A 57,671-nucleotide genomic window follows, 5' to 3' on the forward strand; every position below is an offset into this window, starting at 1 on the left:
TATTCATTTGCCCTGTAGATACAATAGGTCAATAAATCAGCTCCGTAGGAGCAAAAGGTTAATAGAAAATTCATCGCGATACCACACAGCTCCGTAGGAGCGATACCCCTCGTGATTAAATGTTTCGCTCCTGACGGAGCTATTGCTCCTGATTTAACGTTATTTGCTATTAACCTTCGGCTGCGCTGCAGCCGTTTAAATTGCTTCTATCAGATCAATAGGTTAAAAATTCAGCTCCGTAGGAGCGACAGGTTAATAGAAAAATCATCGCAATCCCACACAGCTCTGTAGGAGCGATACCCCAAGCATTTCAATGTTTCGCTCCTGACGGAGCTATTATGAATTGGATTAATGTTATTGCTATTAATCTTCGGCTGCGCTGCAGCCTTATTTCATTTGATTCGTAGATTCATTATATTAATAATTCCAGCTCCATAGGAGCAAAAGATTAATAGAAAAATCATTGAAACACCATCCAGCTCCGTAGGAGCGATACCCATTGATTCAACGTTGAGCTATTAACCCTTAGCTGCGATGCAGCCATTTATATTTACAATAATTCCATACTTTGTCTTACATTCCCAATTCATTACACACCCTTGCGAATCTGATTAGACCATTAATTTCTCCAAATTTTTAATGCTCCATCGTAGATTTTTTGTCCAATCACATCAGGCTAATCCGATCACACATATATGGACGGTTTAAATACCACATGTAAAAAATCCCCTTACCCACTCTCTATATTTGCCCACCGGTAACGACTGAAGCCCCTATGAAACCATACGATGATCCTAATCTTTTTGAAAATACCGAAAAGGCCTTCCGATACCGCACTGATGCTGAGCTAAGGCGCGCACGCTGGCTTTTTAAACTGATTGAAAACCCCAGCACCGTGGCCTGGGGCAAAAAAATGCTCGCCCTGGCCGACAAGGTCAAACTTCCATACCAATGGGCAGTAAAAGCTACGGTTTTTCGTCAGTTTTGCGGAGGAGAGACCATGCAGGAATGTATTTCTACCATCGACCGCCTCTATCAGTACGGCGTAAAATCCATACTCGACTACTCCGTCGAAGGCAAAGAGACAGAAGACGATTTCGAACACACCTGCCTGAAAATCATTGAAATCATCCGCTTTTCGAAAGATAAACCTGCCATACCCTTTGCCGTTTTTAAAATGACCGGCATGGGACGCTTTGCCCTGCTGGAGCGCATAAGCTCCGGTGAGACACTCACCCCCGAAGAATTACGCGAATGGGAACGCGTCAAGGCAAGGGTGCATTCCATTTGTACCGAAGCTGCCACCAGCGATGTACCGGTGATGATCGATGCCGAAGAGAGCTGGATACAGCCCGCCATAGATGCACTGGCCGAAGAGATGATGTGGGAGTTTAACGTCCACAAACCCATCGTTTATACCACCCTGCAGATGTACCGCCACGACCGCTTCCCCTATCTCAAAGACCTGCTGCTCCGTGCCCGCGAGCGCGAGCGCTACGTAGGTGTAAAAATCGTACGCGGTGCCTACATGGAGAAGGAACGCGAGCGCGCCCGTCAGCTCGGCTACACCGACCCCATCCAGCCCGACAAGGCCTCCTCTGACCGCGACTACGACTACGCCCTCCGCCTCGTGGTGGACAATCTGAGCACCTTCGGCCTGGTAGCCGGCACCCACAACGAAGAATCCTGTCGCACCCTCATGCGCGCCATGGACGACTACCGCATCCCAAACAATGACCCACGCATCTACTTTTCCCAACTCTACGGCATGAGCGACCATCTGAGCTTCAACCTCTCCGCCCTCGGCTACAACGTAGTGAAATACGTACCCTTCGGCCCGGTGCGCGACGTACTGCCCTACCTCATCCGCCGAGCCGAGGAAAACACCTCCGTAGCCGGCCAGACCGGTCGCGAACTCTCCCTGATCCAGAAAGAACTCAAACGCCGGAATGCATGATCAACGGTAAAAAAATCATTGTCGTACTGCCCGCCTACAACGCAGCTAAAACCCTCGAAATGACCTACCGCGAGATCCCCTTCGACCTGGTGGACGACGTCGTACTCGTAGATGACTGCTCCCACGACGAAACCATTCGCGTAGGCCGTGAGTTGGGCATACGCCACATCATACGCCACGACGTCAATCTCGGCTACGGGGGCAACCAAAAGACCTGCTACCGCAAGGCCCTTGAGCTCGGCGCCGACATCGTCGTCATGCTACACCCCGACTACCAGTACACCCCCAAGCTCATCCCCTCCATGTGCTACCTCATCGCACACGACCTCTACGACTGCGTGCTCGGCTCACGCATCCTGAGCAAGGGCGCCCTGGCCGGTGGCATGCCCTGGTACAAATACGTAGCCAACCGCATCCTCACACTGATCCAAAACATCCTCGTCAACCACAAACTCTCCGAATACCACACCGGCTACCGAGCCTTCAGCCGCCGGGTACTCACCTCACTTAACCTCGATTACAACTCCGACAACTTCGTCTTCGACAATCAGATGCTCTCCCAGATCATCTACAAGGGCTTCCGCATCGGCGAAGTCAGCTGCCCGACCAAGTACTTCGACGACGCATCCTCCATCAATCTGAAAAACAGCGCCATCTACGGCCTCGGCGTCCTGGCCGTCTCCTTCAAGCACTTCTTCTGCAAGCTCGGTATCGCCAAGTCGCGCATGTACGAATAATACAGTTTTTTTTTTATTTGGGCGTGCCCCCTGACAAGGCGCCTGTAGCGCCTTCGTCAGGGGTCGGGCTATCCGCTCATATTCGCCTTGCAGCCGGGCGAGGCACATCGGGCTGCGGTGGCTTCGCCTGTCGCCTCCTCGCCCTGTGTGCCTCAGGCCCGTCTGCTGCGGCTCATATCCGCTCCTATCCCTCACGCAGCAGCGGCCTTCGGCCGCTTATCACTACTAAACTCCAAAAACATCACATTAAAACCTCCGGCTTCCAGCTTTTTTTTTGTGTATATCCTTCAGAAAATACACATAGCATTGACAATCAAAGCTTTGCGGTATAATTTACTGCACTTACCCCTGTAAAATTCTCATCACACAGTGATACTGGTCACCATTTCAAGAACGACGCTACTGGAATTTTATCGTAAAATCCAGGCACATGGATACTGAAGTATTGGCAAGAATTCAGTTTGCTTTCACTGTCACCTTTCACTACATCTATCCACCACTGAGCATTGGTCTCGGGCTATTGATAGTCATTTTCGAAGGTCTCTACTTGAAAACCGGAGATAAGCACTACGAAATACTTACCCGCTTCTGGTTAAAATATTCGCCATCACATTTGCTATCGGGGTAGCCACCGGTATCATTATGGAATTTGAGTTTGGTACCATTTGGTCGGTCTATTCCCGTTATGTGGGTGACATATTCGGCAGCGCACTGGCAGCTGAAGGTTTGTTTGCTTTTGCTCTGGAAAGTACTTTTCTGGGTATTCTGCTTTTCGGGTGGAACAGGGTGTCGCCCCAAGTTCATTTTCTGTCCACAATCGGAGTATTTCTCGGTTCAATGTTTTCAGCCATCTGGATCGTAGTGGCCAACAGCTGGCAACAGACTCCGGCCGGCTATCACATTGTGGGTGAAGGGTTGGATGCAAGGGCTGAAATTACCGACCTCTGGGCAATGGTGTTTAATCCAACGGTTGTAGACCGAATCATACACGTATGGCAAGGGGCCTTTTTAGTAGGCGCATTTTTGGTGTTGAGCGTGCATGCTTACTATCTGCTTCAAGGTAGATATGTAGAAATTTCAAAAAAAGCCTTTCGCATATCGTTGATCGTAGTCACCATATTTTCCTTCACCCAGCTCTTATCGGGCCACAGTTCAGCAGAAGGAGTTACTGAAAATCAGCCGGCGAAGTTAGCGGCAATGGAAGGGCATTTTGAGGCTGAGGCTCCGGCTGACCTGTACCTTTCTGGGTGGGTAGACAAGGAAAAACAAAAAACCTATGGCCTTGCCATACCCGGTGGACTGTAGTTTTTGATTCATCAGGATTTCAAAAAACCGGTGAAAGGCCTCAACGCCTTTCCTGAAGATGAACGCCCACACCGGGTAAATGCTGTCTTTCAATTTTATCACATCATAATCGGCATCGGTATGCTGCTTATCGCCCTGACAGCTTTCGGATCTTTTTACTCTGGAAAGGCAAACTTTTTAAGACCCGCTGGATATTATGGGTTTTTGTCTTTGCCGTTGGTTTACCTCAGGTAGCCAACCAGGCAGGCTGGTTTGCCGCTGAAATGGGGCGCCAGCCTTGGGTGGTATATGGCCTTCTGCGTACAAGCGAAGCTTTTTCGAAGGAAGTGGAAGCCAATCAGATTTTGTTTTCCATCATTCTTTTCTTTGTGATATATATACCATCTTGTTTGCGCTCTTTTCGTACTTTTTGAACAAAAAGATTCAGAAAGGACCTGAAAAATAGGCTGAAAATGTATTTAATCTGGTTTATAACAGCGGTATATGGAGACTTTTTTGGGCATCGACTATCCCAACTGGTGGTTTCTGGTAATCGGATTACTTTTTTCAGGATATGCCATATTAGAAGGTTTTGATTACGGAGCAGGCGCATGGCACTTAGTCTTCAAAGACGATGTAGAACGACGCATTGCAATTAATGCCATTGGGCCGCTCTGGGATGCCAATCAGGTATGGCTCATCATAGGTGCAGGAGCGCTATTTTCAGGTTTTCCGGTGATGTATTCCATTCTGCTATCGGCCATGTACACACCGTTTATGCTTTTGCTTTTAATGTTGGTTTTTGCGAACGGCTTGCATTAAGTTCCGAAGTGCAGAGCCAGCCCGGTGGTGGCGGCATATGTGGGATGTGCTGTATGCCATGTCGAATATCTCCATTTCCTTTTTGCTCGGCGTAGTACTCGGCAATGTATTACAAGGCCTGCCAATTGGAGAAAATTACACTTTCGAAAATCGCGGATTTTTTCAGTTTCTAAATCCGTATTCTATTCTCACAGGCATTACTACGTTAGCACTTTTTATGAAGCAAGGCGCTCTTTTTTTACTGCTTAAGTCAGAAGGAAATATGTGCGAAAAAACCATTCAACTCGTATGGAACAGCATCATCTTTTTTGTCGTAAGTTTTTCGATTACTTCGCTTTATACCTTGATTTTTATCGAAGGAATTGTAGAAAAATTTCGCAATAATCCGGTGTTTTTTGTGCTTCCTGTTTTATCGCTGCTTTCGATCGCTAATATTCCCCGATTGGTATATAAGAAAAAGTATTTTTATGCCTTCATTTTTTCATCGCTTACCATGGCCTTTCTATTGATGCTGGTGGCCTTTTCGCTGTATCCTGTACTGCTGCTTTCGACCAAAGACAGTTTATATAATGTGACCATTTACAATGCAGCATCATCCATTAAATCGCTGAAAATCATGCTTACTTTCGTAGTAATTGGAACACCTCTTATAGCCTTATATTTTGGCTTCTTATACAGCACTTTCAGAGGTAGGGTAAAATTGGATGATACGAGTTATAAAAGTTGTAAAAAGCTTTAAACAAAAAAGCCCGAAAACATTGTTGTTTTCCAGGCTTTTTTGCTTTGTGATGTTCTTTTTAAAATTTTTATAGATCTTATAATAAAGTCAGCTTTTACCTCGGGCGGCTTTCAGTGTATTTTTCAACAGTGAAACAATCGTCATCGGACCTACACCACCAGGCACGGGTGTAATGAAGGCTGCTTTTTGACTCACTCCATTAAAATCCACATCCCCTACGATGCGATATCCCGATTTTTTGGTTTTATCGACGATACGGGTAATTCCCACATCTACAACCACTACCCCATCTTTTACCATATCAGCTGTTACAAAATTTGGTCGCCCGACGGCGGCTATGAGTATGTCAGCTGAGCGAATGATGTCGGTGAGGTTGCGCGTATGGCTGTGGCAGAGGGTCACGGTACTGTTGCCCGGATAAGTATTTCGGGCCATGAGCATAGAGATGGGCTGGCCTACAATGTGGCTGCGGCCGAGCACTACACAGTGCTTTCCACCTGTTTCGATATTGTAGCGATCGAGCAGCTCAATGATTCCTGCGGGCGTAGCCGGTACAAATCCGGGCATGCCCAATGCCATACGGCCAACATTTTCCGGATGAAAGCCATCTACATCCTTATCGGGGCGAATGGCAAGAATGATTTTCTTCTCGTCGATCTGTACCGGAAGGGGCAGCTGCACAATAAAACCGTCAATTTCAGGATCTTCGTTAAGCTTTCGGACTTCTGTAAGCAACTCGCTCTCTGAAATGGTGTCAGAGAGCTTCACAAGGGTTGATTGAAAACCCACTTCTTCGCAGGCTTTGATCTTGGCATTCACATAAGTGACCGATGCTCCGTTGTTGCCCACAAGTACAGCAGCCAGGTGAGGGCGCTTACCTCCGTTTTTCACAATGTGCTTGACCTCTGCGGCAATTTCATTTCGAAGGTCCTGAGAGGTTTTTATGCCATCAAGCAGTATCATCGGTGCTGTTTTGGATTATCGCATGCCGCGCATCATGCCGGCCAGTCCTCTCGGGCCGCCTGATTGCATCATTTTCATCACTTTTTTCATGTCTTCAAATTGCTTGATCAGTCGGTTGACCTCTGAGATGTCGCGACCGCTACCGAGGGCAATGCGCTTTTTGCGCGAACCATTGAGAATCTCCGGATTTCTGCGTTCCTGAGGGGTCATCGACAGTATAATGGCTTCTACGTGTTTAAAGGCATTGTCGTCGATATCGATGTTTTTCATGATTTTGTTCATACCGGGCAGCATTCCCATCAGGTCTTTGACATTGCCCATCTTTTTGATTTGCTGAATCTGGCTGTAGAAATCTTCGAAATCAAACTTATTGGTGGCTATCTTTTTATTGAGCTTGCGGGCTTCTTCCTCGTTGTATTGCTCTTGTGCGCGCTCTACCAGCGATACGACATCGCCCATCCCGAGTATTCGGTCGGCCATCCGGTCGGGATGAAAAACGTCGAGAGCATCGACTTTTTCACCTGTTCCAACAAACTTAATCGGCTTGTTGACGGTAGCCCGGATTGACAGGGCTGCCCCTCCACGGGTATCGCCATCGAGCTTGGTGAGCACTACGCCATCGAAGTCGAGCACATCATTGAAGGCTTTGGCAGTATTTACTGCATCCTGACCCGTCATGGCGTCGACTACGAATAGGGTTTCTGAGGGCTTAACGGTCCGGTGAATTTCAGCAATTTCCTTCATCATCTGCTCATCGATCGAGAGGCGACCGGCGGTATCGATGATTACCACGTTATGGCCGAGTTTTTTGGCCTCTTCTATGCCCTTTTGGGCGATTTCCACGGGATTTTTGTTTTCCGGGATGGAAAATACCGGCACATTGATCTGCTGTCCCAGCACTTTAAGCTGGTCGATAGCGGCAGGGCGATACACGTCAGCCGCGATGAGCATGGGATTGCGTCCCTTTTTGCGCTTTATGTAATTGGCGAGTTTAGCCGAAAAGGTTGTCTTACCGGAACCTTGGAGACCGGCAATGAGCACGACGGCTGGTGAGCCTTGCAGATTGATGTCAGAGGCCTGGCCTCCCATGAGGGCGGCCATTTCGTCGCGAACAATCTTTATCAACAATTGGCCCGGTTGTAGGGACGTAAGCACTTTCTGGCCGAGGGCTTTTTCCTTGACAGTATTGGTAAATTCTTTGGCGATCTTAAAATTGACGTCGGCATCGAGTAGAGCACGGCGAACTTCTTTGAGGGTGTCGGCAACGTTTACTTCCGTGATGCGTCCGTGACCCTTGAGTATGTGAAAGGCTTTTTCGAGCTTATCAGTAAGATTTTCAAACATTTTATGACATAGATTTTCGGTTTGCAAAGGTATGGCTTTCCAATCAAAGGCATAGTGTGCAGATCGAGTAAAAATCGGCACTCGGGTATTGGTGAAAGCAGGGTAGGATTTGTGGATCCCCGGTTGTGATCTGAGAATTGATTTTTGGTAAAGAATGGGGATTATATTTCGTATACAATTCTGTATGGAAGCGGATTAAACCATGTGAGCCTGCCCCTTGTATGCCAAACGATGTTTCGTGATGCTGCCTTCGTGTGAGGTGACCGGCGGGCGCACGCCAGCGCGGTGCGAAAGCGAGGCTCTGCTGAGCCGTAGCACGGGAGCGAAGCGTACTCCAGAGTGGACCGGCCTGAGCAGCTGCCCCTAATGGCAACCTGCGAAGGACACGCCCAATTCAGAAAAAATCTTTACCCGTAGAACGATTAAATAAACTCGAGATTGAAGCCCAGACGACTGAGGTCGTGCCAAAAGGTGGGGTAGCTTTTGGTTACGACAGCGGGGTTTTCGATGGCGATGGGCCTGATCAGTGCCAGGGGCGCAAAGGCCATTGCCATTCGGTGATCGCCATAGGTGTGGATTTGAAGATTTTCGCGCAGGTCGATTCCCTTGTGTATGGTGAGCTGATTAGTGCTGCCCTCAACATCTGCACCACAGTGGGTGAGTTCGCTCGCCAGTGCGCGGATGCGGTCGGTCTCTTTAATGGGCAATGTATCAAGGCCTGTAAGGCAGCTGGAGTGCCCTGTGGCTGCCAGTGCTACAGCCAGGGTTTGAGCCAGATCGGGGGTGTCTCGAAGATTTATGTGATGTAATAAGGATTTTTCAGACGATTTCTTAAAAATCCGGATTCCGGCACCGAGAAAGACTGTTTCGACCCCAAGGGCATCGAAATATCCGCGGACCACAGAATCGCCCTGCATGCTGGGAATCCTGAGGCCGGGAAGAAAAAGCTCTGCCTGACGGCTGAGCAGTGCCATGAGATACCAGTAGGATGCGGCTGACCAATCGGGCTCTACATGTACTCGGGATTTGGTCGGGCGGGAGGGATAAAGAATGATTTCAGGCAGGCGGATGTCGACCTTAAGGCCTGCCTGGTAGAGTGTGGAAGCTGTAAGATAGATGTAGGGCACCGATACCGGATAACCACGTATGTGTATGCGAAGGCCAGAGGGCAGCGTACAGCCGATGAGCATGAGGGCGGTGATAAACTGACTGCTCGTAGTGCCATCTATGGCGACCTGATGGCCGTTAAGCCGGCGACCTCTGATTTCGAGTGGCGGAAAGCCCTCTCTGCCCAGATACCGGATATCGGCCCCTAACTGACGAAGTGCATCGACCAGATGACCTACGGGCCGCTCAAGCATGCGCTCCGAGCCTGTGAGTCGTACATGAGTGCCCGGCGTGGCGGCATAAAAAGCTGTTAAAAAACGAAAGGCTGTGCCAGCCATACGGCAGTCCACCCGACCCTGGTATCTCTGTGCAGCGAGTATCTCTGACAGCAGTTGAGTATCGTCAGCGTTGGAGAGACCGCTGATTTGTATTGTACCGGGATATAGAGCAGAAAGGATGAGCAGACGATTTGACTCACTCTTGGATCCCGGAAGAGGGATCCTTCCGATCAGCCGACCGGTAGGGTGCGACACTTTTACATAACGAGCGTGTAGAGGTAGGATGTCCATAATGAGGCAAATATCCCTATTCTTTGGAGGCAAAAGGCTATTTTTGCCGAAATTCCGTTACACAAAATACTGCTATCCTATGAATGAAATAACTGGCGAAGCCCTTCAGACCGAATTTGAATTGAACAAATCAGAAGTGCTGAATGATTACGCTCTGGCCATAGAATCGCGTGAAGCAAGCCTTATTGGCCGGCGAGAGGTACTGACAGGAAAAGCTAAATTCGGCATCTTCGGCGATGGAAAGGAAGTAGCCCAAATTGCCTGGGCAAAAGCTTTTAAGCCGGGAGATTTTCGTTCGGGGTATTACCGCGATCAGACATTTATGATGGCCATAGGGGCACTGACTACGCAGGAATTCTTCGCCAGTCTTTATGCTGATACTGATCTGAACAACGAGCCTGCCTCTGGCGGTCGTCAGATGAACGGACATTTCGCAACCCGAAGTCTGGACGAAAACGGCCAATGGAAGGAGCTCTCAAAAATGAAAAATTCGTCGGCCGACGTTTCTCCCACGGCATCGCAAATGCCCCGCCTTGTAGGTCTGGCTCAAGCGAGCAAGGTTTATCGTCATATGGGCGAATGGTCTGAAAAAACCAAGTTTTCGAACAATGGAAACGAAATAGCCTGGGGCACGATTGGAAATGCCTCTACCAGCGAAGGACTCTTTTTCGAGGCCATTAATGCAGCCGGAGTTCTGCAGATACCCATGGTCGTGAGCGTGTGGGACGACGACTACGGCATCTCTGTGCACAGCGAGTACCAAACTACCAAAGAAAGCATAAGTGAAATTCTGTCGGGCTTCCAACGCGGTGAGAAGCCGGGTTATGAAATCTTTGTCGTAAAAGGCTGGGACTACCCTGCCCTAATCGAAACCTACAAAAAGGCTGAACACATAGCCCGTAATGAACACGTGCCTGTGCTAATTCACGTGGTGGAAATGACCCAGCCGCAAGGGCATTCTACCTCAGGCTCTCACGAGCGTTACAAGAGCAAAGAACGCCTGGAATGGGAACGTGAATATGACTGCATCCGCCAAATGCGCCTCTGGATAGAGCGCAATGGCATAGCCACACCCGATGAGCTCGACGAAATCGAAAAAAACGCCAAAAAAGCCGCCCGCGATGCAAAAAACCGTGCCTGGCAAAACTATCTGACACCCATATTAAATGAGCGCGCTCATGCTATCGGACTACTGCAACACCTTGCGGCTGCATCAGCTGCAGGGGCTGAAATAACTTCGATAATCGAACAGCTCGGCAAACTCACCGAGCCCTTGCGTCGCGATATCCTCTCAACCGTACGCAAGGCTTTGCGCCTTACAATCCGCGAAAATTCTGCCGCTCGCCAAACACTCGAGGGCTGGTTAAAAACCTATACCGAAACTTATCAACGTCGCTATAGCAGCCACCTCTACAGCGAAAGCCCTCTCTCAGCTTTACATATAAAGGAAGTAAAGCCAGTGTATTCTGACCAATCGCCCGAGGTAGATGCACGCGTGGTATTGCGCGAAAACTTTGACCAACTGCTGGCCAATCGTCCGGAAGTGCTCATCTTCGGTGAAGACAGCGGCAAAATAGGCGACGTAAACCAGGGCCTCGAAGGCCTGCAGGCCAAGCACGGCGAAATGCGCGTAGCTGATACTGGCATCCGGGAAGCCACTATCTTAGGTCAGGGAATTGGTCTGGCCATGCGCGGCCTGCGACCCATTGCTGAGATTCAATACCTCGACTATCTGCTTTATGCCCTGCAAATCATGAGCGACGATCTTGCTACCGTGCAGTACCGAACTGTGGGCGGGCAGAAAGCACCGGTCATCGTGCGCACCCGAGGCCACCGACTCGAAGGTATTTGGCACTCAGGCTCGCCAATGGGAGCCATCGTCCATTCGATGCGAGGCATTTACATATTAGTTCCGCGGAACATGACCAAAGCAGCCGGCTTCTACAACACCATGCTCGACAGCGATGACACCGCCCTCATTATTGAGTGCCTGAACGGCTATCGCCTCAAAGAGCGCATCCCCGACAACCTCGCCGAAATACGCACCCCAATCGGTGTGGTGGAAACAATACGCGAAGGAAAGGACGTAACAGTGGTAACCTACGGCTCAAATTGCCGTATAGCTATGGAAGCAGCCCACGAACTGGCACGAATCGGCATTGAAATAGAAGTGATTGATGTGCAGTCCCTGATACCCTTCGACCGCAATCACGACATTGTTAAAAGCCTTCAGAAAACCAACCGAATCATCTTCTTTGACGAAGATGTGCCCGGAGGGGCCTCAGCTTACATGATGCAGCAGGTGCTCGAAGTACAGGGAGGTTATCGCTGGCTCGACTCCGCTCCTCGCACTCTTACCTCTAAGGAACATCGACCTGCATACGGGTCCGACGGCGACTACTTCAGTAAGCCATCGGCCGACGACCTGTGCGACCTAGTGATTGAAATAATCAAAGAAGCAGAACCTTTTCGGTTTGCATAGCACACGGTAACTTCACGATATGATTGTTGACCCTTGGAAGTCCGTTTCTCTTTTAAATAATCCTATGGTGTTTAATATTAAGCGATTACTGCTGTCGGTCATAGGGCTGCTGATGCTAAGCCATAATGTTACAGCTCAAGAAATTTTGTACGAAAACAAAATTTACACCCCAAACGTCAAAACGGTTTTGCTCCACCCCGTAGGCAATGAAACAGGCTTCCCTGCCATTAGGCTACAATCAAGCGATCGACTTATCTTGCGCTTCGACGATATGGACGAAGGAGTAAAAAACTATCAATACACCTTTGTGCACTGCAATGCCGACTGGACCCCTTCAAGGCTTTCAAAAAACGAGTACCTCAATGGCATAACAGACAATTTCATTCAGAACTACGAATTTTCCTTTAATACCTTTTACCCTTACACCCATTTTCACCTGACCTTTCCTAACCAAAACGTTCAATTCAAAATATCAGGCAACTACCTTCTAATCGTATACGAAAACAGCATAAATAAGCCTGTCCTCACGCGTAGATTTATTGTATATGAAGAGGTTGCAAATGTTGGCATGGAAGTTCGCCGTCCAACCGACGTACGCTTTAACAACACGCATCAGGAGGTAGACATTTACCTCAATCACGCCGGATATGTAATTCCTGATCCCTATGTAGATTTAAAGCTCACCATCCTTCAAAACCAACGCTGGGACAACGCCCTTACCACCCTAAAACCCCTTTTCGTACAGCAGGGACGCATCATCTACAACTACGACAACGGCGAAAATCTCTTTCAGGGCGGCAATGAATTTCGCGTGTTTGACATGAAAAACCTTCAGGTACTCGGCATAGGAATGATGAAAACTGAACTCGATCAAAACAACTGGAACGTTTACCTTTTTCGCGAATCTCCACGTCGAACCGATCGCTACGTCTTTTGGCAAGACATCAATGGTCAATATGTAATACGTCGTCAAAACTCAAGCAACCCACACACCGAAAGCGACTACGCATGGGTTGATTTTCAATTATTGGTCCCCAGTCCCTTTGCCGAAGGCGATATCTTCGTTTGGGGGCAGCTCTCTGACTGGCAACTACTGCCCGAATTTCGTATGAACTATGATTACGAAAAGCGCGCCTACACTGCCCAAATCCTCTTAAAACAAGGCTATTACAACTACCTGTATGCCTTGCAAACCGACAACGGCCAGGCTGACCTCATGCCCGTCGAAGGCAGCTACTGGGAAGCCGAAAACGAATATACAGCCATCTTTTATCACCGCGAAATTGGCATTCGCTACGACCGCGTTATCGGATTTGCCCGACTCTCCTCACGACGTTAATTCCAACACAGTACTATGGCAAAACTGCTGCGCATACACCCCGACAATCCACAACCAAGACTCATCGCCGAGGTCGTCCAGGCCCTACAAGAGGGAGCCGTCATCATCTATCCCACCGACACCGTTTACTCCTTTGGTTGCGACCTGCGCAAGCAAAAAGCCATCGAATACATTGCCCGCCTCAAAGGCCTAAAGCCCGAAAAAGCTGACTTTTCCATCATCTTCGACGACCTCAGCCGCCTTTCCGAATTCACCCGTTCAGTCGACAATCCCACCTACAAACTGCTGCGAAGAGCGCTACCCGGCCCCTACACCTTTATCCTTGAGGCCTCTAATGCTATTCCTCGCTATTTTAAGCACAACAAAAAAACCGTAGGTATCAGAATACCCGACCACACCATACCACGCACCATCGTCCGCGAGCTCGGATTTCCCATCATCGCCAGCAGCGTTCACGACGACGAAGACGACATACAGGAATACTTCACCGACCCTGAACTCATTTATGAACGCTACAAAAACGACGTAGATTACGTAATCGATGGCGGCATTGGTCAGCTATTTGCCTCTACCGTTATTGACCTTACTGGAGGCCAGCCAGAGGTAATACGTGAGGGCATTGGCACCCTCGACATCCTTTGACTATTTACACTTCCCATAATAAAGGTTAATTTTTTTCTTCATTTGGGCGTGCCCCCCGACAAGGCGCTTTAAGCGCCTTCGTCGGGGGTCGGTCCCCTCTGGGGTACGCTTCGCTTCCGTGCTACGGCTCTGCAGAGCCTCGCCTTCGCACCGCGCTGGCGCGCGCCCGACGGGCACCTCACGCAGAAGTAACCCTACGGGCTGACTAAAAATTTACACAATCAACGCGCGTCAAGACCTCATTCAGAAACCCTAACGTTCCTTTTTGCCTTAAATATTCAAACTTAGCTCCTCAGAATCGTCCGATAATTCCACACTCAAGACAAATAAAATCCTTTGCAGCAAACACTTCCATCTTTAGGTGACAAAAAGAGATAAAAGTTTCAGACAACTATTGGCACTAAGCGTTTGATCACATACATTTGCACCTCGTTTTTACAACCGTTCTTTCTTATATCAGGTGAGGTGGGTGAGAGGCTTAAACCAACAGTTTGCTAAACTGTCGTACCCGAAAGGGTACCGGGGGTTCGAATCCCCCCCTCACCGCTTTCAGATCATGCAATTGACCTTTTGAAATTTATTTACTCTTTATTTCTGAAAATTTCTTCCTCAGAAATTCCTCTGCAGCTGCCTTATCATTTGGAATTACTCCGTCCAGTATAGCATCTTTTAAACTTTCCTTTAAAATCCCCACAGTCTTCGAAGGCTTTAAATCAAACATCTGCATAATATCATCACCCGACAGAGGTGGCTGCCAGTTGCGAAGCCGGTCTTTCTCTTCGATTTCCTGAAACTTCTGACGCAGCTGCGTATAGTTATCTAGAAATTTTTGTTTTTTTAAAGGATTCTTCGTGGTAATATCCGACTCACATAAGATCATCAAGTCTTCGATGTCCTCCCCTGCCTCAAAGAGCAATCGCCTTATAGCCGAGTCAGTCGTATGTTCCAAGGTAAGTGCGGCAGGTCTTGAGCTCAGAGCCACAAGCTTTTGAACATACGTAAGCGGTTGTCCGAGCGGCCACTTCATTCGCTCAAAGATTTTTTTAACCATGCGGCTGCCAACCAATTCATGTCCATGGAAGGTCCACCCTTGCTCGGGATCAAGCTTTTTGGTTACAGGTTTACCGATGTCGTGCAGCAGAGCCGCATACCTTAGCCACAGATTCGCCGATCGCTTCGCCACATTGTCCACCACCTCCAGCGTATGGTAGAAGTTTTCTTTATGGTTATGTCCATCTACCTCATCCACTCCGTGTAGAGCATGTACCTCCGGTAGAATCAGTTTCATCAATCCACTCTCAAACATTAGGCCCAGCCCTACCGATGGTCTGGGTGCAAGCATGATTTTGTGTAGCTCATCGCTTATGCGCTCGCGCGACACAATTTTTATTCGGTGAGCCTGTGTATGTATGCCTTCAAATGTCCTGGGATCTATCTTAAACTGTAATTGAGCCGCAAAGCGCACTGCCCGCATCATGCGCAGCGGATCGTCAGAAAATGTGATTTCAGGATCAAGTGGAGTTTTAATGATGCCCAGACTTAAATGCGCAATCCCGCCAAAAGGATCTATCAGACACCCCCTGTTTTTTCCATTAAGAGCAATAGCCAGCGCATTGATGGTAAAATCACGGCGATTTTGATCATCTTGCAATGTGCCTTCTTCTACAATTGGCTTACGCGAATCGCGACTGTAGGATTCTTTTCTGGCGCCCACGAATTCAACCTGAAGATTTCTGAAGGGTACCATCGCGGTTCCAAAATTTCTGAAAACAACAAGTTCATCCGATTTACCTACTACCGCAGCGAATTGCTCCGCCAATGCAATGCCGCTCCCCACGCATACAATGTCAATGTCCGAAGGCAATGGCCTCTTTAATAAAAAATCTCTCACATATCCACCTACTACATAAGCCGGCACATTGAGCTCATCAGCACATCTGGCCACTATGTCAAATACTTCACTATCTATGGCATCCTGTAAATCCATCCATAAAATTTATCACGACAAAAATACTTCCACCTTCAATCACTATGCCCTTAAAGGCACAGATCGATATCATACAAATGCAGTATTCATTATCATGACTTATCATTTCATTTTTGAAAATAACTTTTGATTGTGAAACTTCCATTATATCTGTTAAGCCTCAATTTACTGACGCATTTAAGTTTATCCCAATCACCAGCTTTGCCCAAATTTCAAGAAGGAAGCCGTTCGAAATGCCATATTTATAATCCTTCGGCTGGTGACTCGCTTATATATGAAGTACAAATGACTACCGGCGAAAAGTATCTTTTTAAAGTATTTCTGAAACATTACGATCCTTTCAGCGAAGACTCTGACGACTATTGCGCTATAATGGATTGGATATCCACTTCAGCCAGAGGGGGTAATGGTACCATTTACACCACTTGTGAAGGACTAAGCGAAGCTGTGAAATTTATAAACTTCTTTTTTCCTGGTATAACAATGCTCAAATCAAATATGTCAGCTATATTCCTATCAAGAAAAGCATATAATGAAAGACAGGAACAAACAGTTTACATTGATAATACTAAGATTTCTTTATTCGAACGGATGGGTATACCCCATATGGATGTAGTGGTAAAAAATAAAAAGAAAAAATACAGACTGGAAGCATTCCAGCTTACAGATAACCGAAGTATGAACTACGCCGATCCATCCTACAAGTCTGATTATCAGCTATGGGTACAAGCCAGTACCAGGAGTCCGTTGATAGTGTTTATGCAGCTGCCGGAATTCAAACTTAAATTATTAGAAATAAAATGAAAAACATAATTTATCTTTTTATATTCTCAACGCTGATTGTTTCCTGTAAAAAAATACCAGAAAGTCAGTTTCAATGTGGCTCAATGGAATTTACTCTACCGACCGGTTGGTCTTTTGATTTTGTGAATAATGATTTTACAACATTTTCACTGGTTGACAGCAGTTGGAGTTTTTCACCTAAGTCATGGACCGGACATTCTGCTACAGGAGATGAGGCTGGAGCCAAAATGGTAGTTATAATTAGTAGCCTGAAAACCAATAATGCTGTTAAAGAATTTGTAGAAAATTCTGATATTCCTGAAAAAGAATTATTGTATTTGTTTTATAATGAATATATGGAAAAATTTAAAGAATCATTGGAAAATATAGATCCTGAGCCGGTAAAGAAGAAACTACCTTCCGGTGAATGGTATACCTTAAGCATGAAACGAAAGGATACATTCGAAGACAAACCATTTAATGAAATGCTGGTGGTTTATTGCAGAATATTCAAAGACAATTTGTATCTATTTTATTTTAATGACTTTGAAAAACTGTACGATAAAAATTTCAGCAAATATTTCAATAAAATTTTACAATCTGTAAAATTCGTGTAAGATGCGGTTTATTTTAGTACTTATTCTCTGTTCAGGGTATGTGCAGGCTCAGGTTGGATGTCTGGTGGGCGGATATGTGTTTGGTACTTCCACATCAAGAAGCTTTGGTCGGTATGCCGATATGATAAATTCACAACCAGGAGTAACTGATAAACTTAGCAATTTCTGGTTTGCTCACGGATACGAGGTGGGTTTCGAAATACCAAATTTAATTGTTAGTGCAGGTGTATTAAACCTTCATTACAGACGCATGATCTCACACACAAGTTATACTTCAAATACCACTGGAAAAGTTGATTTTAATCTCCGACAAAATCAGTACACTGCTTCTATAATTATAGGTGATGTTTCAGAGAAAGGTGATTTAGCTTTTTTTGTCAATGTTCCGATTGGATACTTATCCTCAACTATCAATCATACGATAGAAAATTTACCCAATTTTAGACGTGAATATTCAGGAGGTCAAATCGTAATGGGGTTTGGAGTATCGTCTTATGCCATGATTAAAAGAAGATTGGGATTGTATCTGAAACTTCTCTGGATCGGACACATGATCCCAATTAAAGACTTAAAACCAGAGCTTTTTGACAAATCATTCTACGACTCTAACAATCCTGATATGGATTCTTATTACTTAAATTACACGTATAAAGGCGAAAATCAACGAGTGCGTGCTGATTTCAGAGGTATATCGGCAGAGATTGGTTTAATTTTTATCTTATTTCCTTAATCAGATCCGTAAAAGACAAAAGTAAATTACACCACAACTGCACTACATTTATTACAAAGACCATATACAAGGCATACTACCTGCTCGTTGGTAAAACCCGCTGGCAGCTCAATTGCTGGCAGATCAAACTCAGATAAGCAGATCATCGTGTTACACATTCTGCAACTGAAATGCGGATGTTGTTTGTGACTCAGACCGTATTTTGTTTTGAGCATGTATTTTACTGTTCCGTTTACATCGCGAAGTTTTTCGATTAATCCGGCATCTTCAAGATCAATCAATGCCCTGTACAAAGTGACTCTATGCCCCAGAAAGTCGTCAGATTGCGAAAGATCAGAATAGGAAATTCCACTTTCACTGTCCATAATTTTCTGAAGCAACACCCTGCGCCACTTTGTCACTTTCAGATTAGCCTGGCGGAGAAATTCCTCAGCTGATTTTTTTTCTAAATGCATCATTGTTACATTTAAATTATAAACTATATTTGCAACTGTGTTGCATTAAACTCTAAAACAAAAGTATGATGAAATCAAAACTCCTCAAACTCGCCTCAGTGTTTTTTGTACTGACAGCTTTAGCCTGCCATAAAGATGATCACAGCCATGATCCAAACGACCTGCAATCACCTCAAATCAACATCATCAAACCCTCGGAGTTTTCTTTCAATTCAGGAGACACTGTGTTTATACAGATTGTTGTTACTGACAATGTAGAGCTGCATGAAGTCGATGTCTTCATCCATGAAAAGAGAACTGGAATAGAAAAATATAAACTGCATCGCCATAGCCATTCTAGAGAAGTAAACATAAACTCCTGGTGGATAGCTGAGGCAGGCGAAGGTCATACTGACTATGTACTCACAGTAAAAGCTGAAGATGCCGCGGGGAATAAAGCTGAAAAAAAACACGAATTCCACGTCCATTAAAAGCTGCCGATTGGCAGCTTTTTTAATTGTTGTTTAAAGTCTGTTCAAACTTCCAGGCTGAGCGAAGCATATCGACCAAAGAATATTTTGCCTTCCAGCCAAGCTTTTCATTGGCAAGGCGCGTATCGGCATACACGGCTTCTACATCACCCGGACGTCGATTTACAATCCGATAAGGTATGGTAATGCCTGTAGCTTCTTCAAACGCCTTTACCATTTGCAATACTGAATACCCTTCACCTGTTCCTAAATTATAAACCTCAAACGGTTTTTCCATCTTGCCCTGCAACATGCGATTGAGAGCATAGATGTGTGCATCTGCAATGTCTACCACATGTATGTAATCCCGGATACAGGTACCATCGGGAGTATTGTAGTCCCCTCCAAATATTTTGAGTTCGGGCCGCTTTCCTATGGCTGTCTCTGTTATATATGGTACGAGATGATGGGGGGGGCCATCCTGAAATTCACCTATGATGCCACTCTCATGCGCACCTATGGGGTTGAAATATCTGAGTGAAATCACATCAACAGCTCCAGTAGCAGCTGTATCGCGAAGGATTTCTTCTGACATTTTTTTAGTGTTTCCATAAGGCGATTCCGCAGGTTTTACTGGCGCATCTTCGCTCACTGGCAATTTATCGGGATTGCCGTACACTGTACACGAAGAACTGAACACTACATTACGGATTTTGTATGCTGTCATACATTCCAGCAAATTGATAGTACTTACCAAATTGTTGTAGTAATATTTTAAAGGTTTTTCAACTGATTCATTTACAAGCAAAAAGGCAGCAAAGTGTATAACCCCTTCCATATCTGGATATTTAGCAAAGAGGGCATTCATCTCATCCTTATTACACATCTCTACCTTTTCAAAAACAACAGACCGACCTACAATTTTTTCGATGCGATCCTTCACCTCGATGGGCGACTCACTGAGATTATCGATTATTACAGGCTCAAATCCATGCTCGATCAGTTGCACAGCTGTATGTGAACCAATATATCCTAAACCTCCTGTGACAAGAATTTTTTTAGACATAATTATTCAAAATTTTCAGCCAAAATACACTTTACATAAAATACTAGGCAATGACAATAATCAGACGCGCCTTTTTCGATCTGATTTACGAAAGCTTTTTTATAAATATAAAAATTAACCTCAATTATTGAGCTAATAGCAGATTCAATTCGATGACACAAAAAAAATTTCATTGAATACGCACATTAGAATTCTCTTATATAAGTTTCAAGACAATAATCATTATAAATCTTATATTACAATAAATATTTTTACATAAGAAATCTGGAACTATTAAATCCTATTAAAATGATACAGATTCGCAAAAACATTGCTATTAGTGATACAGGCTTTTTGTTCGACCCATTTACGGGCGAATCATATTCCCTCAATTCTACTGGATTAGAAATTTTACTCATGCTAAAAAATGGAAATTCTCTTGAAGAAATCTCTCATAAAATAACAGAAAAATACGATGTGGATTCTGAAACTTTTGAGAGGTATTTTCAAGATTTTATTTCGACACTTCGACTGTATCACTTGACAGAAAACGAGTAAAATGAGAAAAATAACCATAGGACTTTACGGATTAAACAACATCGATAGTCCTGGTCCAGGCATTCCTGTATTTAGAGGCCTAAGAGCGTCTAAGCAATTTGAGCTAGAATTGTAGGCATAGCATATGAAAATCTGGAACCGGGCGCGTACATGCACGATTTAGTAGATAAAACATATAAAGTTCCATACCCTTCAGATGGTGTTGAACCTTTATTAGAAAGAATAAAATACATTCAAGAAAAAGAGAAAATCTACGTATTAATTCCCAACTTTGATTCGGAGCATTTCACTTTTATGAAATCCGAAAAAATATTAAGAGATTGGGGAATAAAAACATTTTTACCTACATTACAACTATTTGAAGAAACACATAAATCAAATTTACCCGAATTCGTAAAAAAGTACGGTGTAAATGTTCCTTACAGCGAACCCATTACTTCACTGCAAGAATTTTTTAAAATTATAATCAAATTCGATTTTCCTGTAGTAGTAAAAGGGAAATTTTACGATGCCTACATAGCATACGACATTGATCAGGTAGCTATGTATTTCAATAAAATAGCTGCTAAATGGGGTTTACCTATTGTAATTCAAGAATTTATAAAAGGAACAGAGGTAAACGTTGTAGGCCCTGGTGATGGTCAGGGTACCATAATAGGCGCCTTGCCTATGCGAAAAACTTACACCACCGACAAGGGTAAGGCTTGGCGAGGCATTACCCTCGATGATCCGGCTATGATGGAACTCACGCACAAAATTATTTCTCAAACTAAATGGAGAGGCGGTATGGAGCTGGAGCTCATCCGTACGGCCGATAATAAGCTCTACATGATCGAAATAAATCCCAGATTACCAGCATGGGTATATCTGGCCGTAGCTGCAGGCCAAAATTTACCTGAAGCTCTGGTACTTATGGCCCTCGGCGAAAAAGTCAAACCCTTTACCTCCTATCAGATTGGAAAAATGTTTATTCGGTATTCCTTTGATCTTATTACCGACTTAAGTGAATTTGAAAAATTAGCCACTACCGGCGAACTCTAAAACAAAAAAAAATAGAAAAACGAGCCTTCGAAAGACCAATCATCCAAAAGCTAAATGCCAGTTTGCCAAGCAAATACGGCCTAAAAAGTAAACTGGAACTCATTAGCCACATTGATGGGGTCGCTGTAAGCAGCATCATCGAGCAATATGGATCTCCTGTTTTCATATTTTCGGAAAATTCCATCCGCCGAATCTATAAAGATGCATATCGGGCATTCAGCTCGCGATACCCTAATGTGCAATTTGCCTGGTCATATAAATCAAACTATCTGAATGCTATTTGTCAAGTCTTCCATCAAGAAGGCGCCTGGGCTGAAGTAGTTTCTGGATTAAAATACCAAAAGGCCATCGCAAATGGAATTCCCGGTGAACTCATCATTTTCAATGGACCTGACAAAAGCCTTGAAGACCTTCGTAAAGCCATAAAAAATGGCTCACTCATTCACATAGATCATTTCGATGAGCTCTATGATATCATAAAGCTGTCAAAAGAGATGAGCGAGCGGCCTCGTGTAGCTATTCGCGTAAATATGGATGTGGGCATCTATCCGAAATGGGACAGATTCGGATTTAACTATGAAAATGGGGAAGTGTGGGATGCTCTCAACCGTATAATGACTTCGAAAAAACTTGAGCTCGTTGGCCTTCACACACACACATCGGAACATACATCATGTCGACAGAGGCCTATAAAATAACCACCTCTAAACTTGCTAAACTTGCAGTAGATCTGGAGAAAAAGCACGGATTTGCCATTCAATATATCGATATCGGAGGTGGTTTTGCATCAAAAAATACTTTAAGAGGCGCCTACTATCCTGGTACAGATACAACCCCATCGTTCGAAGACTTCGCTGAGGCTATTACCTCAGCAATTTTTAGCTCTGAGATCAAACCTCAAAATATTCCCTTGCTTATTTTAGAAACAGGCAGAGCTCTGATCGACGATGCTGGATATTTGGCCGGTACTGTTTTGGCAAACAAAAGGCTGTCTGACGGCCGACGGGCTACAATCATCGATGCTGGTGTTAATGTACTCTTTACTGCTTTTTGGTATGAGCACGACATCCGACCAGTAGAACCTATTTCCGAACAATTGGAAGACACCACCATCTATGGCCACTTATGTATGAATATCGACGTTGTTCGCACAAATGTGATGTTTCCATTGCTAAAAAAGGGAGATCATTATGTAATAAAACGCGTAGACGCATACAACAATACTCAATGGCTCCAGTTTATCAACATGCGACCCAATATTGTATTAATTGATAAATCAGGAAAAATACATTTTATTCGTAAAAAAGAGACACTTGATACCATCAATTCAATGGTGATAATACCAGAGCATCTCAAGGAGAATAATTTTTATAATATGGCCACTAAATGAAACTTATCAAGTGGTTTAGTGATGCCGTTCTGAATAGTTATGCTCAGTTGTTTTTTTTTTAAAACAATAAGTGGTTTGTATTCATATTGTAGAGCATAACTTTTTTAGATTTATATGTAGGCATTTTAGGTTTTTTTTTGTGTTCTTACTTCACTTGTGTTAGCCTATGTATTAGGGATTAATCAATATAGCATAAATCAGTGATATTATGGCTTTAATTCACTACTTGTAGGAATTGGTTTAGCCATTTATTTTGAACCTAGTTTATCGCTGGTTATTTTGATTTTTGCTGCCGGAATACTTACTCTTTTTATATCATTATTTTACCAAGGGTTTTTAGCTAAATATGGATTGCCATTTCTCAGCTTACCCTTTATACGGTATTTTGGCTTTTGCGATTATCTACACGACAGTTTCAAGCATTGGGTTTCAGCGATATAGGGATATATATTTTAAACGAATTGTATGCATTAAGAGGAAGTAAATTAGTAGAAATTTATGAATGGACAAACACCCTTAATTTACCATTTGCAAATAAAGCATATTTACTTTCTTTGGGAGCAATATTTTTTCAACAAAATATTTTAGCAGGTTTTTTAGCATCGATTGATCTTATTATTTACTCAAGAATAGCATTTTCGCTCAGTATTATAGGTTTTTCCATTGTATATTTTTTTTATAGTATTTTGGGTATTTACTTCAACGAGATTAATTTCAGCTATATTGGATTTAATTACATCTTAACCTCTATAGCGTTAGGTGGTTTTTTTATAATTCCAAACCACAATTCTTACATAACTCAAATTTTTATAATTCCGATTGTTATAATCGTAGGCATATCTCTACAAGAAATTTTTAATATGTTTTACTTGTCGGTACACTCACTTCCGTTTAATTTGGTAGTACTTACGATACTTTATGGTTTGAAGTTTAGAAAAGACAACAGAATTGGATTAAGCACAATCTTTTGGCAGCAAAAATCACCAGAAAAAAACCTGTATTTTTTTAATAATTACGTAGAGCGATTTTGAAACGAAACAAATTTTCCAATATATCTGCCTTTTCATGGAGAATGGGTAGTAACTCAAGGCCACAATGCAGAATATACTCATAAAGATGATTGGAAATATGCATGGGATTTTGAAATAATAGATGAAGATGGAAAAACTTATCAAAATAATGGAGATTTCGTATCAGACTATTACTGTTATGATAAAAATGTACTTGCGCCTGCAGATGGAGTCATTGAGAACATTGTAGATGAAATTGATGATAATCCCATAGGAGTAAGAAACTTAGAAAATAACTGGGGCAACACAATAGTAATAAAACACACAGAATTCTTATACACTCAATTAAGCCATCTAAAGAAGGGAAGCATCAAATGTTCAATCGGGGAAACAGTAAAAAGAGGTGATATTTTAGGAAAGGTAGGCAATTCAGGCAATTCTCCATATCCACATCTGCATTTTCAAATTCAATCAGATCCTTATATTGGTTCTAAGACTATATATTATCCACTCACGTATACCTATATAAAAAATCAAAAAAAAACAGAATTGTTACAAATATCGATTCCTGAAAAAGGCGACAAAGTATCTTTTCTTACTCCAAATTCAATACATAAAAAATCTTTTCATTTCATAGTAGGAGAACAATTGAAATTCAAAGATGATAAAGGGGAAGAGATTACATGGAGTGTTAAAAGAGATTATTACACATTAGATAAATACTTAGAGTGTCAAAAAAGCAAATCAAAAGCATACTTCCGGTTGAACGATACAATGCTGCAATTTACGCATTTTGAAGGGGACATAAAATCAATTCGTTAATACTTCTATTTAGCTTCTTTTAAAGTGAATTTTAGTTATACAAATAAATTAGAATTAAGCGATATAATTCCAGTAAATATGGTATTAAATTCTTTTGAGTTGTTCATACACGATTTTTTCGCTCATTTATTTCCATTTTTACATTGTATTACTGTCTCTCATACCCTGAAATAAATTCAGAATTAACAATTAATCAGATTACACTAAAAAGTACAATTACCAAAAATCTTTTTGGTAGATAAATTGATCTTATTGAGTTTGAAATAGAAGCAGATCAAAGTGGTATTAAATATTTCAAAATACATAAAAAATATTTTTAAAAAACAAAATGGATAAAAAAAATTAATATTCACATTCTCTCTCTTAATTTTAATTAATTATGGTTAATCACAAATAGCATACAACATAAAAGAGATTGATATAGTTACATATGAACTTTATACTCAAAAGAAATGGGATACACTTATTGATATAGGAAAGGAATCTTTGAGAAGAAATATTTCTTTTTACTTTTTACATGTGGGCATGGGCATTACATACTTTTTTTTGAAGAATTTTCACATAGCTATTTATCACTTTGAGCAAGCATTGAAAATAACAGGTGAAGAAGAATATGTGAAAGAATATCTATATAGTTCTTAACTTTAATTAGGTATATCTTTTGAAGCAGAAATGATTTCATAAAAGATGTCAAAAGCATTTAAGGAATATTATGGAATAAACAACGAAATTGCCAGTAAAAACATTGATGTTGGTTACAATTTCACTGTAGGAAACCCAATTGACAAGATCTCTCATTCCATAAATAAAATTCAAAATAACCAGAATGGTTATTTATTTAGTCCATTGAAAATTCAATCTTTTTATATTGGATTATTGACAAAATTGATCTCGCGCCTGAGTATTTATCAGGCTTACACCAACTTAAGTTCAAATCAATTTCTCTATTATCAAGCATCTAATCAAACCTTCACAGATTCAAATTTTGCCACAAGACTAAATCAATATTATATAAATACAAACATTTTACTGTCGAAATTCATATCAATTTCTGGTGGATTTCACTTTGTTCATTTAAGTACAAATTTCACTGCTCAGCTTACAGTAGATTCTAATCAAACACCTATTTTAGTGGAAGTACCATACCATTCAAGCGTTTTAGATATTTTGTGGTTTGTTTCAATTTACAAAAAATTTACTTATTTCAACCATAGTATATCGTATTACAACGCGGGATTTAATAATGTCAAACAAGAACAATTTGATTTTAAAATACATTTTTTTCCCTATGGAAATTTAAATTTATATGTATTAAATAATCTTTCATATAAAAAACAAAATTTTTATTTCTCTTCTCTAAGGAAAAATAAAGTTATAGATGAAAGTATCGGTTTTAAAATTTCAAATAGATTTTGGACAGAGATTTATGGCTCTACAGGTGATATGAGTAATTTTATTTTAAAAGAGGGTTTAGTCATTTATAACAGGTCTGATGTGATAAACAATAGATTGGGAGCAAAACTTATTTTTATAGCTAATCCAAATTGGTCGCTCACCATTGATTTTGCCCGATTGTATTGTACAAGTACTATTACCGAATATCCAAAATGGAAAGAGTTTGATGATAGATTTTCCTATTTACATCATTCTGTGACAGGAATTTTATCCATAAAACTTTAAATGTACAAACATGAAAGAAGTGAAAATATTAACCTCTTTTTCATCTCTAATCCTATTACTAATTACCGTATTATCGTTAAATGGAAAGGATTAGCTTGTAAATGCTTTTAAAAAGAGTTATGAATATGAAAACAATGGAAATTACAAAAATGCTATTGACCAATTAAAGTCTTTATATGATGCTGAGAGTTATGAAATAAATCTTCGATTAGGATGGCTGTATTATCAAAGTGGAAATTTTAAAGAATCCATTGATCATTACCAAAGAGCAATAAACCTAAAACCGTATGCGATTGAGCCGAAATTAGGATTAGTACTTCCCTACTCTTCGATGGGAAAATGGGATACAGTTTTAGAAATATATCAAAAAATTTTACTTATTGATCCAAACAATTCACTAGTCTATTATCGAGTAGGATTGATATACTACAATAAAGGAAATTATAACAAAGCAGAAGAGTTGTAAATCTGTATCCTTTTGACTACGATGGATTGATATTATTAGGTTGGATTAAATTAAAACTTCAGAAAATCAGGGAAGCAAAAGTATTATTCCATAAAGTGCTGATGAACAAACCGGGCGATAAATCAGCATTAGAAGGATTAAAATACATTAAATAAAATAAGATATTTTTTTGAGGAAAAACGCAAATAATTTTACTTGAAATAACATTTTTTGTGTCTTTATTTCTCTACTTAAGTTAGTTTAAACAGCATAATATATCAAAGGCTAACTAAAGCCTCTTTTAATCGTTTCGTAAAAGAATGAACAGGACTTTCGGGTATGCTACCGGTCCATTCTTCTACGATTTCGCCGTTATACATCACACATATCCGATTACAGAAGTATTCAGCAATAATGAGATTGTGTGTTATGAATAAGTAGCTGACATTCAGAGCATCTTTTAGATCGTTTAAAAGATTAAGAACCTGAGCCTGCACTGATACGTCAAGAGCTGCCACACTCTCATCGAGTACCACAAGTGACGGGCGTAATATTAGTGCACGTGCTATCGCTATCCTCTGGCGCTGTCCACCTGAAAATTGGTGTGGATAGTCATCAAATCTCTCCATTGAAATACCTACCATTTCAAGAATTTCTTGAGCTTTTTTTATGGCTTCTTCAGCTGAAATGCCTTTCGCCAATAAGGGCTCCATCACTTGCTTACCGATGGTGAGCATTGGATTAAGGCTTGAAAAAGGGTCTTGAAAAACGAGCTGGACAACATCAGCTTTGCGACCATCCTGGTGATATTGCACTACCCCTTTGTCTGCTTTTTCAATTCCACATAAAATTCTTGCTAGCGTAGTCTTTCCGCAACCTGATGGGCCTACGATTCCAACAGACTCACCTGTAGAGATGATAAGATTTACATTACGCAAAATGGGCGATTTCTCATTACCAATTGTGTATGACTTGAAGATGTTTGAGATTGTGATAATTTTTTCATTCTTTTTCAAAAGTTTTATATCCTTCAAAATCTGTTTATAGGGAACTTTTACTTGGTTACTTTGAGGCTGTAAAAAATCTTCAATCGTGGGTAGTCGCTCAGGTTTGTATCCAGGCTTAGGCCTTGAGAGTAAAAGTGCCTTAGTATATGGATGACTGGGTGATGTAAAGAGCTGTTGTTTAGATTGAGTTTCTATTATTTTACCCTGTCGCATCACTAGAATTCGATCGCAAAGATGGCCGACTAGGTCTATATCATGACTCACAAAAATGAGGGAGGTACTTTGTTCATTGCAAAGTTGGCGAAGAAGGCGAATGATTTCTGCTTGTACGAGTAGGTCAAGTGCTGTTGTAGGTTCATCGGCAACAAGCAAATGAGGATTTTTGATCATTGCCATAGCAATTACCACCCGTTGACGCTGCCCTCCGCTGAGCTGATGCGGGTATTTGAAATACGAGACTTCCGGGTTGGGAATTTGAACTTTCTGCAGCCACTCTAAAGCTCGTTTCTTTTTTTCTTTTTTTGAAATTGGCAAGATTTCTAAAGCCTCAGCTACCTGAGCACCTATTTGCATAGAGGGATTTAAGGCGCTCATGGGTTCCTGAAATACATAACCGATTTTCTTAGCTCGAACTGCTGAAGTCATTTTATCGAGCTCTGCCCAATTACCTGAAACTTCTTGAAAAGCAAAGACATCGAATGAAATGGACAGAGAAGGTGGCAACAGACCGGAAATGGTTTTACAAATCAAAGACTTACCTGAGCCGCTCTCTCCTACAATTCCAAGTTTTTCGCCTTTTTTAAGATGCAAATCAACACCATGCACTAAAACTGCATCAGTGTTTTTTGATCGGATTGTCAAATTTTTTATCTCAAGCAAGGGAAGAAATCTTTTTATAAAAGTTTAAGCAATTTTCAGGGTAAAAATCAGATAAAATTTGTTTGAATAAAAAGGTCGAGTGTATTGTCTTACTACAAATTCTAAAAGATGAAAAAATCAAAATACATTCTATATGGATTAATAGCTATTGCTCTTATTGCCGTATACATTTTCGGTGGATATATCATGCAAGAGCCCGAGCGATTACCCGTTTATAATCCTGTTGACATCAATCCAGAGCTGGTTGATAGCAGCCTACTAAGAATCGGAAGGAATTTTCGAACGGGTCCTTTTACAGTGATTAATCATTTAGGCGACACAGTAACTGAGGAAACTGTGAAAAACCGCATTCGAATAGTGAATTTCTTCTTTACTACTTGCCCCTCCATCTGTATCGATATGACGAGAGAACTGCGCAAAGTACAAGAGGCTTTCAGGGGTGATGAACGCATAGTCATTCTGTCGCACACTGTAATGCCCGAGGTTGACAGCTTGCCCGTTTTGCAAAAATATGCGCACACCAATGAGATCGATCCAACGAATTGGTGGCTTGTGCGTGCTGACCAAGCTGAAATTCAGCGTTTAGCGCGTAAGGTGTACTTTGTCGTAAAAAGTGGAGAACACTCAGTAAACAACGACGATCACAGTTTTATTCACACAGAAAATGTGGTTTTAGTTGACAAGAAGGGTCGGCTTCGAGGATTTTACGACGGTACAGATCCTGAAGATATGAAGCGCCTGATTCGGCACATACACATCCTCCAGAAAGACGATACTCCAAAGTATTAATTACACATATCATTTTAAAAAAGAAAAAAGGCAGAAAGTCACATTATATGCTTTCTGCCGGGTAGTCTGCAAATCTTATAAGTGAATATTTATCAGTACTTTCGAATATATTCCTTAAAATCCCTATGCTCCTGTTTGTAAAGCTCTTCTTTAGGCAGAGACTTAAAGTATTCGTATGTGATTTTCAAACCTTCAGCCCTTCCTACTTTGGGCTCCCAACCGAGTATCTGCTTTGCCTTTGTAATATCTGGTCTTCGCTGCATAGGATCGTCTTTTGGCAGCGGTTTGAAGACAATTTTTTGATTGGTACCGGTTAATTTAATGATTTCCTGGGCAAATTCGAGAATGGTAATTTCATCGGGATTACCAATGTTTACCGGATAGGGATAGTCGCTTAACAGCAAGCGATAAATGCCCTCAATGAGGTCATCTACATAACAGAATGATCTTGTTTGACTACCATCTCCAAAAACAGTTAAATCTTCACCACGGAGTGCTTGACCGATGAAGGCCGGCAACACTCGACCGTCGTTTAAGCGCATACGCGGACCATAGGTGTTAAAGATGCGTACAATACGTGTTTCGAGGCCATGGTAGGTATGATAGGCCATAGTCATCGCTTCTTGGAATCGCTTTGCCTCATCGTATACGCCACGAGGACCTATCGGATTCACATTACCCCAATATTCTTCCGATTGAGGATGCACTGTTGGATCTCCATAAACCTCAGACGTACTCGCGATAAGAATTCTTGCGCGCTTCACCATAGCTAATCCCAAACAATTGTGCACACCAAGTGAGCCTACTTTTAGAGTTTGGATGGGTATTTTTAAATAATCGATTGGGCTGGCAGGTGAAGCGAAGTGCAAAATATAGTCGAGATGACCAGGAACATGTATAAACTTAGAAACATCGTGATGATAAAACTCAAATTCTTTGTATTTGAAAAGATGTTCGATGTTTCTCAAATCGCCGGTTATGAGGTTATCCATTCCAACCACGTCATAACCCTCTTTGATAAACCGATCACATAAATGTGAACCTAAAAAGCCCGCTGCTCCTGTGATTAATACGCGCTTATTCATGGTAATTTTTCGGGTAAAAGTAGTTGTTTGTTTACAATTTTACATAATAGTTAAAAATAATAAAACCCGCCAGGTGGCGGGCTTTTACATATTACTTATGTGATGTAACAATGAGCTTTCTCACATATTCGGCTCCATCGACGTTAGCCCTTACGATGTAAGTACCATCTCTTAAGGAATTCAGGTTGAGAGGTACATCTGCTCTACCTTCGTAGTAGTAGTCGCTAAAGCTCATTACCATCTGACCAGCCAAATTGAATACACTTACTGAAACATTGCCCGACTTAGGCAGATAAATCGGTAAATGTGCCATATTATTAGCAGGATTGGGATAGAGCTCTCCAACTACAGGCTGGTCGAGAACCTTTTCTTCAATACCTATAAAGAATTCAGGCATTCTCTTAGTCACTTTCAAGCAAAAATCATCGATAGCCCAACCAGGAGCCGTCACATTTTGATCGCTGCCAAAACGGAATCTGAAGATGGCTTTACCAGAGAACTGGAATCTAAATGTGGCTTTAGCTTCAATCCAGCCGTTTGAGTTACCTGTAAATCCAGGATTGATAAGCTCAAGGCCTGTAATGTATGGCTGATTATACCAAGAAGATTGAGGCTTGAAATCACCCACTACCTTCCAGCTGTTTCCACCATCTTGTGAGACTTCGACTATACCGCCATCGTGAAACTTTTCGGTTACGAAATAGTGCATAAAGCTCATTTCGTAAGCCAGATTGGAATCCACGATAAATACCGGTGTAAACAGGGCAGAGCTGTCGCGGTTTCTATAATTCTGAGTCAAACGAGTCATCCATGCCTTTGTACCAGAGTAGGCACCTACGATGGGTGGATTGTTTGGTGTTCCAAATTCCCAGATTGTGGTACCGTTGCCGTATGTGAATGCATTGTAGGTAGCCCAAGTTGGCTCATTAGGCCCCTCAAAATTGTTACAGAAAGAAGAATCTGGCGTCTGAGCAATGTTGAGTTCCTGAAGTACTACAATGGTTTTGCAGAACTCATCGTCAGAGGTAAGGTTGTCTTGTTTTCCGTTAGGCAACCTAGTCTCTGCACAAACGTTATGAGGTCCTGAGGTTGGATTGACCCATGGAGATTGATATGTATAGTTAAACGTTTGATTCACTTCAAGACCATTACCGGGGAAAATTACTTTTTCCCAAGGACCAATATTGTTTCCAATTTTCACGCGCACCTCACAGCTATCGAGTCTCTTAGCCCCGGTATTTTGAATGGTCACGACAAATTGGTTGTTAATTCCGGGTACAATCAGAGGGGTGATTGTATTCACATTAATGGGTGCTGCACTATTTTGCGGTGGTACGTAGATTTGAAAATTATCAATTGCCCAACCTGCACCTGTACCAGCAGCATTAGAGCGGAAGCGGAAGCGGAGATTTAACGGTGCTATATTGAAGTTAAACATGTTAAGCGGGAAGGCACTGTTCATCCAACCTCCGGAATTGCCGGTAAATGCAGGTTTATTTCCGAATAGGGCAGAGCTCGATGTACCAAAGTTTGGAGAAGTACAATACCAGTTAACACCCAGATTTTGGTTACATCCACCTGAAGGAAGCTCACCGAGAATTTGCCAGCCCTGAGGAGTTTCATACTCTACAACACCTCCATCGTCGTCACTGAATTGGAAATTTTGAGCAAATCGAATTTCTGGAAAGCGAATGGTATCAAATCCAGTGAATGAGGGGAATCTCAAAATTTCTTCTGCATTGTTTCGATAAGGGCGATTCGTTGAAGTAACCCATGCATTTGGAGCAGATTGTGCAGAGTTGATCGCTGTTTTTGATGGAGTACCTAACTCCCACTGACGAAGACCACCTTGAGAGAAGATACCGTTGGAAGACCAGTTGCAGTCATCAAAGTTTGTAAAATATGGTACTGAAATACTACCAAAACCGGTAACATCCTTACAGTATTCATTATTAAATGTATTGACATCACCTGTTAAGTTGGTTGAGGCACAAATTTTAAATCTTCCAGTAGGCCAAACCGGCGATGTGGTTGGAGTGAACTGAACGGTTTGGTTGGGCGCTAGGTTACCCGTCCAGGTTGCATTGTATATTACAGGTGTTCCTGCACCTGTACCGCAGTAGGGAGTAATGGTGTAAGTAATTGGAATAGAAGTTAGCGTTTGAGTACCGAAGTTTCGGATTGTAAACGTGGGCAACTGGCCGGTACCTGAAGGCACACCTAGTCCTGGTGGTTGGATATTTTCGATGCCGGCATCATTAGCAATCTTGTTGTAAACATTCAGATTATCTATTGCCACAAGAGTTGCTGTTCCGCTGTTTTTACGATGTGCTTGTATTTGAATGCGAGCGAACTTGTTAGCAAAAGCCTGTAAACTGAATTCTCTGTATATCCAAGGTGAAATATGGTTTGTATGAGAATTTGCACCGGTATTTACAATTCTACCACCAGCTGGTGTGATCCAGTTATTTCCACCGTCTTCTAGGAAACGAACTACCAGTGAATCAACATCTGGTGCAAACATGTAGTAGTAGAAAGAAACTACCGGGTTACTCATACCGGAAAAGTTCAAGCAAAGCGATTGAAGAGTAGCTGGTGAGTTGAACTGCCAGTTACCACGAGTAAAGAGGTAGTTACCGTAATTGGAGAAGTCAGAAATCGGACCTGTACCTTCAATAGGATGGGGCAAGCCTGTACCCAACCCCCAAGCATATTGGCTAAAGCTTGTACCTGTAGGGTTTGGAATTCTTTCCCACACGGTGGTGGCCAAGGTGCCATAGTTACCTGGTACTGCAAAGTTTCCGGGAGTGTTACCTGTTCCGTCAAAGGTCAATGTCAATGGGAAGGTGCTGTGATTAGCTGGATGATGTATTTGGATGTCGAGTGTATCGTTGGTTTTATCAACATCACCTGGCACATTGGTCCATACCCTTATATTGTAGGTAGTGTTTGGAGTTGAGAGATTTGCCTTTGGCACCAACGTATAAACTAGTTGCTGAGCTGTGATAAGGTTTTGCTTAATAGTATCCCATACGATTGGACCGTTATTGATTCGGAAAGCAATGGGAATTTGCTTCAGCGTGTCACAACCGAGAGATTGAACTCTTACTTGAATATCTTCATTAGCTGTATATCCACAGAAACCATTGACGGGTTTAAGAATTTCCATCAAACGAGCGTCATCCGTAGTAGGATTGTAAATGCGGAGATTGTCAATGGCAATATCTGATAAGACTCCAGCACCTCGGGTAGCGACAAAACGAAACTTCACAAACTTTCCTGTAAAAGGTTTTATATTCACAACAGCTCGGGTGTAGGGTGCTGTTTTAGAGGCATGTTGTTGACCCGTGACTGTAAATATTCCATTGATCCAAGTGGAAGTAGGACCTGAGTTAGTATCGATATCTACTCGAAGAGAGCCCATGTTTTGACCAAACATGTGGTAATAGAATTCCAGCGCTGTACATGAGTCCAATGGCAACTGAATACAGGGAGTTTCGAGGATGGTTTGTTGGCCTGTTGTTCCTCTTTCACCCCATGCATAAACGTATTTCGAACCATTTTGAGATCCGGATGGACCCGTACCGGGGCTTGGTGTCGCTTGGTTGCCACCCATTATGGCCCAAGCATAGTTGTTGGGCAATTGATTGTTCGGTGGATTGACCGACCAGTTCTGCCCTACTGCTGTTGGGAATGTACCCCTGTATGTCGTACCCGTACCTCCAACTGTACCTGGTACCCAATCGGCACTTTCAAAACTTTCAATCCAGGGATTGGTAGCTGATGGATAAATGATATTTGGATTCACAGGATTACCAGGTTGCCAACCGGGAATACACTTACCTGGAGGAGGTGGCATGATCCAAAAAGTGTAAAAACCTACAGGTGCATTTGAGGGCATTCGTACCTCATTTTTACAGGTATCTTTGCCAATAATATAATAGTCAACAGTATCTCCAACATTTAAATTATATATTGTGTCTCTAAAAATCCGGTTAGTAACGGGCTGCCCTGCCTGAGGAACCATAAATTTCAGAAGCCATGGACCTTTATTTATTCTGTAAAACAGTAAAGCCGAGTCAGCCCTTACATTGTCTTGTATGCGAATTCCAATTGGATAATTACCAGGAGCAAACTGTCCGGCTATTGGGTGATTATTATAAGGAGGAGATACACCTAAAGAAAATGTAGCTGTAGGATTGTATAATTCACATGTTGATACTTCTACTTTTACATCATCAATAAACCATCCGGCCTTTAAGGCGCGGTTTGGATTACCGTCGTTACCAAATGGAAATGCACACACAAAACGCAACTTCACTTGCGGGAATCCGGTAGTGCCACACGCCAGAGCTGAGATATCAAAAACTTCTTCAACCCACCAGTTATTGGTCGGGAAAGTATTGCCCGTTGGACCGTCCCAAATATTGGTGCTATTGTTAATATTTACTCCGTTGTAAGATAGGTCATTGAAATAACCCAATGATCTGTACGACAAGCTCTGACCTAAATAAATTACATTGCCCGGTACCGGAGGAGAAGCGTTTGGGTCGTTAGGAACGAAAGTAGTCCAGGTAGCCCCGTTATTGGTCGATATCTGAATCAATGCGCGATCTACGAAAAGAATTTTGGCAATATGCCTGAAAGTCAATCGAGCGAATGTGTTTCCAACAGTAGAAAATGCGTTGGTTTCAAAAAAAATTGTATCTTGTGATCCGGCTACAGGTTTGGCAGTGTAAGAATTTGGGCTTGATACCTGTAGTTGATTATTGGTATTAAAAAGGAACAAAGGTCCAGCTGTACCTGTACCAGCACCTTTATATGTAGTGCCTTTTATAGTTGCACTATCAAAGTTTTCAAAATAAACAGTATTGATGGCTGGCTGGGAGTGAACGGATAACGTAAGAAGAAATATGCTACCTAGTAAAAGTTTTTTCATTTGCAATATTATACTTTTCCGAGAAACAAATATACACATTTACCAGAAAGTTAAAATATTTTGAAAGTGTGATCAAAAAAACCAAACCAAAACATCATTTAAAGTAATGTTCTACTAGTTTAAAGAGTTATTAAACCAAAGATTCACGTAAGAGTCATTACTTCATCTTTAATTATGTTCTTTCACTTTTGATAAAGATTTTTAAATGAGATCTGCATGAGGGAACAAATTGAATATTACCGTTAGGCAAGAAATATATGAATATGAGAAATTTAATCATTTATTAAAATGTGATAAACGAAATCTTATGCTTCAATAGTTTCAGAGTAAATCGCCATTGAATACGGTTAAAAACCGGAATCCCCTTATTTTGAAGAACTCAAAGCTACTAAGTATTCATGATTTTCTATTCTTCGTAAGACTATTCCGGATTAAAACTTTAAATAAAGAGTGAATTGGCAACAGCACTTGTTTAATTTATAAAAGAAAGTACTTAGACATAATAATTACATTTTTTTATAATATTACTTCAAAACCATAAAGTTTTCAAAATTTAAATTAAAAATTTTTATCTTTCGGTAATCATCGTAAAAATATATTCGAAAAGTATAAGATTTTTCTTAAAATTTAAACTTGATGAAAAAGTTTATTGATTTCACCCTATTGATAACAATAATCTATTATCTGAAAAAAGAAAGCAATTATAAGTTTAATTTATCCAAACTATTATTAGTTAATAAACTGATTATTAATAGGTTATTTCTTTGCAATGCGATTTATCTATAAAAATGTTTTTTTTAATTGGATTTTTTACAAATGCAACTTTTATGTGATTAAAATCACAAATCATTAAGACTTAAGGCATAATTTTGACAAAAATTAACTAAAATGAGCACTCATTATCAGATTCTTGTTGTAGGAGGCGGAAATGCTGGAATTTCAGCAGCAGCTCAGCTATTGAGAAAGAGATCTGGCTTGAAAATAGGAATTATCGAGCCATCTGACAAACATTATTACCAGCCGGCATGGACTTTGGTAGGCGGTGGCGCCTACGATATGAAGGCTACCATCAGAGACCAAAAAGACTGCATGCCTAAAGGGGCCACCTGGATCAAAGATGCTGCAGATTCGTTTGACCCAACTAACAATTTAGTAAAGTGCTCCTCAGGTGCAGAGTACACCTATGACGTATTGATACTCGTACCTGGTATCCAGCTCGACTGGCATAAGATTAAAGGGGCAAAAGAAGCTTTAGGTAAAAATGGTGTAACTACCAACTACATGCCTCAGTATGCACCCTACACCTGGGAAACTATAAAAAACTTCAAAGGAGGTAATGCCATTTTTACCAATCCAAACACTCCGATCAAGTGTGGTGGAGCTCCTCAGAAAATCATGTACCTTGCCTCTGATTACTTCCGAAAAAAAGGCATTCTTTCTAAAACAAATGTACATTTCTATTCAGGAGGAGGTGTGATCTTTGGAGTAGAGAAATACGCCAAAACCCTTTTGGAAGTAGTAAAGCGCTATAACATCAATTTGCACTTTAAACACAATTTAGTGGAAATCAAAGGTGATGAAAAGATAGCCATCTTCCAGGGAGTAGATGCCGAAGGCAAAACCATTACTGTGGAACAGCCTTTTGACATGATTCATGTAACTCCACCACAGAGTGCACCAGATTTCATTAAGCGCAGCCCATTTGCCATTCCTGATACAGCTTGGCCGGCCGATACACCTTGTATGCCAGGGCAGTTTTCAAAAGATTATCTCGGTTGGGTAGATGTAGATAAATACACCTTGCAGCACAACCGCTACCCAAATGTTTTCAGTTGTGGAGATGCTGCGAATACCCCAAATGCCAAAACTGGAGCAGCCATTCGTAAGCAAGTACCAGTAATGGTTGAAAATATTCTCGCTTTTATGGATAAGAAAAAAGCCGAAAGCAAATACAACGGCTACGGATCTTGTCCGCTTGTGACTGGCTATGGCAAACTGGTTTTGGCTGAATTCAACTATGAAAACCAACCCATTGAGACCTTCCCATTCGATCAGTCAAAAGAGCGTTGGAGCATGTGGATGCTGAAAAAACACATTCTCCCCTGGCTCTATTGGAATAAGATTTTGAAAGGTACTGCATAGTACGGATACTTAGCGATCTTATGAACCCGAATCACAGTATAAACAGCACGCGATTCGGGTTTTTCTTTTTCGTTTAGCATGGAATAAGGAGTTAAAATGTTAGTTAATTTGTTGGTAAAAACGAGTTTATATTCCCATAATTCACATACTCTTTTGCTCTCTAAAACTTAAATTTGCAAGTAATGCTTAAATTAAAAAAGAAATCCATATAACTGAAAATGACTGAAGTAAAGGATTACGGAGCCGCCAGTATTCAAATATTGGAAGGACTGGAGGCGGTGCGAAAGAGGCCAGCCATGTATATCGGCGACATTGGCACCAAAGGTTTACACCATCTCGTTTATGAAGTAGTAGATAACTCTATCGACGAGGCACTAGCCGGTTATTGTAAAAATATAGAAGTCACAATTCACGAAGACAATTCAATCACTGTAAAAGACGATGGAAGGGGTATTCCGGTAGATATACATCCTAAAGAAGGTCGCTCAGCACTTGAAGTGGTTATGACCGTATTGCATGCCGGAGGTAAATTTGACAAAGAATCCTACAAAGTTTCCGGTGGTTTACACGGAGTAGGGGTATCTTGTGTTAATGCCCTCTCTACTCATTTAAAAGCCGAAGTACACAGAGGTGGCAAAGTGTACCAACAGGAATACTCCCGCGGAATTCCTCTCTACGACGTAAAAGAAGTCGGAGATTCAACCTATAGAGGTACCATCATCACCTTTAAACCAGATGACACGATCTTTCATGACACGGTATTTCAATACAGCATCTTACAAGCTCGCTTGCGCGAATTGGCTTTTCTGAACAAGGGCATTCGAATAACCCTCACTGATGAGCGCGAACTCGATGAAAATGGCAATGTGCTCTCAGAAACGTTTTATTCCGAAGGGGGTCTCAGAGAGTTTGTGGCATTTATCGATGCCTCTCGTGAAAAATTGATCCCCGAGCCCATTTACATGGAAGGCGAAAGAGCCGGAATACCCGTGGAAGTGGCCATGACATACAATACCTCCTTTTCTGAAAATATCTTTTCATATGTAAACAACATCAATACCCATGAAGGAGGTACTCACCTGGCCGGATTCAGAAGGGCACTTACGCGTACTTTAAAGAAATATGCCGATGACTCTGGAATTACGGCTAAAGAAAAAGTAGAAATTACAGGTGACGACTTCCGCGAAGGACTCACTGCTGTGATTTCTGTAAAAGTACTGGAGCCCCAGTTTGAAGGACAAACAAAAACCAAACTGGGCAACAACGAAGTAGCCGGTGCAGTAGATCAATTAGTGGGAGAAATGCTCACCAACTATCTGGAAGAGCATCCCAATGAAGCGAAAATGATTGTAAACAAAGTGGTACTGGCTGCCAAGGCACGGATTGCAGCCCGCAAAGCACGCGAAATGGTTCAACGCAAAAACGTGCTCACAGGTACAGGACTTCCGGGTAAACTCAGCGATTGTTCTGAAACAGACCCTTCAAAATGCGAGCTTTTCCTCGTAGAAGGTGACTCAGCAGGCGGCACTGCCAAACAAGGCAGAGATCGTCGCTTTCAAGCCATTATGCCACTGAGGGGTAAAATCCTCAATGTGGAAAAGGCTATGAGTCATAAAGTATTTGAAAACGAAGAAATTAGAAATATTTTTACAGCCCTTGGGGTATCAATAGGAACTGAAGAAGACTCAAAAGCGCTGAACTTAAGCAAACTGCGTTATCACAAAATCATCATCATGTGCGACGCCGATGTGGACGGTAGCCACATCTCTACATTAATTATGACGTTCTTTTTCCGCTATATGAAGGAGTTAATTGAGCGCGGTCATCTCTACATTGCCTCTCCCCCGCTCTATTTGGTGAAAAAGGGCAACAAACAAGCCTATGCCTGGAATGAGGCTCAACGCGATCAACTCGTTCGCGAGTTAGGTGGCGATAAAGAGGGCAGCGTGACTATTCAGCGTTACAAGGGTCTCGGAGAGATGAATGCGGAGCAACTATGGGAAACAACTATGAACCCCGAACAGCGCACTCTAAAACAAGTAACCATAGAAAACGCTGCCGAAGCTGACAGAATCTTCTCAATGCTGATGGGTGATGATGTGCCCCCGCGCAGAGAATTCATTGAGAAGAACGCTCGATACGCCAAAATAGATGCTTAATAATTCGCCTTTGTTTTATGAACCCGGATTTCCCTCCGGGTTTTTTTGTGACAAAAATTATAATTTTTTACCAGTCGGCACATTTACTTTTACTCTCTAAAATATACATTAATGCATCACAAAGTAGAACTTTTCTGGAGAGGAGAAGAGACTTTTGACATCCACTTACCCGACGGCAATACGCTCCTTGTTCAAACAGAATCTTTAGATACCTTTTCTTCAAAAGGATTACGTCCCAAACCCCTTATGCTTGCATCTTTAGCTGGATGTACGGCCATAGATGTAGTGATGCTCATGAAAAAAATGAGGCTTGATGTAGAAGCCTTTAAAGTATGCATTATCGGAGAACTTACTACAGAGCATCCAAAATTTTACAAAAAAGTAGAAATTCAATACCATTTTACTGGAGCAAATCTGGATGTCGAAAAACTCACTCGATGTGTGAAACTTTCAGAAGAAAAATACTGCGGAGTAATGCATATGTTTAGACAATTTGCCCAGCTCGAAATTGATATCCATATGCATACAAAAGAGGTACAATCCGCTAACCCATCTAAACTTCTTTGAACTTTACCGATAAAAAAAGAATAGAAATAAAAAACCGCATCCTCAGATGCGGTTTTTTATTTCTGTAAACGCTTTTTAATTACAATCTTTTAAGAACATCTGCCATGCGCTTGCCGATTTCTGCTGGTGAATCAACTACGTGAATACCGCACTCGCGCATGATTGCCTTTTTAGCTTGAGCTGTATCGTCTTTTCCACCTACAATAGCTCCAGCATGGCCCATTGTACGACCTTTAGGTGCTGTTTCACCAGCGATAAAACCCACAACTGGTTTTGTGCCATTTTCTTTGATCCATTCAGCTGCGAGGGCTTCATAATTTCCGCCTATCTCACCGATCATTACAATGCCCTCAGTTTCAGGGTCGGCCATAAGCATTTTAATCGCTTCGCGTGTAGGAGTTCCGATAATAGGATCACCACCAATACCTATAGCAGTGGTGATTCCCAATCCGGCTTTTACGATTTGATCAGCAGCTTCGTAAGTAAGAGTACCTGATTTTGAAACAATACCGATTGTACCTTTTTTAAACACAAAGCCCGGCATGATTCCCACTTTGGCTTCCTCTGCAGTGATTACGCCTGGACAGTTCGGACCGATCAGTACGCAATCGCGGCTTTTAATGTAATTCTTAGCCACTACCATGTCTTTTACAGGAATGCCTTCCGTAATAGCTACTATTACTTTTATGCCAGCCTCAGCAGCCTCCATAATGGAATCAGCGGCAAAGGCGGGTGGCACAAAAATGATGGATACATCGGCTCCGGTTTCTCTTACTGCCTGCTCAACAGAATTGAATACGGGGCGATCAAGATGCCTGGTTCCTCCTTTTCCAGGAGTAACACCGCCTACTACTTGCGTGCCGTATTCAATCATCTGTGAGGCATGGAAAGTACCTTCTTTTCCAGTAAAACCTTGAACGATTACTCGAGAATGTTTATTGACCAATACACTCATTTCGACAGAATAGGAATGATTAAGTGGCAACAAATGTAGAAACGAAACAAGGTGGATAAAGACGCATCTATGGCAAATTGTCAGAAATCGATGCACAAATTGCTTTTTTATCAGATAATCAATGTTTTAAAAAAATCAATTAACTTTCTTTTTGATTATTTTGCTAAAATTATATATTTATGCAAAAAAAAATATATATACATGGTGTCGAAAATACAATCACCTTGTCCGCGATGTCAGTCAACGATAGTAGTGAAAGCCGGCGTAGTATCTGAAAGACAGCGATATAAGTGCAAATCGTGTGGCTACTACTACACGGTTGCAAAAATGGGTAAAACAATAGATGATTATTACATTGTAAAAGGTTTGCAGCTCTATCTGGAAGGACTGAGCTATCGCGAAATCGAGCGGTTATTGGGGGTCAGCCACGTTACGGTTATGAATTGGGTAAAAAAATATGGCGTAAAAAGGCTTGAAGACATTCGCTACCATCCTTCTTACAAAATTTTAAGTCACTCAGAACTCAAAGATTTCATTGCAGAAAGGGAGAGTATCAAAGGGCATGGGTTAATCATTACGGAAGTGGGTGACAAGTTTATGGTAATAAAATGGGATCGCTTCAGAGATTGATATATACTATTTACATTTTATATATGTTAAATTTAGTTTAAGAATTCAACAGGGGTACTTTAGCCAAAAAAAAACACAATACCCCAAAAACCCAAAACACATGAAAGCACAAAAACCCCTCAAAATCATCTTTTTTAGCCTGATATTGAGCCTAGCGGCCTATGGTCAAGGCTCAGAAGAATATGGCTCGGGTCTCAAAATTAACATCGACCAAAGCGGATCGAAGTATGTGCGCTTCATCATTTGGAATCAGATCTGGACCAGAGCCATGGAGCTAAATCCTGGTTCGGTTGTAAATGGACAACCTACTACGTGGCACTATGACCTTGGCATTCGACGAGCGCGTATGCTCGCATATGCCCAAATAAATCACCGTTTTTTGATCCTGACCCATTTCGGTATTAACAACCAAACCTTTATAAATGGAGGGGCTCCGATGGGAGGTATGACTGGTAACGGCGGTACCTACACCAGCGGAAAAAAACCCGGCATCTTCTTCCACGACGTATGGAATGAATATGCAGTAATACCCACCGTAAATCCGGAAACCAAAAAACCCAACAAAAACTCACTGTACATAGGAACGGGATTACACTATTGGCACGGAGTATCACGCATGACCAGCGCCAGTACTTTGAACTTCATGGCCGTAGATGCTCCGATCTTCAATTGGTTTACCATTGAATTCGCTGATCAATTTGCTCGCTATTTTGGTGCATATGCAAAGGGTAAAGTGTTTGATCGCCTCGATTACCGCATACATATTTCTAGACCCTTTGCTACTACATTGGATCTGCCGCGTGCGACTAACGGTTTACCCATTCTCAATAGAGCCGTAGAAAACAACTCTGGATCAAACAGCTGGATTAAGTCGGGCTATGTAATGTGGCAATTTTTAGACAAAGAATCAAACGTCTTGCCCTTTACAGTAGGTACATATGTAGGAACGAAAAAAGTTTTCAACGTGGGTGCCGGTTTTCAAACGATGCCAAATGCCACTAAACACTACACTCTGAGAGGCGAAGACACAGTAGTACAAAGCAATGCAGCTAATGTAGCAGGTTTAGATGTATTTCTTGATGTACCTTTTGGAGGTTCTACAAACCAGGCAGTTACGCTATATTCGGTACTTTATAATCACAACTGGGGGCCGAATTATTACCGAACAGTAGGAATAATGAATGAGGCCTCCGTTATAAAAGATCCGAGCTACACCGGTCCTGTGAGCATCAATGGCTTCGGAAATACCCGACCGTTAGTTGGTACCGGCCAAATTTGGTATACTCAAGTTGGATACCTGCTGCCAAAAAATGTATTGTCAAAAAAGCAAAAGCAATCCGTCGATTCCAATGGTCAACCGATATTAAACCATTATCCAAACACCAAAGCCAGTGTGGATAGAATTCAGCTTTTTGGAGCTTACACTTTGCACAATCTGCAGCGCATCGGCAATCCTGTACATTCATTTGATGTTGGCTTAAATTACTTCATTGCTGGTCATCACGCAAAAATTACGCTGCAATATTCGGCCAGACCCCACATACCTGATGGCGATGGCAATCGACAAGAAGGCTTTAAAAGTGAATTAATTCTTCAAACTCAAGTTTTTCTATAACCCTTTAAAAACCCAAAACACATGAAAAAGAACGCAACACTCGAAAAGTACTGGAAAGAGAACATCACTTATCTTTCCGTTCTGCTCGTCATTTGGTTTACTGTGTCGTACCTGCTGAGCATTGTCTTTGCAGATGCACTTAACGCTATGCGGATCGGCGGCTTTAAACTTGGATTCTGGTTTGCACAGCAAGGATCTATCTACACCTTCATTCTGCTCATCTTTTTGTATGTGCGCAAGATGAACGAATTGGATAAAAAGTACGAAGTAAACGAAGATTAACCTTTAAAAAATTAAAGCTATGGATATTTTAACCTGGACCTACATCATCGTAGGAATCACTTTTGCCCTCTACATCGGTATAGCTATTTGGTCGAGGGCTGGATCTACCAAAGAATTTTACGTAGCCGGAGGAGGTGTTTCGCCCTTAGCTAATGGTATGGCTACTGCTGCTGACTGGATGAGTGCAGCCAGCTTCATCTCAATGGCCGGAATGATTAGCTTTATGGGATATGATGGTTCTGTGTATCTCATGGGCTGGACAGGTGGATACGTGTTGCTGGCACTACTACTCGCACCCTACCTACGCAAATTTGGAAAATTCACGGTTCCCGACTTTGTAGGTGACCGTTATTACTCGCAGACTGCTCGTCTGGTGGCAGTGATTGCAGCCATATTTATCTCCTTTACCTATGTGGCCGGTCAAATGCGTGGTGTGGGTATAGTATTTAGCCGGTTTTTGGAGGTAGATATCAACACCGGTGTAATCATAGGTATGGTGATCGTTCTCTTTTACGCTGTGCTGGGCGGTATGAAGGGCATCACTTACACGCAAGTAGCTCAGTATTGCGTTTTGATCTTCGCCTACATGGTGCCGGCAATATTTATAAGTCTTCAACTTACAGGCAACGTGCTTCCTCAGTTGGGATTCGGTAGCACGCTTTCAGATGGCACATATCTGCTCGACAAGCTCGATGGCCTGCTCACTGAATTGGGTTTTAATGCTTACACTGATGGCAGCAAACCTATGATTGACGTGTTCTTCATCACTGCTGCTCTCATGGTAGGTACTGCTGGTTTGCCGCACGTCATTGTGCGCTTTTTCACTGTGCCCAAAGTGCGCGATGCACGTAAATCAGCCGGCTATGCGCTGGTTTTTATTGCGATTCTCTACACCACAGCTCCGGCAATTGGTGCTTTTGGCATGTACAATATGATCAACAACATTAACGACAAGCCTGTAGATCAGCTCCCTGCCTGGGTGGGCAACTGGGGTAAAACAGGACTTATAAAATATGAGGATAAGAATGGTGACGGCAAAGTGCAGTATCGCAAAGACCCTGCTTCCAATGAGCTCACCATCGATAAGGACATCATGGTCCTTGCCAATCCTGAAATTGCCCGACTTCCAAACTGGGTTGTAGGTCTGGTAGCCGCTGGAGGTCTGGCTGCTGCCTTGAGTACTGCCGCCGGATTACTTCTGGTGATTTCTACTGCCATTAGTCGCGACCTTTTAAAAAATGCCATTGCTCCGAATATCAGCGAAAAGAACGAGTTGCTCTCAGCTCGTATAGCTTCCATCTTTGCTGTGGTGATTGCTGGCTATTTCGGTATCAATCCTCCCGGATTTGTAGCTCAGGTTGTGGCCTTCGCTTTTGGTCTTGCTGCGTCATCGTTTTTCCCTGCCATCATCATGGGCATTTTCTCAAAACGCATGAACAAAGAAGGCGCTATTGCTGGAATGATTTCAGGGCTGGTGTTTACACTCTCCTACATTGTTTACTTTAAATTCATTAATCCTGAAGCAAATACACCTGACAACTGGTGGTTTGGTATCTCTCCCGAAGGTATTGGCACACTTGGTATGGTACTTAACTTTTTGGTGGCCTTTGTGGTCAGCAAGTTCACACCTGCCCCACCTCTACACATTCAAGAGTTGGTAGAAGATATCCGAATTCCCAAAGGTGCTAGTGAAGCTCATGTTCATTAAATTCTAAATCGGGAAGCACGAGCACGTGCTTCCCGATTTATTATAAAAGCCATTTAAACATGAACTATTCTGAACGCAATCTTTACCTAATTTTTTTAGCCGCAGGAGGATTTCTGCTCTGGAATTACCCCCTAATGACCTCAGCTATGAATAACGGGGAAATATGGAAGAAAATGTTGTACTTTTTCGGTAGCTGGATTGTGATTGTATTTCTGACAAGAAAATTGACTAATTCAAAAACCTCAGAATAATATCGAGTCAATGAATACAGCTATTGTAGTAGTCAGCATGGCCCTTTACTTAAGCTTGCTCTTTGGCATAGCTGCATTCATTGACCGTCGAAAAACCCTAGCTGTATTGCTTTCCTCCAGTCCTTATGTTTATTCATTAAGCTTAGCCGTGTATTGTACCGGCTGGACATACTTCGGATCAGTAGGCCGTGCTGCGAGCGGCAGTTTAGATTTTTTAACCATTTACCTCGGCCCCACATTGGTAGCTGTAACGATGCCTGTGGTGTATAAGAAAATGCTCAGAATAAGCAAATCACTAAAAATCAACACTGTTTCTGATTTTATCACAACCCGATACGGCAAAGGAGTAGCCACAGGAAACTTAGTTGCTCTACTTACCGTACTGGGCATAGTGCCCTACATCGCTTTACAAATCCGGGCTATTTCCTTGGGCTACCAGGCAATAACGGCTTATGATACATCACCTAACCCATTGCCAATCGTGCGAGATCCGGCCCTTTATTTAACTGCATTACTTGGGCTGTTCACTGTGCTTTTTGCCACTCGTCGCATCGCTACATCAGAAAAGAATGACGGTCTTGTCGTTACAATAGCCTTCGAATCGCTCATTAAGCTCTTGGCCTTTTTAATTGTAGGTTTGTTTGTAACTTTCTATGCCTTCGAACCGGGAATTGACGGTCAGCTCAGCGATATAGAGCGGTATTTTTCGAATTCGGATACAGAGGATTCAACGGAATATTTCAGCTGGTTTGCTATGATGGTGTTTTCAGCCCTCGCTTTTTTGATGCTTCCTCGCCAATTTGAAATGGGTATTGTGGAAAACGACAACGAAGGCCAACTGGACAAAGCCGCGTGGCTTTTTCCTCTCTACCTAATGCTTATCAATTTATTCGTAGTGCCCATTGCTGCAGCAGGTAATAAATGGCTGCCCGATCAAAATGCTGAATTGTACATTCTATCCCTTCCCATGAAATTTGATATGCCTGGATTGGCACTTTTTACTTTCATCGGCGGTTTCTCGGCAGCTACAGGTATGATTATCGTTAGTACGGCTGCACTTAGCCGAATGCTTAGCAACAATATTTTAATTCCGGCATTTATTCGCAATGAAGGGTTAAAAAAACTCTTCCCGGCAGAGAATCGAATTCCCATCTACACCCGCCGTTTCTCAATCATCGCCATACTTGCTTTGGCATTTTTGTATTATCGGTTTTTATCGGGTAAATATTCCCTGGTATCAATCGGGCTAATCTCTTTTGCCGCAGTATCGCAGTTTGCAGTAAGTGCTATAGGGGGTATGTACTGGAAGCAAGCTAACAAACGTGGTGCTATTGGTGGTTTAATCGCTGGCTTTTTCATTTGGTTTTACATTCTCTTGCTGCCATCTTTCGTTTCACCAGAAATTCTGAAAGTATTTGAAGCTGGTTTGGCTTCTGTGGGATTAGGCTTTCTCTCGCCACAGCAGTTTATGGGAATGTCGAACATTTCGCCTATAGGCGTTGCATTTTTTTGGAGTATGCTGTTCAATGTCGGGCTGTTTATTGTACTTTCCTTGCGATATAAACCTGATTTATCAGAGGTTAATCAGGCTGAAATTTTTACTCAGATTTTTAAATATGGCTCAGCCGTCGAACAGTCAGTTGTGTGGAAGGGCTCGGTAAAGGTGCGCGATGTGCGGCAGCTGTTGGATCGATTCCTTGGCAAGCACCAAACCGATGCCATCATTCGCCAGTTTGTTTACCGATACAACGATATTTCTGTGATCGATGATTCACCAGCCGATGCGCGACTTGTAAATTATGCTGAGAAATCGCTTGCTGCCGTAATCGGAAGCAGCTCTGCACGACTGCTTATCAGCTCAATTGCAAGAGAAGAAAAAATCACCCTCGATGAGGTGGTTGAAATTTTAAAAGAATCGCAAGAACTTATTAGACTTAACAAAGAACTCAGACGTGCCTCCGAACAACTGCAAAAAGCTACTACCGAACTACAAAAAGCCAACAAAAGACTTCGGGAACAAGACGAACGAAAAGATGAGTTTCTGTATACGGTAACGCACGAATTGCGTACCCCACTTACTGCTATTAAATCGCTGGTTGAAATTTTATGTGAGAATCAGGACCTGCCTGATGACCTAAGACAACAGTACCTCACTACCATTAGTCGCGAAACTGACCGAATGAGCCGCCTCATCGCTCAAGTCTTAGATCTCGAAAACTTCGAAAGCGGAAAACACAAGCTGGAAATTGATAAATTTGACATTAGTGAGGTTATTCAGGAATGTGTTCATAGTTTAGAAGAAATTTTCAACCAGAAAAAAATCACCATTCGTACTGATTTAGCGCGTCTGCCCGATATATGGGGCGATCGCGACCGAATTACTCAAGTAATTCTAAACTTGCTAAGCAATGCGATCAAACACTGTCCACCTGAAAAAGGCGAAATTTTTATTTCTGGATATGTAATTGACAATCAGATTAAAATCAATATTTCAGACAATGGACCGGGCGTAAAGCCAGAGCTTCGTCAAGTGATTTTTGAAAAATTTTATCAAGCCCCAAACCAAACTATTCGTAAGCCAAAAGGTTCAGGTCTCGGATTAGCAATTAGTAAAAAAATCATTCAACTGCATCACGGACGCATTTGGGTAGAAGATTCAGACCAACTCCCAGGTGCTCGGTTTTGCATTACCTTACCTATTCATTTTCAACATTATGAATAATTCTGTCATTAAAATTTTGATTGTTGACGACGAACCTGCCATTATTATGTCACTTGACTTTCTTATTCGAAAGGCGGGTTATCAACTTTTTATTGCGCGCAACGGACAGGAAGCACTTGATATAGCTGCTAATGAACATCCACATATTGCTGTGCTCGACATTATGATGCCTGATGTAGATGGTTTCGAGGTATGCCGTCGCATCAAAACACAACCTGACACTGCCGATGTGCGCGTTATTTTTCTATCAGCAAAAAGCAAGCAAGAAGATATCGAGCGCGGTTTGGCAATGGGGGCTGATTTTTACATCACTAAACCCTTCTCAAACAAACATTTGATGGAAAAAATCAAGCTACTCGCCGATGCTATCCAACATGAACAAGCTGAAGATCAACATAAAAACGGAAAACTTTAATAAGTAACCCCAAAAACCCCCAAAACCATGATGAACTTTCGAATATCATCGCCCGAACAGTACGAAGTAGCCTACCGCCGAAGCGTAGAAGATCCTGAAGGTTTCTGGGATCAAATTGCAAAGGAGTATCACTGGTTTGAACCCTGGCACAAAACCCTCGAATGGGAATTTTATACGCCTTCGGTCAAGTGGTTTATAGGAGGTAAAACCAACATAACGTACAACTGCCTCGACCGCCACTTAAAAAAACGCGGAAATAAACTCGCCCTCATCTGGGAACCCAACGATCCTAAAGAAAAATTTGTGCGCCTCACGTATCGCGAGCTCTATGAACGCGTGAATCAATACGCCAATGTGCTAAAACGCAACGGTATAAAAAAAGGAGACCGTGTAGCGATATACATGCCCATGATTCCGGAGTTGGCCATAGCTGTGTTGGCATGTGCGCGCATAGGCGCTGTCCATTCCGTGGTCTTTGCAGGCTTCTCTGCAGTATCGCTGGCTGACCGGATCAAAGATGCCGGCGCTGTAGCCGTACTCACCAGCGACGGCCTAAACCGAGGTGCCAAACAAATACCGGTAAAACGCGTCGTTGACGAAGCCATCTCTATGGGATGCGACACCGTTAAACGCGTAATTGTAACTGAACGCCTTGGCTGGGCAGTGAATATGGTCGAAGGTCGAGACGTGTGGTTACATGAGGAGCTACAACACGTCAGTAAAGAATGCCCGCCCGAGCCAATGGATTCTGAAGACATGCTCTTTATCCTTTACACCTCAGGCTCTACCGGTAAGCCAAAAGGTGTGGTACACACTGTGGGCGGCTACATGGTCTATGCCGGCTACACCTTCTTAAACGCCTTTCAATACGAAGAGTCTGACGTCTTCTGGTGTACGGCTGATGTAGGCTGGATAACCGGGCACACTTACCTCATCTATGGCCCACTGCTCAACGGGGCTACTACCCTTATGTTTGAAGGCATACCTACTTATCCCGACGCTGGTCGCTTCTGGCAAGTTATCGATAAATACGGCGTTAACATTTTCTATACGGCTCCTACAGCCATACGGTCGCTAATGGCTGCCGGACTTGATCACGTACTGTCCTACTCGCTCGACTCTTTGCGTGTACTTGGCTCTGTGGGCGAGCCCATTAACGAAGAAGCCTGGAACTGGTACTACATCCACGTGGGCAAGGAGCGCTGCCCGGTAATAGATACCTGGTGGCAGACGGAGACAGGTGGCATCATGATCTCTGCCCTTGCAGGCATTTCTAAATTAAAGCCTGCCCATGCTGGCCAACCATTGCCAGGCATTCAACCTGTTTTACTAGATGCCGATGGTCGCGAAATCGAAGGTAACGACGTGGAAGGCTACCTCTGTATCAAGCACCCCTGGCCAAGCATGCTTCGCACTACCTTCGGCGATCACGAGCGCTGTCGTCAAACCTATTTTTCAGCCTTTAAAGGATATTATTTTACTGGTGACGGTGCCCGTCGCGATGAAAATGGTCTCTATCGCATCATTGGACGCGTAGATGATGTGATTAACGTAAGCGGCCATCGTTTTGGTACAGCTGAAATTGAAAATGCAATTAATCTCTGCAAAAAGGTTGTAGAATCAGCCGTAGTTGGCTATCCGCACGAAATTAAAGGCCAAGGCATTTATGCCTTTGTAGTAACAGCCGAGCCGGTAACAAATCCAGATCTGGTAGAAGCTGAAATCATCGAATCGGTAGTAGCGGCTATTGGTAAAATCGCCCGACCAGACAAAATTCAATTTGTATCAGGCTTGCCAAAAACGCGCTCCGGCAAGATTATGCGTCGCATCCTGCGCAAGGTGGCTGAAGGCGACGTCAGCAATCTGGGCGATACAACTACCCTACTCGATCCGGCAGTAGTCGATGAGATCATTGAAGGAGCGAAAATGGTGAAAGTAAGTCAATAAATCCTTTTTATTGACTGAACATCAAACAATTAAAAAAAAAGGCCGTCGCTTTTTGACGGCCTTTTCTCTTTTAATGCAGTATTCGTATCATAAAACAGTAATCTTATCTGTATCAGTATTAAATTTTTCTTTCAATTCAAAAACACCTTTATATCCGGTATTTGCGAAAGCTCATACACTACAGCCCGATTGATTTTTACTTTCAACTTCGAAAGGGTTTGAACGCTAATTCCCGAATTATCGTCTTCGATGATGAAGCGCAAGAGTTTGTCCCCAGGATTTTTAGAAAGGGTTTTGTAAACGCTCGAAACCACCTCTTCTTCTAAACTCTCCGGTTTCACATAGATGTTCAGTCGCTGTGCTTTAGCACTTAGTTCTGTTACAGGCTCAATGTTGATAATATCGATATAAGGTTGACCAATCTGACCATCATTTCTTTGGTAGGGAGGTTTTACAAGTGCAGTAACCATCACTACTTGAGCATTTTGTACAAAGTGACCAAACTTATTGTATGCTTGACTGCGCAGTCTGAACGTATATGTACCCTCGTAATCCATGAGCTCGAAACGACAGGTACGTTCGCCGTTTCTATCCTCATCAAGGATGTAATTGTTTACCATTCCAAGCACCCGTATTTCCTGGTTTATAAAATTTTCAAGCTCAGCCAACGCTGAGGTAGTGGTATTGGCAAAGCTTTGAAATTCAATTCTGTAATCGTCTAAGGGATGCCCTGTGAGATATAAGCCATTGATTTCAGCTTCGCGTTGTAGGGCGTAGTAAGTAGTCCACGGCTCTATAGTAGGTATAGGGGGCTTCTGAATGCTTTCGCTCATCAAATCGCCGAAAAGCGACATCTGTGCCTGCGCCATCGCACTTTTAAAGGACTGGCCGTACTTTAATAAAGTTTCAATGAACGACTTGCCATCGCCTCCCTCAAAGAATGTTGCTCTATGACATTCTGAAAAGTCGTCAAACGCTCCACCTAAAGCAAGCGATTCCATCACCTTCTTGTTGATTGTGCGCTGATCCACCCTTTCTACAAAGTCAAAGATGGACTTAAATGAACCGCCTTTTTGGCGCTCTTCGATGATGTTTTGTGCAGCGCCTTCGCCCACACCCTTCATTCCAGCCAATCCAAAGCGTATTTCGCCGTTGGCGTTTACTGAAAAGTTCATATCACTTTCATTTACACTCGGGCCGAGAATAGGAATTTTATGCCGTCGACAGTCTTCCATGTAGAAGCTGATGGTCTTTACGTCGTTTTGGTAATGCGTAATGGTAGATGCCATAAACTCTGCCGGATAATGTGCCTTTAGAAAGGCCGTTTGCACAGCCAGCACAGCATAGCAAGTAGCATGTGACTTATTGAATGCATAGGAAGCAAAGGCCTCCCAGTCGGTCCAGATTTTTTCCAGCTTTTCTATCGGAAATCCTTTGGCTGTGGCTTGGTCGATAAACTTAGGCTTCATCTTGTCGAGCACAGCTTTTTGTTTCTTACCCATTGCCTTGCGCAGTACATCTGCCTCGCCTTTGGTAAAGCCAGCTAACTTTTGTGAAAGCAGCATCACCTGCTCTTGATATACAGTTACGCCATAGGTCTCACGCAGGTACTCCTCCATTTCAGGCAGATCGTACTCGATAGGTTTACGGCCGTGCTTGCGATCGATAAAGTCAGGGATGTATTCCATCGGACCAGGTCTGTAAAGGGCAACCATGGCAATGATGTCTTCGAAAGTGTTAGGACGCAACTGACGCAAGTACTTCTGCATGCCTGGCGATTCCAGCTGAAATACTCCTATGGTATCACCTGTTTGAAAAATGCGCTCATAAGTAATAGGGTCATCGAGTGGAATCTGATCGGGATCGATGTCGATGCCAATGCGTTTTTTAATCATCCGGCAGGCATCTTTTATGATAGTCAGGGTTTTAAGCCCAAGGAAGTCCATCTTCAGCAAGCCAGCAGATTCCACAATGTTGTTGTCAAACTGCGTACACCACATGTCCGAATCCTTGGCACGGGCCACCGGCACCAGGTTGCGCACATCAGTTGGTGTGATGATTACGCCACAAGCATGTATTCCCGTGTTGCGCAGTGCACCTTCGAGCTTCTCGGCCATGCGTAGCACTTTGCCTTCTAGCTTTTCAGAGTTGTAGAGTTGTCTTATCTCCAGTGCACCGGGCAGTTCGTTGCCACGCAACCGATCTCTGAGGTCTTTTTCGTCGATTTTAAACAATTCGCTCAGTGAGAGGGAGGAAGGTACTTTCTTCGAAAGCGCATTCACCTCTGCCGGCGAAAGACCCAGCACGCGACCACAGTCGCGTACTGAGCTCTTTGCCGCCATAGTGCCATAGGTGATTATCTGGGCCACTTGATTGGCTCCGTATTTATCAATTACATATTTGATCACTTTTTCCCGGCCTTCGTCGTCAAAGTCGGTATCGATATCAGGTAAGCTCACACGCTCCGGATTAAGAAAACGCTCGAAGAGCAAGTTGTACTTTATGGGGTCCACATTAGTGATGCCTATGCAATATGCCACTGCCGAACCGGCTGCCGAACCTCTCCCCGGCCCCACGATAACGCCCATCTCACGCGCTGCACGGCAGAAGTCGCTCACAATCAAAAAGTATCCCGGATACCCGGTCTTCTCAATGGTTTCGAGCTCAAAGTCGAGCCTCTCGCGTATTTCGTCGGTTAAAACAGGATAGCGCTTTTTGGCACCTTCGTATGTCAAATAGCGCAAGTAGCGATTTTCACCTCGCTTACCACCGTCTTTTTCGTCTTCCGGATCTTTGAAATCATCCGGTATCTCAAATTTTGGCAGAAGCACCTCGCGCTTCAGATCGTAATTCTCTACCTTTTCGGCAATCTCAGCCAGATTGTACAGAGCTTCAGGCACATCCGCGTACAACTCAGCCATCTCCTCTGGTGAGCGGAAGTAGTACGAGTTTACCGTGTAGCCAAAGCGAAACCCCCTACCCTTGCCAATCGGATCCGAAACCAGATTTCCATCGCGCACACAAATCAGCGCGTCGAGCAGTTCAAATTCATCGGGGTTCAAGTAATAGTTGTTGTTTGTCGCCACCACCTTTACCCCGTGCTCGCGCGCTAACTCGAGTAATATTTGGTTTACGTGTTGCTCCTCGTCCAATCCATGGCGATTCAGCTGTACGTAAAAATCTTCGCCAAACTGCTCTTTCCACCACAGTAAAGCCTCTTCAGCGGCCTTTTTTCCTTGGCTTAAAATCAGTTGAGGAATCTCGCCTTGCAGCGTTCCCGACAAGGCAATCAGATGATCTTTGTACTGCGTAATGTGCTTTTTGTCAATGCGCGGGTTGTAGTAGAATCCCTCTGTATTTGCGATCGAAACCAGCTTCGAAAGATTTGCATAGCCAGCTTTGTTCTTAGCATAGAGTACAATGCGCGGATTGCGTTCTTGGTATCCTTTGGCAGCCAGATCGTTCACCAGTTCGAGTTCACAACCGATTACACCTTTTATTTTTTGGTTTTCGGCCCGGCTGGCATTTACCTCATTTAGTTTCGACACAAACTGAAATGCCGCCATCATATTTCCTGTGTCGGCTATTCCCACTGCGGGCAGATTCATTTCAGCCACCTTTTGTACCAAATCACTCACCTCAATGGTCGATGAGAGAATGGAAAAACGCGTCTTGTTGAAAAGGTGAAAAAATCCTCCCAACTTTCCGGCATCCATAGCAGCTACTGGCGCCCACTCAACTGTCGCAGGTGTTGATGATACTTCAGCACTTGCCTTTTTCAAGCTCTGGTGCTTGATCCCCCACAGCGCAAAGGGCTGAGGTTTATGCTTAATGAATTCATTTAAAAAGCCCTTTGCCTTATTCAGCTGAAGCTCAGAGTAGTGCTTGCGACGAATTAGCTCGAAAAAACAACGAGCCGTAGCCTCTACATCGGCCGTAGCATTGTGTGCCTCTGCAAAGGTTTCACCAAACAAGTAGTAATACAGCTCAGTCAAGTTCGGAAACTTAAACTTCCCTCCTTTTCCGCCGGGCAACTTGGTCAGTAGAGCCGTTGCTTCGTCACAGGTATCCAGCCGCTTTTTAGAGGTGAGCAGCTCATAGTTATACCCATATCTGTAGAGCTCTGAGGCAATCACATTGATGTCAAACTGCAGGTTGTGCCCGGCGATCACATCCGCCTTTGCCACTACTTCCAGAAATTTCTGGTACACTTCACTGGCAGGTCTTCCCACCTTTCGGGCTAATTCAGTAGAAATACCGTGCACCTGTTCTGCATCGTAGGGCACCTCCCAATTGTCAGGACTCACGATAATGCCCTCGTGCTCCAGCAGATTGCCCCATTCGTCATGAAGCTGCCATGCGATCTGCACTACACGCGGCCAATTATCGAGCTGCGTAATCGGCGCGTCCCAACGCTTTGGGAATCCAGTTGTTTCAGAATCGAAAATAAGAAACATATGAAAGTCAGTATTTTTTATGTTTAAATTTGAAAATCAATTATTTCGATTAAAATAATGCATTGCCACAACAACCATCAGAAAGATTTTTCAACACCTGTTAAATCTCTTTTTCTTTTGGGCGTGCCCCTCACTCCATTCGCTTCGCTCAGTCGTTCGGGTCGGGCTATCCGCTCATATTCGCCTTGCACGTGGGCGCAGCACTATCTGGGCGGTGTTGTCTGCCCTTCGGGCCAGCCAGCCACTCCCAGAGTGCTGCAGCCCACACGCTGCGGCTCATATCCGCTCCTATCCCTCACGCATAAATAGCTTTTCTATTATATTCTTATGCAAACACTACACATTCTATTTCTATGGCACTCAAGTCACACAAATTTCAGTTATCCACCCAGGCTTCATTTTTTAATACCTAAAAAACTCCAAAAAGCCCCACTTACACAACTCAAAACTCTATCTGCTTCGTATTTATCGGTGTATTAAAACCTTCCAACAGTAAACAATCCTTAACCTCATAAGCCACCTTATTTCAATTTTTAGCTATTAAGCGAAAATCCATCCCCGTTGGATTTTGAAACAACTCCAAATCAAAAAACCGCACGGCCGCTATCAAGTGGTCGAAAATGTCGGCCTGCAACATCTCATACTCAAGAAGGGCAGTGTGCGTAGTAAAGCAATAAATTTCCAGAGGCAATCCATTTTCGGTCGGCTGCAGATGCCGCACCAGTATCGGCTCAGCCGTAGCAATGTCGGGCTTGCTGCGAATGTATGCTAATGCATATTGCCTGAATACGCCGAGATTTGTCATCTGCCGGCCATTGATGGGATGTGATGTATTTATATGATTGGCCTTGTTATACTCTTCGATCTGTTGAAGGCGCTCCTCGATGTAGGGTGTGATGAGCTGAAAGCTTTTAAATCGATCGATCATCTCCTGGTCGCAAATCTTCACCGTATTCAGATTGATGAACAGAGAGCGCTTTATGCGACGAACACCGGCACTCTGCATGCCCCGCCAGTTCTTAAAGCTGTCAGAGATGAAAGCATACGTAGGTACTGTAGTGATAGTCTTATCCCAATTCCGGATTTTTACGGTAGTCAAGTTAATCTCAATCACTTCACCGTCGGCTCCATACTTGTCTACAGTCACCCAATCGCCTACCTTCAGCAGTTCGTTTGCTGATATTTGAATCGAGGCTACCAACCCCAGGATAGTGTCTTTAAACACCAATAGCAATACAGCTGTAAGAGCACCCAACTTGAGGAGGATGCTATTGAAATCCGTACCTGTAAGAATAGAAATTAAAAGAATACCCCCTCCAATGTAATTGATGATGGCAGCTACTTGCAAGTAACTCTTAACCGGCTTGTCCTTATACTTCTCAATGCCAAGAAAGATCACCTCAAGTGCCCTTAAAAATCTGTGCACTACACTCACAATGAGTACCACTACATAAATCTTTATGCCCGCCTCCACGACTTTGGTCATAAAGGCATAGTTGCGAAGCAGCAGAGGAAGCGAGTAGTAGGCTATGATGGCCGGCACCAGATTCGCCAAGCCATTAAAAACCCTTTTTTCAAGTAAAATATCGTCAAATTGCGTTTCGCTACGCGATACAATCCGGTGTAAAATGCGCAGCAGTAGCCGTTTGCTTATCAAGTAGGCCAGGCCGGTGATTACAAACAGTATAGCTAAATCTATCAGCAGAATCACAAAATCAGCCACTTCAGGCGAGAGGTGTAAGAAGCGCGCCAAACGGTCGGTTACAAAGTCCAAATCATCGATATTCATAAACCATTCTGCTACTGGCATAGATACATTCGTTTTATCGTGCAAAATTCCTTTACTTTGACTGGTCTATCGTTAAAAGAGCCTAAAATGAGGAATGTTATTCTAAAATCACAAATTGCTGTTGAAAGACGCAGCATCACATCAAAAAGCTTGGGGCGAGAGGTGCGCATCGATTTCTATGTGCCTGAGCACAAAGGTTCACTTGGCTTACTGCTAATGAACGATGGACAAGATGCGGATGCTCTGCATCTCAAAAGCGAGTTAGAAACGTTTTATCACAAACATCCCGATAAAACACCACTGGTAGTGGGGATTCACGCGGCTGATCGATTGCAC

44 protein-coding genes, 1 tRNA gene and 5 pseudogenes (1 of these 50 running past the window's edge) are annotated in these 57,671 nt (G+C 42.8%); 38 read left to right on the forward strand and 12 right to left on the reverse strand.

Annotated elements, in window-relative coordinates; genetic code table 11:
• The first annotated feature begins 775 nt into the window (after positions 1 to 775).
• The 5 genes and pseudogenes from ACK4EX_RS07580 (at position 776) to cydB (ending at position 5,539) form a co-directional block, all read left to right on the forward strand.
• Entirely contained in the window at positions 776 to 1,957 is a 1,182-nt protein-coding gene (locus ACK4EX_RS07580) for a proline dehydrogenase family protein (protein ID WP_409771387.1), read from the forward strand.
• On the forward strand, positions 1,954 to 2,694 hold the full coding sequence (locus tag ACK4EX_RS07585; protein WP_409771389.1) for a glycosyltransferase family 2 protein: 741 nt from the start codon (positions 1,954 to 1,956) through the stop codon (positions 2,692 to 2,694). The genes ACK4EX_RS07580 and ACK4EX_RS07585 overlap by 4 nt, the downstream gene beginning before the upstream one ends.
• Before the next feature lie 17 nt (positions 2,695 to 2,711).
• Positions 2,712 to 3,026: a hypothetical protein gene (locus ACK4EX_RS07590; RefSeq protein WP_409771391.1), complete on the forward strand. Its 315-nt coding sequence runs from the start codon at positions 2,712 to 2,714 to the stop codon at positions 3,024 to 3,026.
• 98 nt (positions 3,027 to 3,124) lie between these two features.
• Positions 3,125 to 4,412 (forward strand): annotated as a pseudogene (locus ACK4EX_RS07595) (cytochrome ubiquinol oxidase subunit I).
• Between the two features lie 70 nt (positions 4,413 to 4,482).
• Positions 4,483 to 5,539, forward strand: a pseudogene (cydB, locus tag ACK4EX_RS07600) (cytochrome d ubiquinol oxidase subunit II).
• Positions 5,540 to 5,626: 87 nt separating this feature from the next.
• Here cydB and ACK4EX_RS07605 read toward each other — a convergent pair.
• The 3 genes from ACK4EX_RS07605 to ACK4EX_RS07615 all read right to left on the reverse strand — a co-directional run bounded on the left by ACK4EX_RS07605 (position 5,627) and on the right by ACK4EX_RS07615 (position 9,522).
• On the reverse strand, positions 5,627 to 6,502 hold the full coding sequence (locus ACK4EX_RS07605; protein WP_409771393.1) for a bifunctional 5,10-methylenetetrahydrofolate dehydrogenase/5,10-methenyltetrahydrofolate cyclohydrolase: 876 nt from the start codon (positions 6,500 to 6,502) through the stop codon (positions 5,627 to 5,629).
• A 15-nt stretch (positions 6,503 to 6,517) separates the two neighbouring features.
• Positions 6,518 to 7,846: a signal recognition particle protein gene (gene ffh / locus ACK4EX_RS07610; RefSeq protein WP_409771396.1), complete on the reverse strand. Its 1,329-nt coding sequence runs from the start codon at positions 7,844 to 7,846 to the stop codon at positions 6,518 to 6,520.
• A gap of 422 nt (positions 7,847 to 8,268) precedes the next feature.
• On the reverse strand, positions 8,269 to 9,522 hold the full coding sequence (locus tag ACK4EX_RS07615; protein WP_409771399.1) for a 3-phosphoshikimate 1-carboxyvinyltransferase: 1,254 nt from the start codon (positions 9,520 to 9,522) through the stop codon (positions 8,269 to 8,271).
• Between the two features lie 79 nt (positions 9,523 to 9,601).
• Here ACK4EX_RS07615 and ACK4EX_RS07620 point away from each other — a divergent pair, with 79 nt between their 5' ends.
• From ACK4EX_RS07620 to ACK4EX_RS07635, 4 genes are all read left to right on the forward strand, one after another.
• Positions 9,602 to 12,004: a thiamine pyrophosphate-dependent enzyme gene (locus tag ACK4EX_RS07620; RefSeq protein WP_409771401.1), complete on the forward strand. Its 2,403-nt coding sequence runs from the start codon at positions 9,602 to 9,604 to the stop codon at positions 12,002 to 12,004.
• A gap of 64 nt (positions 12,005 to 12,068) precedes the next feature.
• The gene (locus ACK4EX_RS07625; RefSeq protein WP_409771404.1) at positions 12,069 to 13,343 is read left to right on the forward strand and encodes a DUF5103 domain-containing protein; all 1,275 of its coding nucleotides are present in this window, start codon (positions 12,069 to 12,071) and stop codon (positions 13,341 to 13,343) included.
• A 15-nt stretch (positions 13,344 to 13,358) separates the two neighbouring features.
• Complete coding sequence (locus ACK4EX_RS07630) at positions 13,359 to 13,985, forward strand: L-threonylcarbamoyladenylate synthase (RefSeq protein ID WP_409771406.1); 627 nt, start codon at positions 13,359 to 13,361, stop codon at positions 13,983 to 13,985.
• A 459-nt stretch (positions 13,986 to 14,444) separates the two neighbouring features.
• Positions 14,445 to 14,531: transfer RNA gene (locus tag ACK4EX_RS07635), tRNA-Ser, on the forward strand.
• A gap of 31 nt (positions 14,532 to 14,562) precedes the next feature.
• Here ACK4EX_RS07635 and ACK4EX_RS07640 read toward each other — a convergent pair.
• Entirely contained in the window at positions 14,563 to 15,972 is a 1,410-nt protein-coding gene (locus tag ACK4EX_RS07640) for a CCA tRNA nucleotidyltransferase (protein ID WP_409771409.1), read from the reverse strand.
• Between the two features lie 201 nt (positions 15,973 to 16,173).
• Between ACK4EX_RS07640 and ACK4EX_RS07645 the strand changes: the two genes are divergently transcribed.
• The 3 genes from ACK4EX_RS07645 to ACK4EX_RS07655 are packed head-to-tail and all read left to right on the forward strand — an operon-like array spanning position 16,174 to position 18,102.
• A complete protein-coding gene (locus ACK4EX_RS07645; RefSeq protein ID WP_409771411.1) occupies positions 16,174 to 16,776 on the forward strand; it encodes a hypothetical protein in 603 nt (200 codons plus the stop codon).
• Positions 16,773 to 17,372, forward strand: coding sequence for a hypothetical protein (locus tag ACK4EX_RS07650; protein WP_409771413.1), 600 nt, complete (start codon positions 16,773 to 16,775; stop codon positions 17,370 to 17,372). The genes ACK4EX_RS07645 and ACK4EX_RS07650 overlap by 4 nt, the downstream gene beginning before the upstream one ends.
• A gap of 1 nt (position 17,373) precedes the next feature.
• The gene (locus ACK4EX_RS07655) at positions 17,374 to 18,102 is read left to right on the forward strand and encodes a hypothetical protein (protein WP_409771416.1); all 729 of its coding nucleotides are present in this window, start codon (positions 17,374 to 17,376) and stop codon (positions 18,100 to 18,102) included.
• A gap of 26 nt (positions 18,103 to 18,128) precedes the next feature.
• On the opposite strand, the gene ACK4EX_RS07660 is transcribed toward ACK4EX_RS07655, so the two are convergent.
• Positions 18,129 to 18,560 carry a Fur family transcriptional regulator gene (locus tag ACK4EX_RS07660; RefSeq protein ID WP_409771417.1) on the reverse strand — a complete coding sequence of 144 codons (432 nt, stop codon included), beginning with the start codon at positions 18,558 to 18,560 and terminating at the stop codon, positions 18,129 to 18,131.
• A gap of 62 nt (positions 18,561 to 18,622) precedes the next feature.
• On the opposite strand from ACK4EX_RS07660, the gene ACK4EX_RS07665 reads away from it, so the two are divergent.
• Positions 18,623 to 19,027 (forward strand): hypothetical protein, encoded by a 405-nt coding sequence (locus ACK4EX_RS07665; RefSeq protein ID WP_409771418.1) that lies wholly within the window; start codon positions 18,623 to 18,625, stop codon positions 19,025 to 19,027.
• A 22-nt stretch (positions 19,028 to 19,049) separates the two neighbouring features.
• Here the strand turns inward: ACK4EX_RS07665 and galE are convergent, their stop codons facing one another.
• Complete coding sequence (galE, locus tag ACK4EX_RS07670; RefSeq protein ID WP_409771419.1) at positions 19,050 to 20,072, reverse strand: UDP-glucose 4-epimerase GalE; 1,023 nt, start codon at positions 20,070 to 20,072, stop codon at positions 19,050 to 19,052.
• A 288-nt stretch (positions 20,073 to 20,360) separates the two neighbouring features.
• Here galE and ACK4EX_RS07675 point away from each other — a divergent pair, with 288 nt between their 5' ends.
• The 11 genes and pseudogenes from ACK4EX_RS07675 (at position 20,361) to ACK4EX_RS07725 (ending at position 27,018) form a co-directional block, all read left to right on the forward strand.
• On the forward strand, positions 20,361 to 20,609 hold the full coding sequence (locus ACK4EX_RS07675; protein ID WP_409771421.1) for an HPr-rel-A system PqqD family peptide chaperone: 249 nt from the start codon (positions 20,361 to 20,363) through the stop codon (positions 20,607 to 20,609).
• Between the two features lie 150 nt (positions 20,610 to 20,759).
• A complete protein-coding gene (locus ACK4EX_RS07680; RefSeq protein ID WP_409771423.1) occupies positions 20,760 to 21,650 on the forward strand; it encodes an ATP-grasp domain-containing protein in 891 nt (296 codons plus the stop codon).
• A gap of 62 nt (positions 21,651 to 21,712) precedes the next feature.
• Positions 21,713 to 22,348 (forward strand): alanine racemase, encoded by a 636-nt coding sequence (locus ACK4EX_RS07685; protein WP_409771426.1) that lies wholly within the window; start codon positions 21,713 to 21,715, stop codon positions 22,346 to 22,348.
• A complete protein-coding gene (locus tag ACK4EX_RS07690) occupies positions 22,324 to 23,040 on the forward strand; it encodes a hypothetical protein (protein WP_409771428.1) in 717 nt (238 codons plus the stop codon). Before ACK4EX_RS07685 ends, ACK4EX_RS07690 begins: the two co-directional genes overlap by 25 nt.
• Before the next feature lie 219 nt (positions 23,041 to 23,259).
• Positions 23,260 to 23,481 (forward strand): annotated as a pseudogene (locus tag ACK4EX_RS07695) (urea transporter); the annotation flags it as partial.
• On the forward strand, positions 23,463 to 24,071 hold the full coding sequence (locus ACK4EX_RS07700; protein WP_409771430.1) for an urea transporter: 609 nt from the start codon (positions 23,463 to 23,465) through the stop codon (positions 24,069 to 24,071). The pseudogene ACK4EX_RS07695 and the gene ACK4EX_RS07700, both read left to right, overlap by 19 nt.
• 117 nt (positions 24,072 to 24,188) lie before the next feature.
• Positions 24,189 to 24,512, forward strand: a pseudogene (locus ACK4EX_RS07705) (M23 family metallopeptidase); the annotation flags it as partial.
• Positions 24,513 to 24,599: 87 nt separating this feature from the next.
• Entirely contained in the window at positions 24,600 to 24,872 is a 273-nt protein-coding gene (locus ACK4EX_RS07710) for a hypothetical protein (protein WP_409771432.1), read from the forward strand.
• Positions 24,873 to 25,559: 687 nt separating this feature from the next.
• On the forward strand, positions 25,560 to 26,552 hold the full coding sequence (locus tag ACK4EX_RS07715; RefSeq protein ID WP_409771434.1) for a hypothetical protein: 993 nt from the start codon (positions 25,560 to 25,562) through the stop codon (positions 26,550 to 26,552).
• Between the two features lie 127 nt (positions 26,553 to 26,679).
• Positions 26,680 to 26,832, forward strand: a pseudogene (locus ACK4EX_RS07720) (tetratricopeptide repeat protein); the annotation flags it as partial.
• A 51-nt stretch (positions 26,833 to 26,883) separates the two neighbouring features.
• Positions 26,884 to 27,018: a tetratricopeptide repeat protein gene (locus ACK4EX_RS07725; protein ID WP_409771436.1), complete on the forward strand. Its 135-nt coding sequence runs from the start codon at positions 26,884 to 26,886 to the stop codon at positions 27,016 to 27,018.
• A 257-nt stretch (positions 27,019 to 27,275) separates the two neighbouring features.
• Here ACK4EX_RS07725 and ACK4EX_RS07730 read toward each other — a convergent pair whose 3' ends face one another.
• Positions 27,276 to 28,865 carry an ABC transporter ATP-binding protein gene (locus ACK4EX_RS07730; protein WP_409771437.1) on the reverse strand — a complete coding sequence of 530 codons (1,590 nt, stop codon included), beginning with the start codon at positions 28,863 to 28,865 and terminating at the stop codon, positions 27,276 to 27,278.
• A gap of 126 nt (positions 28,866 to 28,991) precedes the next feature.
• Here ACK4EX_RS07730 and ACK4EX_RS07735 point away from each other — a divergent pair, with 126 nt between their 5' ends.
• Positions 28,992 to 29,672 carry an SCO family protein gene (locus ACK4EX_RS07735; RefSeq protein ID WP_409771438.1) on the forward strand — a complete coding sequence of 227 codons (681 nt, stop codon included), beginning with the start codon at positions 28,992 to 28,994 and terminating at the stop codon, positions 29,670 to 29,672.
• Between the two features lie 92 nt (positions 29,673 to 29,764).
• Here ACK4EX_RS07735 and ACK4EX_RS07740 read toward each other — a convergent pair whose 3' ends face one another.
• Together ACK4EX_RS07740 and ACK4EX_RS07745 are read right to left on the reverse strand one after the other, a co-directional pair.
• Positions 29,765 to 30,757, reverse strand: a complete 993-nt coding sequence (locus tag ACK4EX_RS07740) for a UDP-glucuronic acid decarboxylase family protein (RefSeq protein WP_409771440.1) — start codon at positions 30,755 to 30,757, stop codon at positions 29,765 to 29,767.
• A 91-nt stretch (positions 30,758 to 30,848) separates the two neighbouring features.
• Positions 30,849 to 35,696 (reverse strand): T9SS type A sorting domain-containing protein, encoded by a 4,848-nt coding sequence (locus ACK4EX_RS07745; protein ID WP_409771443.1) that lies wholly within the window; start codon positions 35,694 to 35,696, stop codon positions 30,849 to 30,851.
• Positions 35,697 to 36,584: 888 nt separating this feature from the next.
• Between ACK4EX_RS07745 and ACK4EX_RS07750 the strand changes: the two genes are divergently transcribed.
• From ACK4EX_RS07750 to ACK4EX_RS07760, 3 genes are all read left to right on the forward strand, one after another.
• On the forward strand, positions 36,585 to 37,838 hold the full coding sequence (locus ACK4EX_RS07750) for an FAD/NAD(P)-binding oxidoreductase (RefSeq protein ID WP_409771445.1): 1,254 nt from the start codon (positions 36,585 to 36,587) through the stop codon (positions 37,836 to 37,838).
• Between the two features lie 218 nt (positions 37,839 to 38,056).
• On the forward strand, positions 38,057 to 39,997 hold the full coding sequence (gene gyrB, locus ACK4EX_RS07755; protein ID WP_409771446.1) for a DNA topoisomerase (ATP-hydrolyzing) subunit B: 1,941 nt from the start codon (positions 38,057 to 38,059) through the stop codon (positions 39,995 to 39,997).
• A 111-nt stretch (positions 39,998 to 40,108) separates the two neighbouring features.
• A complete protein-coding gene (locus ACK4EX_RS07760) occupies positions 40,109 to 40,564 on the forward strand; it encodes an OsmC family protein (protein WP_409771449.1) in 456 nt (151 codons plus the stop codon).
• Positions 40,565 to 40,643: 79 nt separating this feature from the next.
• Here ACK4EX_RS07760 and sucD read toward each other — a convergent pair whose 3' ends face one another.
• On the reverse strand, positions 40,644 to 41,519 hold the full coding sequence (gene sucD / locus ACK4EX_RS07765; protein ID WP_409771451.1) for a succinate--CoA ligase subunit alpha: 876 nt from the start codon (positions 41,517 to 41,519) through the stop codon (positions 40,644 to 40,646).
• Between the two features lie 201 nt (positions 41,520 to 41,720).
• On the opposite strand from sucD, the gene ACK4EX_RS07770 reads away from it, so the two are divergent.
• From ACK4EX_RS07770 to acs, 8 genes are all read left to right on the forward strand, one after another.
• Positions 41,721 to 42,149 carry a helix-turn-helix domain-containing protein gene (locus ACK4EX_RS07770; RefSeq protein ID WP_409771454.1) on the forward strand — a complete coding sequence of 143 codons (429 nt, stop codon included), beginning with the start codon at positions 41,721 to 41,723 and terminating at the stop codon, positions 42,147 to 42,149.
• A 100-nt stretch (positions 42,150 to 42,249) separates the two neighbouring features.
• A complete protein-coding gene (locus ACK4EX_RS07775) occupies positions 42,250 to 43,764 on the forward strand; it encodes a porin (protein WP_409771456.1) in 1,515 nt (504 codons plus the stop codon).
• Positions 43,765 to 43,785: 21 nt separating this feature from the next.
• Positions 43,786 to 44,046, forward strand: coding sequence for a DUF4212 domain-containing protein (locus ACK4EX_RS07780; RefSeq protein WP_409771457.1), 261 nt, complete (start codon positions 43,786 to 43,788; stop codon positions 44,044 to 44,046).
• Positions 44,047 to 44,065: 19 nt separating this feature from the next.
• On the forward strand, positions 44,066 to 45,754 hold the full coding sequence (locus tag ACK4EX_RS07785; protein ID WP_409771458.1) for a sodium:solute symporter family protein: 1,689 nt from the start codon (positions 44,066 to 44,068) through the stop codon (positions 45,752 to 45,754).
• A gap of 59 nt (positions 45,755 to 45,813) precedes the next feature.
• Complete coding sequence (locus ACK4EX_RS07790) at positions 45,814 to 46,005, forward strand: hypothetical protein (RefSeq protein ID WP_409771461.1); 192 nt, start codon at positions 45,814 to 45,816, stop codon at positions 46,003 to 46,005.
• 10 nt (positions 46,006 to 46,015) lie between these two features.
• Positions 46,016 to 48,727 (forward strand): ATP-binding protein, encoded by a 2,712-nt coding sequence (locus ACK4EX_RS07795; protein ID WP_409771463.1) that lies wholly within the window; start codon positions 46,016 to 46,018, stop codon positions 48,725 to 48,727.
• The gene (locus tag ACK4EX_RS07800) at positions 48,720 to 49,142 is read left to right on the forward strand and encodes a response regulator transcription factor (protein ID WP_409771465.1); all 423 of its coding nucleotides are present in this window, start codon (positions 48,720 to 48,722) and stop codon (positions 49,140 to 49,142) included. Before ACK4EX_RS07795 ends, ACK4EX_RS07800 begins: the two co-directional genes overlap by 8 nt.
• Positions 49,143 to 49,169: 27 nt before the next feature.
• A complete protein-coding gene (acs, locus tag ACK4EX_RS07805) occupies positions 49,170 to 51,089 on the forward strand; it encodes an acetate--CoA ligase (protein ID WP_409771468.1) in 1,920 nt (639 codons plus the stop codon).
• A 131-nt stretch (positions 51,090 to 51,220) separates the two neighbouring features.
• Here the strand turns inward: acs and dnaE are convergent, their stop codons facing one another.
• Positions 51,221 to 55,546: a DNA polymerase III subunit alpha gene (gene dnaE / locus ACK4EX_RS07810; protein WP_409771470.1), complete on the reverse strand. Its 4,326-nt coding sequence runs from the start codon at positions 55,544 to 55,546 to the stop codon at positions 51,221 to 51,223.
• Between the two features lie 117 nt (positions 55,547 to 55,663).
• Between dnaE and ACK4EX_RS07815 the strand changes: the two genes are divergently transcribed.
• On the forward strand, positions 55,664 to 55,855 hold the full coding sequence (locus tag ACK4EX_RS07815; protein WP_409771473.1) for a hypothetical protein: 192 nt from the start codon (positions 55,664 to 55,666) through the stop codon (positions 55,853 to 55,855).
• Positions 55,856 to 56,072: 217 nt separating this feature from the next.
• On the opposite strand, the gene ACK4EX_RS07820 is transcribed toward ACK4EX_RS07815, so the two are convergent.
• Positions 56,073 to 57,356 (reverse strand): mechanosensitive ion channel family protein, encoded by a 1,284-nt coding sequence (locus ACK4EX_RS07820; protein WP_409771475.1) that lies wholly within the window; start codon positions 57,354 to 57,356, stop codon positions 56,073 to 56,075.
• 66 nt (positions 57,357 to 57,422) lie between these two features.
• On the opposite strand from ACK4EX_RS07820, the gene ACK4EX_RS07825 reads away from it, so the two are divergent.
• On the forward strand, positions 57,423 to 57,671 hold the 5' portion of the coding sequence (locus ACK4EX_RS07825) for an alpha/beta hydrolase (protein WP_409771477.1). It continues 585 nt past the right edge of the window; only the first 249 of its 834 coding nucleotides appear in the window; its start codon is at positions 57,423 to 57,425; the stop codon falls past the right edge of the window.

The sequence above is a fragment of the Thermaurantimonas sp. genome, assembly GCF_046299575.1.
GTDB lineage: Bacteria > Bacteroidota > Bacteroidia > Flavobacteriales > Schleiferiaceae > Thermaurantimonas.

What these genes read in the sequence shown, in the direction of transcription:
- ACK4EX_RS07760 (WP_409771449.1), top strand. Translation starts at nt 40,109, where the DNA reads ATGCATCACAAAGTAGAACTTTTCTGGAGAGGAGAAGAGACTTTTGAC.
- ACK4EX_RS07715 (WP_409771434.1), top strand. Translation starts at nt 25,560, where the DNA reads ATGTCAAAAGCATTTAAGGAATATTATGGAATAAACAACGAAATTGCC.
- ACK4EX_RS07660 (WP_409771417.1), bottom strand. Translation starts at nt 18,560, where the DNA reads ATGATGCATTTAGAAAAAAAATCAGCTGAGGAATTTCTCCGCCAGGCT.
- ACK4EX_RS07790 (WP_409771461.1), top strand. Translation starts at nt 45,814, where the DNA reads ATGAACTATTCTGAACGCAATCTTTACCTAATTTTTTTAGCCGCAGGA.
- ACK4EX_RS07690 (WP_409771428.1), top strand. Translation starts at nt 22,324, where the DNA reads ATGTCGACAGAGGCCTATAAAATAACCACCTCTAAACTTGCTAAACTT.
- ACK4EX_RS07655 (WP_409771416.1), top strand. Translation starts at nt 17,374, where the DNA reads ATGCGGTTTATTTTAGTACTTATTCTCTGTTCAGGGTATGTGCAGGCT.
- ACK4EX_RS07615 (WP_409771399.1), bottom strand. Translation starts at nt 9,522, where the DNA reads ATGGACATCCTACCTCTACACGCTCGTTATGTAAAAGTGTCGCACCCT.
- sucD (WP_409771451.1), bottom strand. Translation starts at nt 41,519, where the DNA reads ATGAGTGTATTGGTCAATAAACATTCTCGAGTAATCGTTCAAGGTTTT.
- ACK4EX_RS07745 (WP_409771443.1), bottom strand. Translation starts at nt 35,696, where the DNA reads ATGAAAAAACTTTTACTAGGTAGCATATTTCTTCTTACGTTATCCGTT.
- ACK4EX_RS07650 (WP_409771413.1), top strand. Translation starts at nt 16,773, where the DNA reads ATGAAAAACATAATTTATCTTTTTATATTCTCAACGCTGATTGTTTCC.
- gyrB (WP_409771446.1), top strand. Translation starts at nt 38,057, where the DNA reads ATGACTGAAGTAAAGGATTACGGAGCCGCCAGTATTCAAATATTGGAA.
- ACK4EX_RS07675 (WP_409771421.1), top strand. Translation starts at nt 20,361, where the DNA reads ATGATACAGATTCGCAAAAACATTGCTATTAGTGATACAGGCTTTTTG.
- ACK4EX_RS07780 (WP_409771457.1), top strand. Translation starts at nt 43,786, where the DNA reads ATGAAAAAGAACGCAACACTCGAAAAGTACTGGAAAGAGAACATCACT.
- ACK4EX_RS07580 (WP_409771387.1), top strand. Translation starts at nt 776, where the DNA reads ATGAAACCATACGATGATCCTAATCTTTTTGAAAATACCGAAAAGGCC.
- ACK4EX_RS07800 (WP_409771465.1), top strand. Translation starts at nt 48,720, where the DNA reads ATGAATAATTCTGTCATTAAAATTTTGATTGTTGACGACGAACCTGCC.
- ACK4EX_RS07605 (WP_409771393.1), bottom strand. Translation starts at nt 6,502, where the DNA reads ATGATACTGCTTGATGGCATAAAAACCTCTCAGGACCTTCGAAATGAA.
- ACK4EX_RS07630 (WP_409771406.1), top strand. Translation starts at nt 13,359, where the DNA reads ATGGCAAAACTGCTGCGCATACACCCCGACAATCCACAACCAAGACTC.
- ACK4EX_RS07725 (WP_409771436.1), top strand. Translation starts at nt 26,884, where the DNA reads ATGGGAAAATGGGATACAGTTTTAGAAATATATCAAAAAATTTTACTT.
- ACK4EX_RS07775 (WP_409771456.1), top strand. Translation starts at nt 42,250, where the DNA reads ATGAAAGCACAAAAACCCCTCAAAATCATCTTTTTTAGCCTGATATTG.
- ACK4EX_RS07740 (WP_409771440.1), bottom strand. Translation starts at nt 30,757, where the DNA reads ATGAATAAGCGCGTATTAATCACAGGAGCAGCGGGCTTTTTAGGTTCA.
- ffh (WP_409771396.1), bottom strand. Translation starts at nt 7,846, where the DNA reads ATGTTTGAAAATCTTACTGATAAGCTCGAAAAAGCCTTTCACATACTC.
- ACK4EX_RS07620 (WP_409771401.1), top strand. Translation starts at nt 9,602, where the DNA reads ATGAATGAAATAACTGGCGAAGCCCTTCAGACCGAATTTGAATTGAAC.
- ACK4EX_RS07820 (WP_409771475.1), bottom strand. Translation starts at nt 57,356, where the DNA reads ATGCCAGTAGCAGAATGGTTTATGAATATCGATGATTTGGACTTTGTA.
- ACK4EX_RS07785 (WP_409771458.1), top strand. Translation starts at nt 44,066, where the DNA reads ATGGATATTTTAACCTGGACCTACATCATCGTAGGAATCACTTTTGCC.
- ACK4EX_RS07735 (WP_409771438.1), top strand. Translation starts at nt 28,992, where the DNA reads ATGAAAAAATCAAAATACATTCTATATGGATTAATAGCTATTGCTCTT.
- ACK4EX_RS07665 (WP_409771418.1), top strand. Translation starts at nt 18,623, where the DNA reads ATGATGAAATCAAAACTCCTCAAACTCGCCTCAGTGTTTTTTGTACTG.
- ACK4EX_RS07640 (WP_409771409.1), bottom strand. Translation starts at nt 15,972, where the DNA reads ATGGATTTACAGGATGCCATAGATAGTGAAGTATTTGACATAGTGGCC.
- ACK4EX_RS07625 (WP_409771404.1), top strand. Translation starts at nt 12,069, where the DNA reads ATGGTGTTTAATATTAAGCGATTACTGCTGTCGGTCATAGGGCTGCTG.
- dnaE (WP_409771470.1), bottom strand. Translation starts at nt 55,546, where the DNA reads ATGTTTCTTATTTTCGATTCTGAAACAACTGGATTCCCAAAGCGTTGG.
- galE (WP_409771419.1), bottom strand. Translation starts at nt 20,072, where the DNA reads ATGTCTAAAAAAATTCTTGTCACAGGAGGTTTAGGATATATTGGTTCA.
- acs (WP_409771468.1), top strand. Translation starts at nt 49,170, where the DNA reads ATGATGAACTTTCGAATATCATCGCCCGAACAGTACGAAGTAGCCTAC.
- ACK4EX_RS07680 (WP_409771423.1), top strand. Translation starts at nt 20,760, where the DNA reads ATGCACGATTTAGTAGATAAAACATATAAAGTTCCATACCCTTCAGAT.
- ACK4EX_RS07770 (WP_409771454.1), top strand. Translation starts at nt 41,721, where the DNA reads ATGGTGTCGAAAATACAATCACCTTGTCCGCGATGTCAGTCAACGATA.
- ACK4EX_RS07795 (WP_409771463.1), top strand. Translation starts at nt 46,016, where the DNA reads ATGAATACAGCTATTGTAGTAGTCAGCATGGCCCTTTACTTAAGCTTG.
- ACK4EX_RS07585 (WP_409771389.1), top strand. Translation starts at nt 1,954, where the DNA reads ATGATCAACGGTAAAAAAATCATTGTCGTACTGCCCGCCTACAACGCA.
- ACK4EX_RS07750 (WP_409771445.1), top strand. Translation starts at nt 36,585, where the DNA reads ATGAGCACTCATTATCAGATTCTTGTTGTAGGAGGCGGAAATGCTGGA.